At 58.6% G+C, this 56275-nt stretch carries 55 protein-coding genes (1 of these 55 cut by a window edge); 31 read left to right on the top strand and 24 right to left on the bottom strand.

What is annotated here, in order from left to right:
• From ACR0FB_RS11580 to miaB, 3 genes are all read right to left on the bottom strand, one after another.
• Nucleotides 1-476, bottom strand: the 5' portion of a protein-coding gene (locus ACR0FB_RS11580) for a PhoH family protein (protein WP_171636743.1). 547 nt of this gene lie to the left of the window's left edge; 476 of the gene's 1023 nt are visible here — the first part of the coding sequence; it begins with the start codon at nucleotides 474-476; the stop codon falls past the left edge of the window.
• 136 nt (nucleotides 477-612) lie between these two features.
• Nucleotides 613-1377 (bottom strand): outer membrane protein, encoded by a 765-nt coding sequence (locus ACR0FB_RS11575; protein WP_480620728.1) that lies wholly within the window; start codon nucleotides 1375-1377, stop codon nucleotides 613-615.
• Between the two features lie 170 nt (nucleotides 1378-1547).
• Nucleotides 1548-2867, bottom strand: a complete 1320-nt coding sequence (gene miaB, locus ACR0FB_RS11570; RefSeq protein ID WP_480620726.1) for a tRNA (N6-isopentenyl adenosine(37)-C2)-methylthiotransferase MiaB — start codon at nucleotides 2865-2867, stop codon at nucleotides 1548-1550.
• 123 nt (nucleotides 2868-2990) lie between these two features.
• On the opposite strand from miaB, the gene ACR0FB_RS11565 reads away from it, so the two are divergent.
• Nucleotides 2991-3854, top strand: coding sequence for a glycosyltransferase family 2 protein (locus tag ACR0FB_RS11565; protein WP_480620724.1), 864 nt, complete (start codon nucleotides 2991-2993; stop codon nucleotides 3852-3854).
• On the opposite strand, the gene ACR0FB_RS11560 is transcribed toward ACR0FB_RS11565, so the two are convergent.
• On the bottom strand, nucleotides 3837-4658 hold the full coding sequence (locus ACR0FB_RS11560; protein WP_171724482.1) for a phytanoyl-CoA dioxygenase family protein: 822 nt from the start codon (nucleotides 4656-4658) through the stop codon (nucleotides 3837-3839). The genes ACR0FB_RS11565 and ACR0FB_RS11560 overlap by 18 nt on opposite strands.
• Nucleotides 4659-4741: 83 nt before the next feature.
• Here ACR0FB_RS11560 and ACR0FB_RS11555 point away from each other — a divergent pair, with 83 nt between their 5' ends.
• Nucleotides 4742-5638, top strand: a complete 897-nt coding sequence (locus tag ACR0FB_RS11555) for a LysR family transcriptional regulator (protein WP_480620722.1) — start codon at nucleotides 4742-4744, stop codon at nucleotides 5636-5638.
• Between the two features lie 6 nt (nucleotides 5639-5644).
• Here ACR0FB_RS11555 and irrA read toward each other — a convergent pair whose 3' ends face one another.
• Nucleotides 5645-6061, bottom strand: coding sequence for an iron response transcriptional regulator IrrA (gene irrA / locus ACR0FB_RS11550; RefSeq protein WP_170344907.1), 417 nt, complete (start codon nucleotides 6059-6061; stop codon nucleotides 5645-5647).
• A 186-nt stretch (nucleotides 6062-6247) separates the two neighbouring features.
• Here irrA and fabA point away from each other — a divergent pair, with 186 nt between their 5' ends.
• From fabA to ACR0FB_RS11535, 3 genes are read left to right on the top strand one after another with little or no spacing between them, the layout of a single operon-like run.
• Nucleotides 6248-6757 carry a bifunctional 3-hydroxydecanoyl-ACP dehydratase/trans-2-decenoyl-ACP isomerase gene (gene fabA / locus ACR0FB_RS11545; RefSeq protein ID WP_152457158.1) on the top strand — a complete coding sequence of 170 codons (510 nt, stop codon included), beginning with the start codon at nucleotides 6248-6250 and terminating at the stop codon, nucleotides 6755-6757.
• Nucleotides 6758-6788: 31 nt separating this feature from the next.
• A complete protein-coding gene (fabB, locus tag ACR0FB_RS11540; RefSeq protein ID WP_480620721.1) occupies nucleotides 6789-8018 on the top strand; it encodes a beta-ketoacyl-ACP synthase I in 1230 nt (409 codons plus the stop codon).
• 5 nt (nucleotides 8019-8023) lie between these two features.
• A complete protein-coding gene (locus tag ACR0FB_RS11535; protein ID WP_171636730.1) occupies nucleotides 8024-8815 on the top strand; it encodes an enoyl-ACP reductase FabI in 792 nt (263 codons plus the stop codon).
• 271 nt (nucleotides 8816-9086) lie between these two features.
• Here ACR0FB_RS11535 and ACR0FB_RS11530 read toward each other — a convergent pair whose 3' ends face one another.
• Nucleotides 9087-9515 carry an FKBP-type peptidyl-prolyl cis-trans isomerase gene (locus ACR0FB_RS11530; RefSeq protein WP_171330048.1) on the bottom strand — a complete coding sequence of 143 codons (429 nt, stop codon included), beginning with the start codon at nucleotides 9513-9515 and terminating at the stop codon, nucleotides 9087-9089.
• A gap of 126 nt (nucleotides 9516-9641) precedes the next feature.
• On the opposite strand from ACR0FB_RS11530, the gene ACR0FB_RS11525 reads away from it, so the two are divergent.
• The 9 genes from ACR0FB_RS11525 to ACR0FB_RS11485 all read left to right on the top strand — a co-directional run bounded on the left by ACR0FB_RS11525 (nucleotide 9642) and on the right by ACR0FB_RS11485 (nucleotide 17832).
• Complete coding sequence (locus tag ACR0FB_RS11525) at nucleotides 9642-10328, top strand: haloacid dehalogenase type II (RefSeq protein ID WP_480620720.1); 687 nt, start codon at nucleotides 9642-9644, stop codon at nucleotides 10326-10328.
• The gene (locus tag ACR0FB_RS11520; RefSeq protein ID WP_171636726.1) at nucleotides 10328-11158 is read left to right on the top strand and encodes an alpha/beta fold hydrolase; all 831 of its coding nucleotides are present in this window, start codon (nucleotides 10328-10330) and stop codon (nucleotides 11156-11158) included. The genes ACR0FB_RS11525 and ACR0FB_RS11520 overlap by 1 nt, the downstream gene beginning before the upstream one ends.
• Nucleotides 11155-12129 (top strand): threonine ammonia-lyase, encoded by a 975-nt coding sequence (locus ACR0FB_RS11515; protein ID WP_171636724.1) that lies wholly within the window; start codon nucleotides 11155-11157, stop codon nucleotides 12127-12129. Before ACR0FB_RS11520 ends, ACR0FB_RS11515 begins: the two co-directional genes overlap by 4 nt.
• Before the next feature lie 59 nt (nucleotides 12130-12188).
• Nucleotides 12189-12977, top strand: coding sequence for a 3-oxoadipate enol-lactonase (gene pcaD, locus ACR0FB_RS11510; protein ID WP_480491402.1), 789 nt, complete (start codon nucleotides 12189-12191; stop codon nucleotides 12975-12977).
• A 12-nt stretch (nucleotides 12978-12989) separates the two neighbouring features.
• A complete protein-coding gene (locus ACR0FB_RS11505; protein WP_480620717.1) occupies nucleotides 12990-13703 on the top strand; it encodes an alpha/beta fold hydrolase in 714 nt (237 codons plus the stop codon).
• Nucleotides 13704-13803: 100 nt separating this feature from the next.
• Nucleotides 13804-15003, top strand: coding sequence for a TCR/Tet family MFS transporter (locus ACR0FB_RS11500; RefSeq protein ID WP_480620716.1), 1200 nt, complete (start codon nucleotides 13804-13806; stop codon nucleotides 15001-15003).
• 82 nt (nucleotides 15004-15085) lie between these two features.
• A complete protein-coding gene (locus tag ACR0FB_RS11495) occupies nucleotides 15086-16180 on the top strand; it encodes a Zn-dependent alcohol dehydrogenase (protein ID WP_209834868.1) in 1095 nt (364 codons plus the stop codon).
• A 19-nt stretch (nucleotides 16181-16199) separates the two neighbouring features.
• Nucleotides 16200-17432: a mandelate racemase/muconate lactonizing enzyme family protein gene (locus ACR0FB_RS11490; RefSeq protein WP_480620714.1), complete on the top strand. Its 1233-nt coding sequence runs from the start codon at nucleotides 16200-16202 to the stop codon at nucleotides 17430-17432.
• A 112-nt stretch (nucleotides 17433-17544) separates the two neighbouring features.
• Nucleotides 17545-17832: an ArsR/SmtB family transcription factor gene (locus ACR0FB_RS11485; protein WP_171636950.1), complete on the top strand. Its 288-nt coding sequence runs from the start codon at nucleotides 17545-17547 to the stop codon at nucleotides 17830-17832.
• A 3-nt stretch (nucleotides 17833-17835) separates the two neighbouring features.
• Here the strand turns inward: ACR0FB_RS11485 and ACR0FB_RS11480 are convergent, their stop codons facing one another.
• Complete coding sequence (locus tag ACR0FB_RS11480) at nucleotides 17836-20832, bottom strand: cyclic nucleotide-binding domain-containing protein (protein WP_480491603.1); 2997 nt, start codon at nucleotides 20830-20832, stop codon at nucleotides 17836-17838.
• A 244-nt stretch (nucleotides 20833-21076) separates the two neighbouring features.
• Here ACR0FB_RS11480 and ACR0FB_RS11475 point away from each other — a divergent pair, with 244 nt between their 5' ends.
• The gene (locus ACR0FB_RS11475) at nucleotides 21077-21439 is read left to right on the top strand and encodes a DUF3307 domain-containing protein (protein WP_371732272.1); all 363 of its coding nucleotides are present in this window, start codon (nucleotides 21077-21079) and stop codon (nucleotides 21437-21439) included.
• Nucleotides 21440-21445: 6 nt separating this feature from the next.
• Here the strand turns inward: ACR0FB_RS11475 and ACR0FB_RS11470 are convergent, their stop codons facing one another.
• From ACR0FB_RS11470 to ACR0FB_RS11440, 7 genes are all read right to left on the bottom strand, one after another.
• Nucleotides 21446-22177 (bottom strand): hypothetical protein, encoded by a 732-nt coding sequence (locus tag ACR0FB_RS11470; RefSeq protein ID WP_480620713.1) that lies wholly within the window; start codon nucleotides 22175-22177, stop codon nucleotides 21446-21448.
• Between the two features lie 56 nt (nucleotides 22178-22233).
• Nucleotides 22234-23538 (bottom strand): NAD(P)/FAD-dependent oxidoreductase, encoded by a 1305-nt coding sequence (locus ACR0FB_RS11465; protein WP_209834863.1) that lies wholly within the window; start codon nucleotides 23536-23538, stop codon nucleotides 22234-22236.
• A complete protein-coding gene (locus tag ACR0FB_RS11460) occupies nucleotides 23535-24209 on the bottom strand; it encodes a TetR/AcrR family transcriptional regulator (RefSeq protein ID WP_171636708.1) in 675 nt (224 codons plus the stop codon). The genes ACR0FB_RS11465 and ACR0FB_RS11460 overlap by 4 nt, the downstream gene beginning before the upstream one ends.
• Nucleotides 24210-25754: a trimethylamine methyltransferase family protein gene (locus tag ACR0FB_RS11455; RefSeq protein ID WP_480486810.1), complete on the bottom strand. Its 1545-nt coding sequence runs from the start codon at nucleotides 25752-25754 to the stop codon at nucleotides 24210-24212.
• Between the two features lie 2 nt (nucleotides 25755-25756).
• Nucleotides 25757-28159, bottom strand: a complete 2403-nt coding sequence (locus ACR0FB_RS11450; RefSeq protein ID WP_480620711.1) for a GcvT family protein — start codon at nucleotides 28157-28159, stop codon at nucleotides 25757-25759.
• Between the two features lie 111 nt (nucleotides 28160-28270).
• The gene (locus ACR0FB_RS11445) at nucleotides 28271-28900 is read right to left on the bottom strand and encodes a glutathione S-transferase family protein (protein ID WP_480620710.1); all 630 of its coding nucleotides are present in this window, start codon (nucleotides 28898-28900) and stop codon (nucleotides 28271-28273) included.
• An 18-nt stretch (nucleotides 28901-28918) separates the two neighbouring features.
• Nucleotides 28919-29440 (bottom strand): class I SAM-dependent methyltransferase, encoded by a 522-nt coding sequence (locus tag ACR0FB_RS11440; protein WP_480620708.1) that lies wholly within the window; start codon nucleotides 29438-29440, stop codon nucleotides 28919-28921.
• A 209-nt stretch (nucleotides 29441-29649) separates the two neighbouring features.
• Between ACR0FB_RS11440 and ACR0FB_RS11435 the strand changes: the two genes are divergently transcribed.
• The 5 genes from ACR0FB_RS11435 to ACR0FB_RS11415 are packed head-to-tail and all read left to right on the top strand — an operon-like array spanning nucleotide 29650 to nucleotide 36874.
• Nucleotides 29650-31422, top strand: a complete 1773-nt coding sequence (locus ACR0FB_RS11435; RefSeq protein ID WP_171636699.1) for an ABC transporter ATP-binding protein — start codon at nucleotides 29650-29652, stop codon at nucleotides 31420-31422.
• Nucleotides 31415-33328 carry an ABC transporter substrate-binding protein gene (locus ACR0FB_RS11430; RefSeq protein ID WP_480491387.1) on the top strand — a complete coding sequence of 638 codons (1914 nt, stop codon included), beginning with the start codon at nucleotides 31415-31417 and terminating at the stop codon, nucleotides 33326-33328. The genes ACR0FB_RS11435 and ACR0FB_RS11430 overlap by 8 nt, the downstream gene beginning before the upstream one ends.
• 14 nt (nucleotides 33329-33342) lie before the next feature.
• Nucleotides 33343-34371 (top strand): ABC transporter permease, encoded by a 1029-nt coding sequence (locus tag ACR0FB_RS11425; protein WP_152457137.1) that lies wholly within the window; start codon nucleotides 33343-33345, stop codon nucleotides 34369-34371.
• A complete protein-coding gene (locus ACR0FB_RS11420) occupies nucleotides 34368-35522 on the top strand; it encodes an ABC transporter permease (RefSeq protein ID WP_171724500.1) in 1155 nt (384 codons plus the stop codon). The genes ACR0FB_RS11425 and ACR0FB_RS11420 overlap by 4 nt, the downstream gene beginning before the upstream one ends.
• Nucleotides 35519-36874 carry a CoA transferase gene (locus ACR0FB_RS11415; RefSeq protein ID WP_480620707.1) on the top strand — a complete coding sequence of 452 codons (1356 nt, stop codon included), beginning with the start codon at nucleotides 35519-35521 and terminating at the stop codon, nucleotides 36872-36874. Before ACR0FB_RS11420 ends, ACR0FB_RS11415 begins: the two co-directional genes overlap by 4 nt.
• 23 nt (nucleotides 36875-36897) lie before the next feature.
• Here ACR0FB_RS11415 and ACR0FB_RS11410 read toward each other — a convergent pair whose 3' ends face one another.
• Complete coding sequence (locus ACR0FB_RS11410) at nucleotides 36898-39273, bottom strand: mechanosensitive ion channel family protein (protein WP_171636692.1); 2376 nt, start codon at nucleotides 39271-39273, stop codon at nucleotides 36898-36900.
• 386 nt (nucleotides 39274-39659) lie between these two features.
• Here ACR0FB_RS11410 and ACR0FB_RS11405 point away from each other — a divergent pair, with 386 nt between their 5' ends.
• Genes ACR0FB_RS11405 through ACR0FB_RS11375 form a run of 7 tightly spaced genes read left to right on the top strand, consistent with a single transcriptional unit; the run spans nucleotide 39660 to nucleotide 46153 of the window.
• Entirely contained in the window at nucleotides 39660-40874 is a 1215-nt protein-coding gene (locus tag ACR0FB_RS11405) for a glycosyltransferase family protein (RefSeq protein ID WP_480620705.1), read from the top strand.
• Nucleotides 40871-42118, top strand: a complete 1248-nt coding sequence (locus ACR0FB_RS11400) for a glycosyltransferase family 4 protein (protein WP_480620704.1) — start codon at nucleotides 40871-40873, stop codon at nucleotides 42116-42118. Before ACR0FB_RS11405 ends, ACR0FB_RS11400 begins: the two co-directional genes overlap by 4 nt.
• On the top strand, nucleotides 42118-43194 hold the full coding sequence (locus ACR0FB_RS11395; RefSeq protein ID WP_480620702.1) for a glycosyltransferase family 4 protein: 1077 nt from the start codon (nucleotides 42118-42120) through the stop codon (nucleotides 43192-43194). Before ACR0FB_RS11400 ends, ACR0FB_RS11395 begins: the two co-directional genes overlap by 1 nt.
• Nucleotides 43191-43775 carry a histidine phosphatase family protein gene (locus tag ACR0FB_RS11390; protein WP_480620700.1) on the top strand — a complete coding sequence of 195 codons (585 nt, stop codon included), beginning with the start codon at nucleotides 43191-43193 and terminating at the stop codon, nucleotides 43773-43775. The genes ACR0FB_RS11395 and ACR0FB_RS11390 overlap by 4 nt, the downstream gene beginning before the upstream one ends.
• A complete protein-coding gene (locus ACR0FB_RS11385; RefSeq protein WP_480620698.1) occupies nucleotides 43772-44914 on the top strand; it encodes a glycosyltransferase family protein in 1143 nt (380 codons plus the stop codon). The genes ACR0FB_RS11390 and ACR0FB_RS11385 overlap by 4 nt, the downstream gene beginning before the upstream one ends.
• Nucleotides 44911-45666, top strand: coding sequence for a polysaccharide deacetylase family protein (locus ACR0FB_RS11380; RefSeq protein ID WP_480620697.1), 756 nt, complete (start codon nucleotides 44911-44913; stop codon nucleotides 45664-45666). Before ACR0FB_RS11385 ends, ACR0FB_RS11380 begins: the two co-directional genes overlap by 4 nt.
• A 10-nt stretch (nucleotides 45667-45676) precedes the next feature.
• Entirely contained in the window at nucleotides 45677-46153 is a 477-nt protein-coding gene (locus ACR0FB_RS11375; protein ID WP_480620695.1) for a class I SAM-dependent methyltransferase, read from the top strand.
• Here ACR0FB_RS11375 and ACR0FB_RS11370 read toward each other — a convergent pair whose 3' ends face one another.
• Nucleotides 46154-47296: an alpha-D-ribose 1-methylphosphonate 5-triphosphate diphosphatase gene (locus tag ACR0FB_RS11370; RefSeq protein WP_171636945.1), complete on the bottom strand. Its 1143-nt coding sequence runs from the start codon at nucleotides 47294-47296 to the stop codon at nucleotides 46154-46156.
• 52 nt (nucleotides 47297-47348) lie between these two features.
• Between ACR0FB_RS11370 and ACR0FB_RS11365 the strand changes: the two genes are divergently transcribed.
• Nucleotides 47349-48032: a DUF1045 domain-containing protein gene (locus ACR0FB_RS11365; protein WP_171724508.1), complete on the top strand. Its 684-nt coding sequence runs from the start codon at nucleotides 47349-47351 to the stop codon at nucleotides 48030-48032.
• Here ACR0FB_RS11365 and ACR0FB_RS11360 read toward each other — a convergent pair.
• From ACR0FB_RS11360 to phnG, 8 genes are read right to left on the bottom strand one after another with little or no spacing between them, the layout of a single operon-like run.
• Nucleotides 47999-48562 carry an AAA family ATPase gene (locus tag ACR0FB_RS11360; RefSeq protein ID WP_480620693.1) on the bottom strand — a complete coding sequence of 188 codons (564 nt, stop codon included), beginning with the start codon at nucleotides 48560-48562 and terminating at the stop codon, nucleotides 47999-48001. The two genes, ACR0FB_RS11365 and ACR0FB_RS11360, sit on opposite strands and share 34 nt — an antisense overlap.
• Nucleotides 48559-49242, bottom strand: coding sequence for a phosphonate C-P lyase system protein PhnL (phnL, locus tag ACR0FB_RS11355; protein ID WP_171636674.1), 684 nt, complete (start codon nucleotides 49240-49242; stop codon nucleotides 48559-48561). Before phnL ends, ACR0FB_RS11360 begins: the two co-directional genes overlap by 4 nt.
• A 22-nt stretch (nucleotides 49243-49264) precedes the next feature.
• Nucleotides 49265-50035: a phosphonate C-P lyase system protein PhnK gene (phnK, locus tag ACR0FB_RS11350; RefSeq protein ID WP_480620692.1), complete on the bottom strand. Its 771-nt coding sequence runs from the start codon at nucleotides 50033-50035 to the stop codon at nucleotides 49265-49267.
• On the bottom strand, nucleotides 50032-50892 hold the full coding sequence (locus tag ACR0FB_RS11345; RefSeq protein WP_480620691.1) for an alpha-D-ribose 1-methylphosphonate 5-phosphate C-P-lyase PhnJ: 861 nt from the start codon (nucleotides 50890-50892) through the stop codon (nucleotides 50032-50034). The genes phnK and ACR0FB_RS11345 overlap by 4 nt, the downstream gene beginning before the upstream one ends.
• Nucleotides 50889-51485 carry an HAD family hydrolase gene (locus ACR0FB_RS11340; RefSeq protein WP_210093578.1) on the bottom strand — a complete coding sequence of 199 codons (597 nt, stop codon included), beginning with the start codon at nucleotides 51483-51485 and terminating at the stop codon, nucleotides 50889-50891. The genes ACR0FB_RS11345 and ACR0FB_RS11340 overlap by 4 nt, the downstream gene beginning before the upstream one ends.
• Nucleotides 51482-52570, bottom strand: coding sequence for a carbon-phosphorus lyase complex subunit (locus ACR0FB_RS11335; RefSeq protein ID WP_480620689.1), 1089 nt, complete (start codon nucleotides 52568-52570; stop codon nucleotides 51482-51484). The genes ACR0FB_RS11340 and ACR0FB_RS11335 overlap by 4 nt, the downstream gene beginning before the upstream one ends.
• Nucleotides 52571-52573: 3 nt before the next feature.
• Entirely contained in the window at nucleotides 52574-53149 is a 576-nt protein-coding gene (phnH, locus tag ACR0FB_RS11330) for a phosphonate C-P lyase system protein PhnH (RefSeq protein ID WP_480491373.1), read from the bottom strand.
• Nucleotides 53149-53607: a phosphonate C-P lyase system protein PhnG gene (gene phnG, locus ACR0FB_RS11325; RefSeq protein ID WP_171724515.1), complete on the bottom strand. Its 459-nt coding sequence runs from the start codon at nucleotides 53605-53607 to the stop codon at nucleotides 53149-53151. Before phnG ends, phnH begins: the two co-directional genes overlap by 1 nt.
• A 103-nt stretch (nucleotides 53608-53710) precedes the next feature.
• On the opposite strand from phnG, the gene phnF reads away from it, so the two are divergent.
• The 3 genes from phnF to ACR0FB_RS11310 all read left to right on the top strand — a co-directional run bounded on the left by phnF (nucleotide 53711) and on the right by ACR0FB_RS11310 (nucleotide 56169).
• Nucleotides 53711-54430, top strand: coding sequence for a phosphonate metabolism transcriptional regulator PhnF (gene phnF / locus ACR0FB_RS11320; RefSeq protein WP_480620688.1), 720 nt, complete (start codon nucleotides 53711-53713; stop codon nucleotides 54428-54430).
• A 160-nt stretch (nucleotides 54431-54590) separates the two neighbouring features.
• Entirely contained in the window at nucleotides 54591-55280 is a 690-nt protein-coding gene (gene rpe / locus ACR0FB_RS11315) for a ribulose-phosphate 3-epimerase (protein ID WP_171636657.1), read from the top strand.
• 259 nt (nucleotides 55281-55539) lie between these two features.
• Complete coding sequence (locus tag ACR0FB_RS11310) at nucleotides 55540-56169, top strand: hypothetical protein (RefSeq protein WP_480620686.1); 630 nt, start codon at nucleotides 55540-55542, stop codon at nucleotides 56167-56169.
• The last annotated feature ends 106 nt before the right edge of the window (nucleotides 56170-56275 follow it).

The raw sequence follows: 56275 nt of genomic DNA, 5'->3' as shown, positions 1-56275 counted from the left end.
TTCCCCGTGCCAGCAGGCCCAATGCCAAATGCAAGCTCATTTTGAAACAGTGACTGCACATAAGCTTTCTGGGCGTCCGTGCGCGGTTCCACCAGTTTCTTGCGGGTTTTGATCTCGACTGAACCGCCCTTGAACATTTCCAACTGATCGCCGTCGCGGCTGCCGGTCCCCTGTTCCGAACCACCCATCCGCAGTTCTCGGTCCACGTCCGCGGCCTCGACCTCGCGCCCGCCTTCCAAGCGCGTGTAAAGCGATTGCAGCACTTCAATAGCCTGCTTCTGGGCGTCTTCATCGCCCATCACGACAAGCTGGTTGCCGCGGCGTACGATCTGGACGGAAAGCTTGCTTTCGATGTCGGTCAGATTGCGGTCGTATTCGCCGCACAGGTCAATCAACAATCGGTTGTCGGGAAACTCTAAAAACGCCTCGCGTTGGGGCATTTCGTCTTGCGGTGGGGTCAGGGCACCGATGGCCAATCCGTTCTCCTGTCTTGGCGGTTCACCCCGAGCGTAGACAACAAATCTCGGTGGGCGCAAGCCACAGTTTCAAAAATAAGCCCGCGGATGACAAAAGCGCCGATCATACAAAAGAAAAAAGCCTGTCAGACGCGCATCAGAACGTATAGTTCAGCCCGAATCTCAAGCCGCCGTATTTCGGTGTGGACTTCGTGGAAAAGCCCGAACCGAATTGAACGTCTTCGGATTTGAACTGGACGTATTCGTATTCGCCGGTGACCGACCAATTGTCGGTCAGCTTGTGTTCGGCACCGATGCTTGCGGTATATCCGCCCCGCCGATCCGATGCCGAAAAGCTCTGTACTGTAGCTCCGGATGTGATGTTGTTGGTTGTTTCAACATCGCCCCACAGGTAACCGACGCTGAAAAAGTACAGAACCCGACCATTTCGGCTTGTCAGGCCGCTTCGATATTTGAGGGACAAAACGTCAGATATCTCTGCCCCACCCTCAACGTTCGAACCGCCGATCTGGGCCCTGACACTGTCGTCCAAGGATCCGAAATCATAACTGACTTCAAAACCATAGACGAAATCACGCCCCCACCTTGAAGGCAGAACACCACGCCAACCACCACGAAAGCCGCCGTATGCGCCGGATACGTTCAGGTCGCCAATATCAAACAGCCCGGCGGGCGTTCTCAGACCAAATCGATCGTCCCAGCCTGAGGCGTAGCCTCCAGCAATCCCCAGGTAAAATACACTGACGTCACTGCTGAACTTCTTGGGGCTGATAACGACAGGATCGGTTGTCGTGCCCTTCAGGTCTCCGGCAATCGTCGCGCTGGCAAAAAAAGTAACAACCGAGGCCAAAGGCAAGGTTTTCACTAGGCTCAGGGTCCTGAAGCTGTTCAAGATTGGCACTCGTACCTCCATCACTCCGATCTTAAGATCGGCGTACAATCGTTTTTTGACGCAATAACGGCGCCTGAAAAACATGGCTCCTCTCGGAGCATAGTTCCAAGCAATAAATCAAGGGTAAATTTTGGAAACAAACACCAACTATGGTGTCTGAACGGCGGAATCTTACCGACTCAGAGCAGCTCACCCGCCAAAGAGTTGGCGCCCGAGTCGGTGATCCGGACCTCTTTCAGATCACCAACGGCAATCTCGGGCCCTTTCACATGCACCGAATGCAGATACTCGGATTTTCCGACCATCTGGCCCGACAGGCGGCCCGGTTTTTCAAACAAAACGCGGACTGTACGACCGACCATACCGTCCTGAATTTCCCTTTGGTGCCGTGTGATAAGGGCCTGAAGGCGCTGCAATCGATCATCCGCCGCATCCGGATCAACCTGAGCCCGCTCGGCCGCTGGTGTTCCCGGGCGTGTGGAATACTTGAAGGAATAGGCGTAGCCGTATTTGACCTCTTCAACCAAATCCATCGTTGCCTGAAAATCCTCTTCGGTTTCTTCTGGGAAGCCGACGATGAAGTCCCCCGACATCACAATATCCGGGCGCGCCGCACGAATGCGTTCGATCAGGCGCAGATAGCTTTCTGCCGTGTGGCTGCGATTCATTCGCTTGAGGATACGGTCCGAGCCCGACTGAACCGGCAGGTGCAGATACGGCATCAGTTTCTCACAGCTGCCATGTGCCTCGATCAGGTCGTCGGCCATGTCATTGGGGTGCGACGTGGTGAAACGAATACGTTCCAGCCCGTCAACCTTGTTCAGTTCCCAGATCAGCCCGGCCAGGGTCATGTCTCCGTCGGGGCCGGCCCCGTGATAGGCGTTCACGTTCTGACCCAACAGCGTGATCTCGCGCACGCCGCGTTCAACCAGATCATGGGCTTCGCGGATGATGCGATCAGCGGGGCGGCTGACTTCGGCCCCACGCGTATAAGGCACCACGCAGAAGGCGCAGAACTTGTCGCACCCTTCCTGAACGGTCAGAAACGCCGTCGGGCCGCGTTTGGCCTTGGGACGGTTTTTCAGTTTTTCAAACTTGTCTTCCTCGGGGAAATCGGTGTCCAGCGCCTTTTCGCCCGCACGGGTCTTGGCCTCCATCTCGGGCAGACGGTGATAGCTTTGCGGGCCGACGACCAGATCGACCAGCGGTTGGCGGCGCATGATTTCTTCACCTTCGGCCTGCGCAACACAGCCTGCCACACCGATTTTCAGGTCAGGCTTTTCGGCTTTCAGACCCTTGAAGCGACCGAGTTCCGAATACACTTTCTCAGCCGCTTTTTCGCGGATGTGACAAGTGTTCAGCAGAATCATGTCGGCATCGTCAGGCGTTTTGGTTTCGACATAGCCCTGCCCGCCCAGCGCCTCGGACATGCGTTCACTGTCATAGACGTTCATCTGACAGCCATAAGTCTTGATAAACAGCTTCTTCGGTTCAGACATGGGACGGGCCTTTGCATTCGCTGGATCGACGTCATCTATACGCTTCGAACGCCGCTTGCAATGCGGGCGCAATTACCCGAATTTGGCAGGACTTTCCAGCAAGGCCGGACCAAAAAGCACCCGATGACGTACGATTCCCTCGACCATTTCCTGAAATCGGGACAGGCCGCACTGGCCAAAGGCCCCGTAGCATTGATTTTTGCCGAGGACGACGTCGAGTTGGCCAGCACGCTGCACCATCATCTGAGGCTGGGTTTCAAATCCGTCATCGTCTTTGCACCGGACGAGTTTCATCTGACAGAGGACCTGTTCGCCAAGGTGCATCGAGTCAATTTGAAATGTGTTCCCCGGCTGGTCGTGTTCGAAACCATAAACAGGATCATTCAGGCCGCACCCGGCATCTGGATGTATTATTGCTACAACGCCGAATACCTGTTCTTTCCCTACTGCGAAACGCGCAGCGTGGGCGAGATGCTTGTCTTTCATGGTGAAGAGCGTCGCAATGCGATGCTCAGCTATGTCATTGACCTGTACGCCGAGGATCTGACCGCACATCCCAATGGCGTGGCCCCCGATCAGGCCATGTTCGACAGTGTTGGCTATTATGCCCATACCCGCCACAACCCAAGCGGCCAACCGCTGGACCGTCAGGTGGATCTTTCGGGCGGGTTGCGGTGGCGGTTCGAGGACCACATTCCCTACGAACGTCGCAGGATCGACCGCATCGCATTGTTCAAAGCACAAAAAAACCTGGTGCTGAGACCCGATCACACTTTCAACGAACCGGAATACAATACCTATTCCTGTCCCTGGCATCACAACCTGACGGCCGCCATTTGTTCTTTTCGTGCCGCGAAGGCGCTGAAATCCAATGCAGGGTCAACCTTTGACATCCGAAGCTTTCGCTGGCGCAACTCGGTGCCGTTTGAATGGCAGTCCCGCCAGCTGCTGGATCTCGGGCTGATCGAATCAGGTCAGTGGTTCTGAGCCGGCCTGGCGCTGCAACAAGATCGGAAACCAATCCTCGCGCAGGCGCTGTCCCGGCGTCATGTCATGACCGGGAAACGGGGGCGAGGTTCGGCCGGGGCGCTCTACATACCGGGCATCGTCGCCCACCAGCCGCAGTGAAAAGGCGCGGCGACGGCTGTCCGACTGGTTTCCGCGCGCACCGTGCAGCGTGCGATAGTTGAAAGCGACGGCATCGCCGGGCTCCATCTCGAATTCGATGACCTTCATACCTTCGGCATCCGGATCCGGCACGGGGATGTACTGACCTTCATCCGGGAAAAAGCCGTCCTCGGAAACCCATCGGGTCGGCAGAACTTCTTTATCCCATCGGTGCGACCCGGCAACACACCGCAGCGTCGCCTGTCTGACCGGATCAAGCGGAGACCAGAAGCTGATCGTCTGCTGACCCTCGACGAAATAATATGGGCCGTCCTGATGCCACGGTGTCGCCATCGACGTACCGGGCTCCTTGACCAGCACGTGATCGTGAAACATCTGAACGCGTTTCGATTGCATCAGATCCGCGGCAACCTCAGCTGCGGGAGACGTCTCGATCACGTCGCGGAACTGCGGAATCCGGGTCCAATTGCAGTAATCATCAAAAAAACGACCTGTTTCACCCGCCTTCTTGTTTTCCGAAGCATAGGGACCGGGATCGGCCATATTCGCGGCCACACCATCGCGCAATTGATCCACATGATCCGCAAACAGCCCTTTGACCAGTACGACGCCGTCGGCCTGATAAGTGTCGATCATCTGCTGAGTAACAAGACGGTGTGGCATCGGCAGCTCCTGAAGTTTTTTTGCTTTTGACCGGAAAAATGCATTCTGTTCAAATCATATCTTTCGAAGTTATTATTAATCTCATGTTATATATTTCGTTGCGCCAATATGAATATGTCTGTGCAGTCGGGCGTCACGGCAGTTTGTCGGCGGCAGCCCAGCATCTCAATGTTTCGCAACCGGCCTTGTCCACTGCGCTGACGCGTGTTGAAGCCCATTTGGGGTATCCGCTGTTCGTTCGCCGCCGGGGTGCAGCCATGGCACTGACACCTCAGGGACGTACGTTCATAGAGAACGCCGAGGTCTTGCTGAAAAATGCTGCGCGAATCGAAACGTCCGATACCTCCGCGCCGGGCACCTCCAGGCTGAGATTGGGCTGCTTTACGGACCTGGCCCCCTTCCTTTTGGCCCCGGCCCTGCAACTTCTCCGCAACACGTTCACCGATCTCAACCTTACCTATGTGGCCGGGTCCTTCGAAGGGCTGCTGAATGGATTGATGGATGGCCAGATTGACATCGCAATCACATACGACCTGACCATGGATGCGGGGTTCGCCCGTACAAAACTGTTCGACAGCAGACCGAAGGCCTTGATGTCCCCGGATCATCCATTGGCGAAAACCACAGAAGTCACCCTTGCAGCGCTGGAAGGTCATCCGTTGATTCTGTCTTCGGAAGGATTATCCGCCCAACACATTCTCGGCCTGTTCCGGCAAAATGGGCTGCGCCCTACCGTCGCGCACCGGGCCGCTTCCCTTGAGATTCAACGCAGCCTTGCCGCCCATGGTGAGGGAATCGGGATCAGCTATGCCAGCCCACCCAGCAGCTTCAGCTATGACAACAAGCATCTGGTCAGCGTACCGATTGCCAATCCGGACACAGCAGAATCCGTCGTTCTGGCGCGGCACGGCACAGGACCCTCTGACACGGTCACAGAAAAGGCCGAGCGTGTTTTGGTGGCCGGGCTGACAGGCGTTTAAGGTCTGTTACTTCTTGCGCAAGCGAATGACGACATCGACAGAGGCGATTTCGACACCTTCCGGCGCCTCGGGAAGGCGCTGAATGACCAGCTGATCCGACGGCGCATCGCTTAGCCTTGCGTCGTCTTCCCAATAGAAGTGGGGATGATCATGCGTGTTCGTGTCGAAATAGCTTTTCGATCCGTCCACTGTGATTTCTTGCAGCACACCCGCATCGCAAAAAGCACGCAAAGTGTTGTAGACCGTTGCCAGAGACACCGCATCCCCATTCGCCTTTGCCGATTCAAAAAGGCTTTCTGCGGTGACGTGGCGATGGCGGCCGTCGCCCACCAGAAGCTCGGCCAGCGCCACGCGCTGACGCGTCGGTCGCAAGCCGGCATTCACCAGCCAACCTGTTGCGATTTCGCGGCTCTGAGGTGTCATCGATCCGATACCCATTATTCCTGCCTTTATATATAGGGGCGCATCACCGGCAATTACAAATGAAATTCATTCGCAAGATAAGAACCAACACAACATGATGTGGCGCGCCGCTCTTGCAGGACCTTGCAAACGGGTGTTAGACGAAGCCAGATGTAAAGACAGACCCCCGGCAGGAAAGGTGGCAGAATGGCCCAGTTCCCTAGCAGTTTTGACAAAGATGATCTGCTGAAATGCGCTCGTGGTGAGTTATTTGGCCCCGGCAACGCACAATTGCCCGCCCCACCGATGCTGATGATGGACCGGATCACCGACATCTCTGCCGATGGTGGTCTGCACGGCAAGGGCCATGTGCTGGCCGAATTCGACATCACACCCGACCTTTGGTTCTTTGAGTGCCACTTTCCGGGCAACCCGATCATGCCGGGCTGTCTGGGGCTGGACGGGCTTTGGCAACTGACCGGTTTCAACCTTGGCTGGCGTGGATGGCAGGGGCGCGGCATGGCCGTCGGCGTCGGCGAAGTAAAGCTGACCGGCATGGTTCGCCCGGACCGCAAGATGCTGACGTATAAAATCGATTTCAAAAAAGCGATTCAAACGCGCCGCCTGACAATGGGTGTGGCGGATGGCATTGTCGAAGCCGATGGCGAGATGATTTATGATGTCAAGGACATGAAGGTCGTTCTATCCGAGGCCTGAGCCTGAACGGTCTGAAACAAGGAGTGCGCACATGCGTCGAGTAGTCGTCACCGGTCTGGGGGTTGTGTCCTCGATCGGGAACAATGCCGAAGAGGTTCTGACCTCGCTCAAAGCAGGTAAATCCGGGATCGTGGCCAGCGAGCAGATGGCAGAACATGGTTTTCGCAGCCAGATCGCGGGTACGCTCAAGATCGACGTGGCCCAGCATGTGGACAAGCGCACATTGCGCTTTATGGGTCCAGGGGCCGCCTATGCACATATCGCCATGAGCCAGGCGATTGCCGATTCTGGTCTGACCGAAGACCAGATCGTCAATTCACGCACCGGGCTGGTTGCGGGGTCTGGCGGACCTTCGACCAGCGCGATGCTGACGGCGCATCAAACCGTTCTGAAGACGGGCGCGACCAAGCGGATCGGGCCATTTGCCGTGCCAAAATGCATGTGCTCGACGATCTCGGCCAATCTGGCGACCGCGTTCAAGATCAAGGGCATCAACTATTCGATCACCTCGGCCTGCTCGACCTCGCTGCATTGCATCGGCAACGCGGCCGAACAGATCATGCTGGGCAAGCAGGACGTGATGTTCGCCGGCGGCGGTGAAGAACTGGACTGGACGCTTTCCTGCCTGTTCGACGCAATGGGCGCGATGTCGTCGAAATATAATGACACACCCGATAAAGCCTCGCGCGCGTTCGACGAAAACCGTGATGGTTTCGTGATTTCGGGCGGCGGTGGAATCGTTGTTCTGGAAGAGCTGGACCACGCTCTGGCCCGCGGCGCCAAAATTTATGCTGAAGTTACAGGTTATGCCGCAACTTCAGATGGTCACGACATGGTTGCTCCTTCAGGTGAGGGCGGCGAGCGCGCGATGCGACTTGCTCTGAGTACCCTGCCCGAGGGGCGCAAGGTCGGCTATATCAATGCTCACGGCACCTCGACCCCCGTCGGCGACGTGGGTGAGGTAGAGGCGGTGCGCCGCATCTTTGGCGAAGGCAATGTACCCCCCATCTCCTCGACGAAGTCGATGACAGGCCACGCTCAGGGCGCGGCGGGCGCGCTTGAGACGATTTTCTGCCTGCTGATGCTGGAAAATGATTTCATTACTCCATCGATCAATGTCGACACGCTTGCCGAAGGCATTCAGCCCGGTGAAATTGCAACTCAAGTGGTTGAAAACGCAGGACTGGACAGTGTCATGACCAACAGCTTCGGCTTTGGCGGCACGAACGGGTCCATGGTTCTTTCAAAGTATAACGGGTGAAAGTAATGTCGGATCTTCTCAAAGGTAAACGCGGCCTGATCATGGGCGTGGCCAATGACCGCTCGATTGCGTGGGGCATTGCCAAGGCCATGCACGAGGCTGGCGCCGAACTGGCATTCACCTATCAGGGCGAGGCATTCGGAAAGCGGCTGGAGCCGCTGGCTCAGAGCTTGGGCAGCGATTTCATGGTCGATGCGGATGTCACCGACGACGAGTCGCTGGATCGCGCTTTTGGCGAGCTGGCCGAACGTTGGCCCACCATAGATTTCCTGGTGCATGCTATCGCCTATTCGGACAAGTCCGAGCTGACAGGTCGGTTCCTGAATACCACACGTGCGAATTTCAAGCATTCGATGGATGTCTCGGCCTATTCCTTCATCGAGGTCGCGCGTCGCGCCTATCCGTTGATGAAAGACAATGGCGGTTCCCTGCTGACCCTGACGTATCAGGGCTCCAACCGGGTTGTGCCCAACTACAACGTGATGGGTGTCGCAAAGGCTGCGCTGGAATCGGCAACGCGCTATTTGGCCAACGATCTTGGCCCCGATGGCATCCGCGTGAACGCGATTTCCCCAGGGCCGATGAGAACCCTCGCCGGTGCAGCGATCGGCGGTGCCCGCAAGACCTACAAATTCTGCGATCAGAATGCACCGATGCGCTCTAACGCCACACTTGAAGCTGTCGGCGGAACGGCTGTGTACCTGACGTCAGATGCAGGTGCCTGCACGTCGGGAGAGATCATCCGCGTTGACGGTGGCTTCCACGTTCTGGGCATGCCTCAGCCCGAATCCATGTGACCATATCTTTCCCTGCCGCTGCCCAGATTTCACCATCATTAGGCGGCAGGTAATCGATATGAGCAAACTTGACCAAATCATTGCAAACAATGCACGCGCGACGCAAAGCCGGCGAAAGCCCGGCTTTCTCAGCCAACGGGCCAGGGTGCTATTGCTTACGTTGACTTCACTGTTGCTGGTGTTCGTCTTCTTTACGCAGCCACAGGTAAGGGCCGCGATTCACGCTCTGATAGGGTGAGATCGGGGCCGGACATCCGGCCCGAACCATGTCTCAGTTGACTGAAACGACTTCGATCTCGAAAACCAGATCCTGCCCTGCCAGCGGGTGATTTGCATCCAGAGTAACGGTGGCTTCGTTTGAATCCACAACCGTTACAGGCACGGCCTGACCTTCTGGCGTTTGCATCTGCAACTGTGTCCCGGGATCCAGGGGGATGTCGTCTGGAATGCCTTCACGGGGAATTTCCTGACGCATCGCAGGGTTGATCGGGCCGTAGGCGTCTGTACAGGCAATTTCCACCCGCGTCTTGTCCCCGGTGGACAGGCCCGGCATGGCACGGTCCAGCCCCGGGATGATCTGGCCCGACCCGACCACGAATTCCAACGGATCCCGCCCGTCCGAGCTGTCAAAGACTTTGCCGTCCAGCAACGTCCCGGTGTAGTGGATGCGAACCGTGTCGCCTTGTTTGATTTCGGTCATCGTGGCCTCCGGCCGTTCCAAGGGGTTAAGCGGCCAACCCTATAGGTTGACACAATGTTGTAAACCCTCGGCTCTTTCACCCCCTGCGCCGATGTGCCAACCTGCGCGCAATCTAAGGAGGACTATATGCCGATCACGACCTGTGTGTTCGACGCCTACGGAACATTATTCGATGTTGCCGCGGCTGCCCGACAGGCGGCAGACGAGCCGGGTTTCGAAGCCCTGAAAGACAAATGGACCACCGTTGCGGGGCATTGGCGTCTGAAACAACTGCAATACACATGGCTGCGCGCCGTGGCGGATGCGCATGTGGATTTCTGGGACGTCACCCAGGACGGGCTGGATTGGGCTCTGGAGGCCGCAGGCCTGCAAGGCAACCCGGGGCTGCGCCAACGTCTGCTTGATCTCTATTGGGAATTGCAGGCCTATCCCGAAGTTCCGGCCATGCTGAAAGCCCTCAAGGATGGTGGGCTGCAAACGGCGATCCTGTCCAACGGGTCGCCCCCGATGCTGGACGGAGCCGTGAAGTCCGCCGGAATCGGCGATGTATTGGATGATGTGCTGTCGGTCGAAAGCGTCGGCGTCTTCAAACCCCACGCCCGTGTCTATGATCTGGTGCAAGACAGGTTTGGCTGCGCACGCGATGACGTTTTGTTCGTCAGTTCGAACGGCTGGGACGCTGCCGGGGCCAGCGGGTACGGTTTTGTGACCGCATGGGTCAATCGGATTGGTGAACCCATGGATCGCCTTCCCTGGACACCTGCGCATGTGCTGTCCGATCTGGCCTCGATTCCCAAGCTGGCCGGTCTCTGATGTCAGAATTCATGACAACGGACGGCAGGCGCATCTATTTCAAAGAGTCCGGCACCGGCACGCCGCTTTTGTGCCTGGCCGGTCTGACCCGAAACAGCCGCGACTTTTCGTTTTTTGCGCCACATGCCTCGGGCCTGCGCATGATCGCCATGGATTACAGGGGGCGCGGGCGTTCGGAATACGACCCCGACTTTATGAATTACAATATCTTCCGCGAATCCCATGACGCGATTGAGCTGCTCGATCATCTGGGGATCGAGAAAGCAGTCATTCTGGGAACATCGCGCGGCGGGCTGATCGCCATGGCGCTGGCCGCAAGCCACCCCGAACGTCTGGCCGCCGTAATTCTGAATGACGTGGGTCCGGTTATCGAGCCGTCGGGCATCGCCAAGATCATGGCCTACGTGGGGGCGCAGCCCACCGCCAAAACCTATGATGAAGCCGCCGCCGCATTGAAACACGTAATGGAGCCACAATTTCCCGGTGTTCCACTGGAGACCTGGCGCAAGCAGGCAGAATTTCAGTATGAAATGCGCAAAGACGGGCTGAAGCTGCGATATGATCCAGCCCTGCGCAAGGGGCTTCTTGAACAAGCTGCAAGCGCGGCAGCCCCTGATCTTTGGGTGTTCTTCGAAGCCTTGCGTGGCATTCCCACCGGTGTGATCCGGGGCGCGAATTCCGATGTTCTGGGCGCGGACACTCTGGCCGAGATGCGGCATCGACACCCGGAGCTGATCTCGGTCGAGGTACCGGATCGCGGGCATGTTCCGTTCCTGAACGAAGTCCAATCACTGGACCTGATACAGAAGGTATTGAAGAACGCCGCATGAGCACATTTGAGATGATCGAAGCCGCCGCAGAACGGCTGAAAGGACACGTTCGCGAAACGCCGATCCTGTCGTCGCCCTTTCTCGACACGCTTGCGGGCCGCCGCATTTGGGTCAAACCGGAATGCTTGCAACATACCGGCAGTTTCAAGTTTCGCGGCGCGTGGTCGGCCATTTCGGCGCTGGATGAAGGCATACGCCAGCGTGGTGTGATCGCATATTCATCGGGCAACCATGCGCAAGGCGTTGCGATGGCCGCTTCGAAACATGGGATTGCCTCGGTCATTGTCATGCCATCGGACGCGCCGCAGCTCAAGATCGACAACACCCGCGCGCTGGGCGGCGAAGTCGTTTTGTACGATCGCGCGAATGAAAAACGGGAGGAAATAGGCGAAGCCATCGCTGCTGAACGTGGTCTGACCCTGATCCGCCCCTATGACGAACCGCAGGTCATCGCGGGACAAGGCACAACCGGGCTGGAAATCGCCAGGCAGGCCGCGGAAATTGGGGTTTCGCAGTCGGATGTTCTGGTCTGTTGCGGCGGCGGAGGTTTGACCTCGGGCATTGCGCTGGCGCTGGAGAAACACGCGCCGAATTTGCGGGCGCGCCCCTGTGAGCCGGAAGGGTTCGACGACGTCAAACGATCCTTGGCGTCAGGTCGCATTCAAAACAACAATGCGGCGTCGGGTAACATATGCGATGCGATCCTGACACCGCAGCCCGGCGACATCACCTTTCCGATCCTTCACCGTCTTTGCGGCCCCGGACTCTCTGTCACCGAAGACGAGGCATTGCAGGCCATGGCATATGCCTTTCTGCGCCTTAAAATAGTGTTGGAACCCGGCGGCGCCGTAGCACTGGCCGCGGCCCTTTTCCGGGGCGACGAGATCGAAGGCGACGACGTGATCGTCGTCACATCGGGCGGGAATGTCGATCCGGGAATATTTGCTAAGGCGTTGGAATTCCTGACCTGACATCGGTGCGAAAGCCGTGCAAATTACGTCAGGACGGCATGACGACAAGGACCTTTGTCATGATGATCGCTGATCTGGGCGACGTGAAACTGAACTATCGCATCGACGGCCCCACGGACGGTGCACCCATTGTGTTTGCCAATTCCCTGGGAACCGACCTGCATCTTTGGGACGCAGTGCTGCCATACATGCCCGACGGGCTGCGCATCATCCGGTATGACAAACGTGGGCACGGGCAATCCTCGGTGCCCCCTGCACCCTATTCGATGGGCGCTTTGGTGCGGGATGCCGAGGCGCTGCTGGATCACCTTCAGGTTCGCGATTGCGTCTTTGTCGGCCTCTCGATTGGCGGGATGATCGCGCAGGGGCTGGCGATCAAACGCATGGACCAGATTCGTGCGCTGGTGCTATCGAACACCGCTGCCAAGATCGCCACGCCTTCGATCTGGCAAGAGCGCATTCAGGCGGTGCGAAAGGGCGGGATCGAGGCTTTGGCCAATGCCACGATGGAGCGTTGGTTCTCGCGCGAATTCCGCCACGCCCAAAATTACCTGCCCTGGCGCGATATGATGGTCAGCCAACCAGTCGAAGGGTATCTGGGCTGCTGTGCCGCCATTGCCGGTACCGACTTTTATACCCCCACAAGCGGCCTGCGCCTGCCCACGCTTGGAATTGCGGGCAGCGAAGACGGATCGACCCCACCCGATCTGGTGCGGGAAACGATTGATCTTGTGCCCGGATCCCAATTTCGGCTGATCCGCCGCGTTGGACATTTGCCTTGCGTTGAGAATCCCGCGGAATACGCAGAAATCCTGACCGGATTTCTGACCGAGATCGGACATGTCTGAAGGAGAATGACAATGACGTCCTTCCTGTTGGTCCATGGCTCGTGTCACGGCGCCTGGTGCTGGCGCGACCTGATCCCCGCTTTGGAAGCCCTGGGCCATACCGCCCGCGCCATCGACATGCCCAGCCATGGTGCAGACCCCACGCCGGTGGCCGACGTCACGCTGGACGGTTGCCGCGATGCCATTTTGAACGCCTGTACACCCGATACGATCGTCGTCGGCCATTCCTGGGCCGGCTTTCCGATCAGCGCAGCGGCCGAGGCCCGCCCGGATGCGATGCGCGCCTTGATTTACCTGTGTGCCTATGTCCCTCGGGATGGTCTTTCGATGGCGGAAATGCGCAGGCGCGGGCCACGGCAAACCATTGCGCACGCAGTGGAAAAATCTGCGGACGGGCTTTCCTATACCGTGTCAGTGGATGCGATCCCACAGCTGTTTTTTCACGATTGCCCGGACGACGTCCTGCCATACGCATACGCGCGCCTGTGTCCGCAAGCCATCCTGCCACAAGAAACACCGCTGCCTGTCGGCCCACGCTTTGCCAAGGTCCCCAAGGCCTATATCCGAACAACCGACGACCACACGATACCGACCGAGTACCAGGCAGACATGAGCGCCTGCGTCCCCGAAAACCTTCGACGTACAATCGACAGCTCGCATTCGCCGTTTTTTTCACATCCGCAGGAATTGGCTGAGCTTCTGTCCGAACTGGCGGGCAAACTCTAACAACCTGCCGCAACGACATGGGGTGTCCCGCGGAACTGTCTCTTCCCTCATTCGTCAGGCATGACTAGGGTGCCGCTCACAACTCATGTGTTCAGGTCCCATGCGTCTGCCGTTTTTCTTCATCCTCTGCATCGTCATGATCGATGCTATGGGCATTGGTCTTGTGATGCCGATCATGCCGCAACTGATCGTCGAGGTTCAGGGCGGCACCCTGGCCAATGCCGCGATCTGGGGAGGTGTGCTGAGCACAGCCTTTGCCGCGATGCAATTCATCTTCGGCCCCATTCTGGGAAACCTTTCCGATGCTTACGGGCGCAGAACGGTATTGCTGGTGTCCTTGTTCGTCATGGCGCTGGACTACGTCGTCATGGCCTTGGCGGGCAGCATCTGGCTTTTGCTGGTCGGACGTATCGTCGGCGGCATAACGGCGGCCACCCATTCGACGGCGGCGGCTTTCATGGCCGATGTGTCCGACCCAAAAGACAAGGCCGCAAATTTCGGCCTTCTGGGCGCGGCATTTGGCGTGGGGTTCGTTCTGGGTCCGGTGATCGGCGGATTGCTAAGCGAATTTGGAACCCGCGCGCCATTCTGGGCTGCTGCGGGTTTGGCGGCGCTGACCTTCTGCATCGGATATTTCGTGATGCCCGAAACGGTGACCGATAAAAACAGGCGTGCCTTCAACCTGCGGCGCGCGAACCCGGTGAACTCGCTTCGCGCCATAGCATCATTGCCCGGCATCCGGCCTATGCTGTGGGTCTATTTCCTGTATTCGGTTTCAATCTACGTCTATCCGGCCATCTGGTCCTATTTCACGACCGAGCGCTTCGGTTGGTCCGCGCAGATGATCGGCCTGTCGCTTGGAATCTATGGTATCGGCATGGCCGTCGTGCAAGGCGGTCTGATCCGCCCGGCCATCCGGCTTTTGGGCGAGCGGGTAACAATCATCTATGGCATGATCTTTGAAATCATAAGCTTCGCCATTCTGGCCTTTCTGACCAACGGCCTGATAGCACTGCTTCTCATTCCAATTACCGCCATTGGGGCGGTCATCACGCCCGCCCTTCAGGCGATGATGTCACGGGCCACACCAGATTCTCAGCAAGGTGAATTGCAGGGTGTCCTGACTGCTTTGCATGCGCTTTCGATGGTGATCTCACCGTTGGTGATGACCAGCGTATTCGCGCAGTTCATTCGACCTGACACCCCGCTCTACCTGCCTGGCGCCCCGTTTCTGCTGGCACTCTTGTTGATGCTGGCAGGGTTCCTACTGTTTAGACGGTCCCGGCCTGTCGTGGCGTAACAACGACACGCAAATGGCGGTTTCTGCCTTGCGAGCCGCCTTTTCCCGCGCCACCGTGAACCCAACGGGAGTGAGGGACAACATGCAAAAAATCAAAGCCGCAGTCTGCCGGGCATTTGGCGAGCCACTGGTGATCGAAGACGTTTATCTGGCCCCCCCCGGCACGGGCGAGGTCCAGGTGACACTGGATGCCGTGGCCATCTGCCATTCGGACATTTCCTATGCCGAAGGCGCATGGGGAGGGTTCCTGCCAGCGGTTTACGGGCACGAAGCCGCAGGCGTGATCACCGCAGTCGGAGACGCGGCCGGGGATTTCAAGGTCGGCGACCCTGTGGTGGTGACCCTGATCCGCGCCTGCGGGTCTTGCCCTGCCTGTGCAGGCGGGCAACCGACAATTTGCGAAACACCCTACGACACTGTCAAAGGTCCATTGAAAACAGGCGATGGCGGCGCGCTCGAACAGGCGATGGCATGCGGGGCCTTTGCTGAAAAGGTCGTGGTAAGCCACCGCCAGATTGTCAAAATCCCGGATGACCTGCCTAAGGAACTGGCCAGCCTGCTGTCCTGCGGCGTGATCACCGGGGTCGGCGCTGCGGTTAATGCGGCAGGCGTGCGCCCCGGTCAGGACGTGGTGGTCATTGGGGCGGGCGGGGTCGGCCTGAACGCAATTCAAGGCGCGCGGATTGCAGGCGCGCGGCGGATCGTGGCCGTGGACATGACCGAAGAAAAGCTTGAGATCGCCAAAGAGTTCGGCGCAACCCATGGCGTTTTGGCCAGCTTGGATCAACCTTGGAAAGCCGCATACAGGGCGCTGGGGGGGCGCGGTGCCGATGCCGTTCTGATCACCGTCGGCGCGATTCCCGCTTATGATCAGGCTCCGCGCTATCTTGGGCGCGGCGGCAAGGCGATCATGATCGGGATGCCACATTCCGGTGACATGGCCAGCTATGAACCCGTTGTATTGGCAGCCCTGGGTCAGGGTGTCGTCGGGTCGAAAATGGGCGACGTGGTCATTCAGCGCGACATACCCTGGATGGTGGACCTGTATAAGCAGGGACGGCTGAAACTGGACGAGCTGATCTCGGGCCGCTGGTCTCTGGATCAGATCAACGAGGCCATCGCCGACACCAAAACCGGATCGGCCAAGCGAAATGTGATCCTGTTCGACAGGACCTGACCCACCGAAAGGATTTGGGATGAAACTTCAGGATCTCGACGTCATCGTCACCGCCCCGCCCGCCCCGGGCTGGGGAGGGCGATACTGGATACTTGTCAAAGTGACGACCGATACCGGCATCACGGGATGGGGTGAGTGTTATGCCTCGTCCGTGGGCCCTGTAGCGATGCGTCATGTCATTCAGGACGTGTTCGACCGGCATATGTTGGGAGAAAACCCCGAAAACATTGAACTCATGTTCCGCCGCGCCTATTCCAGCGGCTTTACGCAGCGGCCGGACCTGACGGTGATGGGCGCATTCTCGGGGTTGGAAATTGCCTGCTGGGACATTCTGGGCAAAGATCGCGACAGGCCGGTGCATGCGCTGCTGGGCGGCAGGATGAATGACCGGATCCGGGCCTATACTTACCTGTACCCCCTGCCCCAGCACAACCTGAACGATTTCTGGACCTCTGCCGAACAGGCCGGTGAAACGGCGGCGGAAATGGTGAACCGCGGCTACACCGCCGTGAAATTCGACCCGGCCGGCCCCTATACCATCCGCGGCGGGCACATGCCCGCGATGAGCGACATTTCCATGTCCGTCGCCTTCTGCAAAGCGATCCGCGAGGCCGTGGGGGACAGGGCCGATCTGCTGTTCGGCACCCATGGCCAGTTCAACACAGCCGGTGCAATTCGGCTGGGGCAGGCGTTGGAACCATACCAACCCCTGTGGTTCGAGGAACCCACGCCGCCGGACAATATCGAAGACATGGCCCGCGTCGCGCGCAATGTACGCATTCCGGTTGCCACCGGAGAACGGATGACCGCAAAGGCCGAATTCGGAGCCGTCCTGCGCGCCGGAGCCGCCGAAATCCTGCAACCGGCGCTGGGGCGTGCAGGCGGAATATGGGAGATGAAGAAAGTCGCCGCCATGGCCGAGGTCTTCAACGCGCAGATGGCACCGCACCTCTATGCGGGTCCGGTGGAATGGGCCGCCAATATTCATCTGGCGGCGTCCATTCCCAACCTGCTGCTTCTGGAAACCATCGAAACACCGTTCCACGATCTACTGATCAAGGGCTCGATCCGGGTCGAGAATGGCTTTGTCGCCGCCCCGGATGCTGCGGGCCTTGGGATCGATGTCGATGAAGACCTGGCCCGCGCGCACCCATATGACGGCGACGGGTTGCATCTGCAAATGCAGGAGGACCCATGCGATTACGTTGAAGGCAACGCTTTTCAAGGGGGCGCCCCGGCAACCGAGGGGTGACAATACAAATGGCCTTGATGCATATTGGCATCACGAAACGCGATATGACGGTCCGAAAGTGGCACTTAACGAAACCGAACCTCAGGCACACCCAACAGACGCTCCGCCGGACATGAAAGACAACGCTGCACGCGCGGCTGCATTTCTTAAAACACTGGCACATGAAGGGCGCCTGATGATCTTGTGCCATCTTGGCGGTGGTGAAAAATCCGTCGGCCAACTTGAAGAGCTGCTTCAGCTGCGGCAGGCTGCCGTCAGCCAGATGCTGGCACGCCTGCGCGAGGAAGAGTTGGTCTCGACGCGCCGGGAAGGCAAAACTGTCTATTATTCATTGCGCGACGGTGCCACGGAAAAAGTGATCCGCCTGCTTTATGATTTGTTCTGCAACACGGACTCTTGATCGCTAATTGGACACATAGCCGGCGATAACCTGCAACAGCTTGAATGCGGTCGCCGCGTCGTTTTCCACAACGGCAAGGAATTCTTCTTCACCGATCCGCAAGCAGGAAAGCTGGGTTTCCGCCACCATGCTCAGCGCACGTGGTTCTTTTCTGATCAGGCCCAACTCTCCGACCAAAGCACCAGGCCCGACTTTGGTGATCAATTGGTCAGGCCCCTGTTCTTGCGGCAGATACAAACCTGCTTCGCCCTCCAGCACCACATAGGCACCGTCGGTGGGTTGGTCATCTTTCAAGAACACCACCTGCCCCGGCGCGGCATCAAACCAGCGCGCACCAAAGGCCAGCAGGCGCAGCTGACGCCGGTCCAGACCCGAAAACAAGGGGGTTTGTTCCAGAGCGCGCAGTTTCCGCGTCAAATCCGCCGATGCTGCACTGTCTTCCTCCACCGCCACAGGCCCTCCGTCCGAGACCACACGACCTTGCCGGATTTCAACATACATGTCGAATGCACCGGGGTTTTCAAACTGATCATTCAGATAGACGACGGTGGTGTCCGGCAGCAGTTCACGGAGCCGTTTATAGACCGCCACCTGCGTTTTCATGTCGTAGCTGGCCAGCGCGTTTTCCAGAATCAGGATGTCAGGTTTCTTGATCGTCGCTCGGGTAAAGGCCAAGGGTTCGGCAAACACCGCCGGAAGATTCTGACCGCCGAGAGCAACCTGGACATCATAGATCAGCTCTGTGACCAATGGGCGCGCGCCGTTTTCAGCCAACACATCCACTATCACCTTGCGGGCTTCGTCCGAACGGGAACCGCCAATCTGGCTGACTTTTCCGAACAGCGCATTTTCCATGACCGTCAATCCGGGCGCAAAGACGTTCGGATCCAATGGAACGAAGACGTCTTGCAAACGCTCCATCAGTTTCTCGGAATGGCTGTGCCGGAGTTCGAGGATGCGATCCTTCAGTTCATCCGTGAACGCAGGTCCGATCTGTTCGGCAGAGATCACAAATGGCACCGCCAACATGTTGGCAAGCTGTTCGTCATCCAGCCCGTCCGAACCTTCTTTGCGGGTCTGGTCCACCAGATCCACCGCAATTTCATAGGTTTTTGCATCAAGACCAAGCTTTTGGAACAACGGGTGGTCGGTTCCATCCATCCCGAAGATCTGGCGCAGCATGTCGATCACGTCGCGGGTCAACGCGATCAATGTCTCGTCCAGCCCCAGTTCACGCAACTGTCCGAGAAAGACCTTTTGCTGCGCAAGCAAAGCCTGTGTCACAGGAACACGTGGCGTTGCGAAAAGCAGATTTTCAGCCACAGGCAGGGCCGCATTATAGGTGTTCCGGTCAAAGACAAGCGCCTGTTGTTCCAGCCCGGCATCCCGAACCGCCTGCTGCACGACCGGGCGCAGCTCGATCAGTTTCTTTGCCAGTTCACAATGCTCGGCCGCATCGAAGCTTTGTTCGGCGCCCCGTTGGAACAGCGCTGCGCCAAACCCCATTCCATCAATCAACTGCAACCACCAGGCACGCAGTTCTGCGGCGTCCTGAAAGCCGGCCAGAGTTGGGTCCAGCCATTCCGCCCCAAACGGATCGGCACTGTTGCCTGCCCTCAAGGTTTCGAGAAAATCCGGGTCGTCCGGCGGGTCAGTCAGCGGTTTGAACCGCATCGGCATCATCACGTTGTCGCCCAGCGTACCCTGGAACATGACAGGGCGTGATGTGACATACCCGATACGCGCGGCGACAACCACCTGATGCAACTCGGCCAGTTTCAGATCTCCGATCCGAACCTGGCCAGCACTGGGACGTTTTTCCCGTGTCAGCAATTCGCCGATGGCGCGTCGATCTTCCTCGCTGGGGGCGGCGATCCCAATTGTCTTTCCGGCAGGAAAACTGAGGTCCAGATCATCAAGCACCTGATTGCCATCCATGTCACGCACCGAAACGTGGTCCAGCACGATGTCGCCGTTCAGGTGTGGCCACTCGGAGGGTTCACTTTCGAACAAGGTTTCATCATGCATTCCGGCCGGGGCAAAACGGTCAATGACCACATCCCAGCGCAGCGACATGTCCTGGGTCTGGTTGTAATAGGTCAGCAGTTCCTTCCAAGGTGAGCTGAGATCCTTGTACGCAGCCAATGCGGCAACCAGCGCCCCCAGCGAAACCGAGCCCTGAAGCACCAACAGACCACCAACCAGATAGAACATGAACGGTGTCAACTGCGAGATGAAGTTGTTCAGGAATTTCATGAAAAACTTCTTTTGATAGATCTCGAAACGGATGCCGAACAGGCGTCCCAATTGCTCCGAGATCATCGACCGGCGAAAACGCCAGCCGCCATTGGTCCGCAGGGTGGACGCGCCCGCCGCGTTCTCGCCAATCTGCGCCGCCAGAACTCGAACCTCCTGAATGCGTTTTTTGTTCAGCAGGTTGATCTGGCGTTGCAGCTTGGGGATCAACCAGGCCTGCAAGGGTATCAGCGCCACGGCAGCCAGCCCGAACCAGACGCTTTGCAGGAACAGGAAGGAAAGTATGGTGATCATTTGGCCGGCCTGAAGAACCGGCTGGCTGATCGCGTCGCCCATCAGGCCGCCCATCGGCTCGCTTTCGGCGGTGATCATTGACACCATTTCACCCTGGCTGACACGCTCGAAATAGGGTTGAGGAAAGCGCAGCGCCCGGCTGATCAACTGATAGCGAAAGCGCCGCAGCATCCGTTCACTCAGCACGCCCTTCATGGTGTTGATGCGCATTTTCATCAGGCCATGGCACAGCACGGCCGCCAGAAAGGCAAAGCACAGAGCAACCAGAAAATTGGTCTGCGACATGGAATAGCCCCAGATCGTCACCTCAGAGGTGGACGACCCGATCGCGTCATTGATTATTCGTTTTGGCAACTCAAGTGTGAGATACAGCAAAGGAAACAGCGTCGCCGTCACGGCCAGCAGGACCAGCTGTTCGCGCTTGGAGTATTTCCAGATAAAGCGGAAAATTGTGCGTTCTATGGAACCTGCCCCTGCTGCTGACCTTCGACGTGGATTAAACGCAATGCATGCAATTTCAACAGCATGAATCAAATATCATCCAGACAGGATAAGCAAATTTTTCCCTTTTGGAAAATTTCTTGACCGAATGTGAACTAGTTTATTTACGCGTGCCCGTTTTATTGCCTAATGTTGGCGTCAGAACGATATCGGGAGGGTTCTTTTGACTGCCAGTATTGGCGCGGTGTTTCTTATGCTTTGTCTTTTGCTGATCAAGCATATGTTCGCTGACTACTACCTCCAGACACCGAAGATGCTTTCCGGTCGGGGTGAGTATTTTCACTTGGGACGCGCGCAACATGCCGCTGTGCATGTTGTGGGTTCTATCGTCGTTTTTTTGGTGTTCGGCGCGCCGCTGGTTTTTATTCTGATTGTCGGGGCGCTGGAATGGTTCATCCATTTCAATATCGATTTCATCAAGGCCAGCTATTCAGACAAAAAGCGACTTGAGCCAACGCAACCCGCTTTTTGGCGCGCCGCAGGTTTGGATCAGTTGATGCACAACCTGACTTATGTTGCGATGGTTTGGGCCTGGGTTACCTTCGCCGCCGCCTGAACGGTGTCAGGCCGCGTTCTCCGATACGGCAAGCCGATAGGCCCTAAGCCACATCCGATCCAATGCGTCAATCGCAGCAGGGTCGAACCGGTGCTCAACTTCCCAATACCGACCCGAGGCTACATAATAGCCAAGATCATCTTCCATTCGCTGCACACTGTGCATGGCTGCAATATCGGGAAGCGGTGCGGCTGTCAGGTCAGATAGGTTGACGGATGGAAACACCAGCCGGCTTGGCGCGCCGGATAACCGTACGGTTCTGCACCCCTGAGCGGCTGCAAAAAGCCCCAGTCGGGCGGCCTTCGCTTCAAGCGAACGCAGTGTCACGTCCTTTCGCAAAGGGTCCGCAGTGCCATTTCCATAAAAATGTGTTCGCCCCGATCCTGAATACATCATGTCGCAACCGGAAAAAGCCAGAACATCCGGCTTCAAGACTGACAAAGCCCAATAGCCTGCCGTGAAAGCCATCGTTCCGCCGGCATAAACGAACCCGCCATAGTCATTCTGTCTTGGGACGTATTCGTCGGCAGTGACTATGTGTTGAGTGCCAAGAACTTTTTCAGGGCGGCGCTCTGCCGGGAAGTCTTCGGGATGGATCAGGTAATCCCAGTCTTCTCGGATGCGCCATGCGTTGTTGATGGCGACGATATGCGTGAAAGGCGCGCGCGACCATGCCCGCGCCTCCAGCGCCGATGGGGCGCTGCCAAGGATCAATACGGTTGTCTTTCGGTCGGTCATGTCAGGGCCGGGCTTGTTGACAGCCACACACGACATAGACCGTTTGCGAAACGCGACTAGCCCAGAACCGAGAAACTGCTTTCCTCATTGATCGGTCGTTTGCGCGAGTAGAAGCCCACGTCGATTGTCCGCTTGATGTATGGCAATTCGAACTGCAACGGTTTCGCGTCGTGATCGGCGCCACCTTCACAGTAATCGATCAGTGCCGCCATCATCTTGCCCGCAATGGGCGCATTCTTGTATTGGTTTCCGCTTGAACCACAGGCCATGTAGAACCCCGGCAGGCTGGATTTGTCATAGATCGGAATCCAGTCGGTAGACGCATCATAAAGGTCAACCACGCCCCGCGTTTTCGATGGAATACCAAGGCTGGGCACACGCTGCGCATACCGCATGGCCTGCGTGGTCCATTGATCGGTGAATTCACGATTGTAGTTCACATCGTCCTCGCACCACTGATGCGGATCACATTCCGGATCCTCAGATCCGACAAGGATGTGATTGCCGTGTTCCGGGCGGCAATAGCAGGCAATGTCACTGTCCGAAACGATGGTTCCGTCGTGTTCAAAATCGAACCCTTCAGGGGCTGGAACGTGCACGACCTCTTGCCGCAAGGGTCGGGTTTTGATGGTCATATCGTCCAGAACGCCGGCCATCTTGTTGATGATGGACGAACCAGGTCCTGCCACATTGACCACAACCTTGGCGTGGATTTCCTCGCCCGAGGCCAGCTTGACGCCGGAAACGCGCCCGCCCTCGGTCAGGATTTCCGTGACTTCAGCGCCGGTGCGCAGCTCGGCCCCATGCTGTTTCGCGGCATCCATCAGGTTCTGAGCCGACAGGGCCGGGTCGGTGACATAACCCGCCTGAGGCCAGTACACCCCGCCCGTCATTTTACGCCCGTTGGGTTGGCCGAATTCAGGATCGTCCATACGGCGCGCGGGGGCAAAGCTGTCCAGCGAATAGACCGGCAAGCGTTCCAGCACTTTTTCATCTGACCATTCTTCGAACGGGCAATTCAGCTCGGACGAATTGCGCATGTGTTTTTCCAGCATCCCGTTCGCCTCGGTTTTCATGACCAGACAGCCGGTTTCGCGGAACTGCGCAAGGTTGGCGTCTTTCGGCAAGCCAAGGTACTCGGCCCAGTCGCGCCAGTAGTGGTAGCCTTCCCAGGCAAACGCGGTTCCATCGAATGTGGAATAATGCATCCGGATAATCGCGCAGGACCCCGCGGTAGAACCGTGCCCGACCTGAGAATTCCGGTCCAACGACAGGGTTTTCCGTCCCGCCTTGGACATCTCGAACGCAATGGCCGCGCCGATCACGCCGGTTCCGATGATGATTGCGTCTGGTTGGCTCATGTCTGGTTTCCTTTCCAAAAGCGCAGGGAATACGCGCTGAATTCTTCAACTTCCTCGGGTTTCGGCTCGACACCTGTGAAGGCGTAAAGGTAATGCGGCACCATCGACAGCCGCATCTCGATAGGTTCGTTCAATTGCGCCAGATCATAACCGATCTGCATGTAATACAGCACGCGCGCCCGAGTTTCGGCTTCGATCTCGGAATAGCCGTAGCGGGCGAACATGGCGTGCAGCGCTTTCAGCCTGCGGGCGTCCGACTGATCCAGCATACGCCGCACCTTGCCCGATTTTCGCGCCCAGTCACGTACGGCAAAATCCAGCGCAGTATCGAACAGATCGGTGTTCACCACGCACCGATGAACGTTGCAGACGGCCGCCGTTATCGTCTCGGCCGGTGCTTCGGCCTGCGCGACCAAGGCGGCGGTGTTGGTGGCCTGCCAGCGCGCCAGCAACGCATCCAGCAACTCTTGCCGGGATTTGAAGTACCAATAGAACGACGACCGCGATACTGCCATCCGTTCGGCCAGGTTCAGGACCTTGATCTGGTCCACGCCGTCCGAAATCAGCACATCCATCGCCACGTTCAGCCAGTCGTCGCGCGTGACCTTGATGTTGCCGATCAATGGTTCGGCCTCGGGGTCATCGCGATGAAGGATCGGTTTCGGGCTCATTCAACTCTCCGGTGGGGCACCGCCCTCGGCGGTACGACGGGCAATGAAGTCATGTAAATCACCTGTCCGATCATTGTCGACAGCGGGCGCCTGGAAGTCGTTTAGAATGCCTTTCCAAACATCCGTTGCCCGATGGTTCGCGTCCACCGAACCACGCTCGGCCCACGTGCCGAAATTGGCGTAGTCATGGACATGCGGTTGATAGAATTCAGTATTATAGCGCTCCATCGTCTGGCTTGATGCGAAGAAGTGGCCACTGGGTTCAACTTCACTCAATGCAGTTTCAAACCCGATCTCGGACGGCCCCGCCTGCGCACCTGCGCACAGTTCGGCGACCATATTCAGCACTTCCGCGTCGCAGACCAGCTTTTCGAAGGAAACCGTCAACCCGCCTTCCAACCAGCCTGCGGAGTGGATGATCACCGTTGCCCCGGCCATAAGGCATCCCCAAAGCCCAAACTGGTTTTCGTTCGCGGCTTGTACATCGTTGGTGTTTGACGCCGATCCGGCAGCCGACCGCCAGGGCAAACCAAGATGCCGCGCCAGTTGGCCCGCAGCCAGTGATGCCTGAAAGTGCGACGGCGTCCCAAAAGCGGGCGCGCCGGACTTCATGTCCACGTTACTGGTGAACGTGCCATAGCAGACCGGCGCTCCAGGATTGGCAAGTTGGGTCAAAGTCAGCGCGGCAAGGGCCTCGGCATGAGACAAGGTGATCGCCCCGGCCACAGTAATCGGCGCCATCGCGCCCATCAGGGTAAACGGCGTGATGATCGACATCTGACCGTGGCGGGCAAAGTCGATCAGACCTTGCGCCATCGGGATGTCCAAGGTGCGCGGGCTGTTGGTGTTGATGATCGTGTAGCAATGCGCATGGCCCCGGAACGCATCATCCGAAAGACCGCGGGCCGTGGTCAGCATCTCAAAGCAGTCCATCACCTGCGGGGTTCCGCGCGAAAAGAAGAACGGAAACTTGTCTGTCAGTTCCATCTGGGCCCGAGTCGTGAAGTAATGACGCAGATGGGTCGGCACATCTTGCGGCTCGACCTGTGGCGAAATCATCTGGAACACGTCGAAATGATGCGTGAGCTTCAAAAACTCCAGATAATCCTGACCTGTCGCCGGGCGCCGACCACGCTCAAGGTCGGTTGCGTTCGGCGCACCGGCTCCGGGTTGAAACACCAGCGAGCCCAGTTCGAGAGTAAAATCGCGACGCCGCGAGCCGGCGCGGCAGGCGATGGATTTGGGCGCTGACGCGACTGCGGCTTCAACCATCTCGCGCCCGATAAACACCATCTCAGTGTCTTCATCCACCCGCGCGCCGCCCTGTTTGAACAGTTTCCGCGCCTCGGGCAGCAGGGTCTTTACCCCCAACTCTTCCAGTGTCCGCAAGGCGGTGTCATGCATATCCGCGATTTGATCGGCCGGGAACACTTCCATCTGTGGGAAAGGGTTCCTGAGCTGGCGATAGTTCACATCGCGACCGGGCTGCGGGGCGGCTTCAGCCCCCCGCCCCCGCCGTCGGCGCCCGCGCTCTGCAGCAGTCATGATCAGCCTCGCATCGCTTTGCCTTTGGGGTCATAAGGTGACGGCGCGATCACACGCGCCGGACGTTCAACCCCCACCACGTGAACGGACAGTTTCGTGCCCGGTTCCGCCTTGTCCCGATCGATCAGGGCCATCGCCAGTGACTTACCGGTATAGTGCCCGTAGCCGCCCGAGGTTACGAACCCAACGCGTTCGCCATTGGCCCAGACCGGTTCGTATCCGCTGGCATCTGCGTCCAGAGCATCAATTTCCAGTGTCGCCTGAATTTGCGCGGGGCCGTTGCCGTCACGTTCGGCAAGCGCGCCCGCCTTTCCAACAAAGTCCTTGTCCCAGTCGATCCAGCGGTCCATTACGGTCATGCCCGGTGTGTAGGCCTGCGTGAACTCCGCCGACCAGATGCCAAAGCTTTTCTCAAGCCGCGTGGACAGCATCGCGTTGAAACCGCATTCGCGGATGCCTTCCTCAGCCCCCGCTTCCAGCAGGAGACGGCGCAGCTTGATATGGTCGCCATAGCGGCAGTTGATCTCGTAGCCCTTTTCTCCGGTCACCGACATGCGGGCGACGCGGGCGCGCACGAGGCCGATATCGAAATCGCCGCACCCCATGAACTTCAAGCCCGAGATATCCTGTTCCGCCAGTTTTTCCACAACCGCCTGTGACTTCGGCCCGACCACGGCAAAGCCGCAATATTCCTCGCCCAAATCACGGATATTGACGCCATCCATCATGTGATCGTCGAACCAGCGCATATGCCAGGCCCGCAGGTAATAGCTGCCCATGATCCACCAGGTCCCGTCGCCCCAATTCAGCACCGTCAGATCACCCTTCAGGCGTCCATCCTCACCCAACATCGGGGCCAGTTTCGCACGACCCGGGCCGGGGAGCTTGGAGGCCATGACATTGTCCAGCCAAGCTTCTGCGTTCGGACCGGAAACCTCGAACCGCGAAAAGCCCGAAATATCCAGCAGGCCCGCACCTTCGCGGATCACTTTGCATTCCTCGGCCACGATGTCATGCGCGTTCGAACGCTTGAGCGTCGGGGTTTCCTCGAACCCTTTCGGCGCGAAATAAAGCGGTACTTCGAGATCCCAGCTGACGCCCCATTTGCACCCTGCCTCGGTCATCGCATCATGCGCCGGTGCCATTTTCAGCGGCCGTCCGGCGGGCAGTTGCTCGTTCGGATAGGTCATCACGAAGCGGCGGGAATAGAACTGGCCCGTCGTCTCGCGGATGTAGCGCTTGTTCTGTGCAAAATCGCCATAGCGCGCCACATCCATCGGCCACGCGTCGGCCTCGGGTTCGCCATGGATCATCCATTCGGCCAGCGTCTTGCCGACGCCGCCGCCTTGCAGGAACCCGGCCATCACCGCGCAGGCGGTCCAATAGCCCCGCTTGCCCGGCACCGGACCGACCAGAGGGTTGCCGTCGGGCGAGAAGGTGAACGCACCGTTCACCCATGTCTTGATGCCCACGTTCTGGATCGCCGGATAGCGTTCGAACCCCAGCGTCAGTTCGTTTTCGATACGGTCCAGCTGCTCCTGGAACAGCTCTTCGCCATAATTCCACGGCGCGCCGTCCATGGCCCAGTGTTCGTGATCGACCTCGTAGATTCCGACCAGAACACCCTTCTGATCCTGCCGCATATAGGTGAAGCCCTCGAGATCCACGGTCATCGGCATCTCGAAATCGGCCGCGGCGACCTCGGGCACCGTGTCGGTGATCAGGTAATGGTGTTTCAGCGGAGAAACCGGCAGTTCGACCCCTGCCATGCGTCCCACCTGCTTGGCCCACAGGCCGGCGGCGTTGACCACATGTTCGCAGGTGATCGTGCCCCTGTCGGTCACCACCTGCCAGCCATCCGCCGTCTGGATCAGTTCCTCGACCTTGGTTTCCTCGTAGTATTCGGCACCGCGCTTTTTCGCGGCGGTGGCATAGGCCTGCACGGTGCCTGTGGTGTCGATATAGCCTTCGCGGTCGGCCCACATCGCGCCCAGAATGCCGTCGGTGGACATGATCGGGCAGCGTTTCTGCACCTCTTCAGGGCTCAGCAGTTCACAGTCATCAATGCCGATGGACTGGAAGATACGGTAATTGGCCTGCAACCACTCCCACCGCTCGGGGGTTCCCGCCAGCGTCAGACCACCGGTCATGTGCAGGCCGATATTCTGGCCTGATTCCTTCTCGATCTCGCTGAGCAGATCAATGGTATAGGCCTGCAAAGACGCCATGTTCGGATCGGCATTCAAAGCATGAATGCCTCCCGCTGCGTGCCAGGACGACCCAGACGCCAGCCGCCGCCGTTCCAACATGACGACATCCGACCAGCCAAACTTGGCCAAGTGATACAGAACCGAGGCCCCGACAACGCCTCCTCCGATGACCACGACGCGATATTGGGATTTCATCCCGACCTCCCCTGAACAGAATCTGAGGAGACGCTAGTGGCACTGTTCACATCTGTCTAGACATTTCTGTACAGTGCTGATCACAACGCAACCCGGCACGGTTCAGCAGGTTTACAGACTTGCGCTTGGACGAGATTGGATGGCTTGAAACCACGCAAGGGTGGCCGCGTTGTCTTCCGGGATACGCATCTTGATGACACGGGTGAAATCGACAAAAACGAAAGCCGAGATATCCGCCAGGGAAAACACGTCACCGGCCACAAACGGGCTTTCCGTCAGACGTGATTCCAGCATTTCAAAGAAGGATGCCACACGCTCGCGCCCGCGCTGTGCAAGTTCGGGAATCTGCGCTTGATTGGAAGGGCCCGGAATGGCGCGATCCTTGAAGGCGGGATGTCCATTGCGCAATGCCTCGGCAATCGGTGCCCCGCCCTGATGTTCGACGATCGCGTTCCACATCAGAACCAAACCTTTTTCCTTGGGGGTTCGGCCCATCAAAGGCGGTTCCGGAAACTGTGCCTCCAGAAAAGCCGCAATGCCCAGATTTTCCGTAAAAACGGTTCCGTCATCCGTTACCAGAACCGGGATCGTGGCCCGTGGGTTCACAGCGCGAAAGGCTTCGCTCAACTGTTCACCTTTCGCAATCGAGACCTCACGCGTTTCGATATCCAATCCTTTTTCGGCAATGAACATCCGCGCACGACGAGGGTTTGGAGCAGTGGAGCAATCGTAGAAAATCATGCCGTTACTCCTTTTCGGTCAGCGGCGATATATGAAACAGCGCCCTTCGACGGCGCCTTCGGGCAACGGCATCTCGGTCAGCCCTTCGAAATACATCCGATCACTCGAGACCATCAGCCCGCCCGGAGCAAGCAAAGGCTCGATGAGCGGAGATACAAACCGCGCGAATTTGTCATTCTTTTCGCGATTGTGCCCGCCAAGATCCGCGTGGATCAGGCTGGCTGACGCACCGAACCGTTCAACCGATGCAGGTAGGGTATCCCGCACATCACCCAGAATCACGCGATCTTCGGGCGGGGTCGAGTCGGGGTGCGAGGCCACCGCGCGTTCGAACACATAGACCGGGCGACCATCCATGTGCTGCACAAGATGGTGATACGTACGCCCGTTGCCCAAACCCAATTCGAACACCGGACCTGTCATGCCCGCAGTGTGCCGGATTGCGTGATCCAGACAAGCGCGCTGAGACACCATGCGATCGATGAACAGATCCAGACGGCTTTGATTCTCGGACACCAGAAAATATCTCCTTGATACCATTCGAGAGCATAAATGCGCCCGATGCCGTCCTTGATGGCAAAATCTCAAGACTTTGTGTAGCGACGAAGCCCATAGTTTCACGATTTCGCGACATTTCGGCCCAAGAACGGGTTTGACTAGACGGGCGGAACCGCGCGACACTGAACAAAAAATCACGGGGAGTTGAAGTAACCGATGTCATCGAACGGTCAAACGGGTGGAAAACCCGCATGAGCGCGTTGTTGTCCGTAAGAGACCTCAGCATCGGCTTTGGTACGGGCAATTCCGTGGTCACGGATGTGAACTTCGATGTCGAAGCCGGACAGACGCTTGCCCTTGTCGGAGAATCGGGATCGGGAAAAACAATCACATGCCGCGCCGCCTTACGTATCCTGCCCCGCACGGCGCAGATTCGAAGCGGCACGATTACCCTGAACGATTCCAAGGGCATGTGCGAGCTCACCACGGTTTCCGAACGTGAGCTGCGCGACATCCGCGGCAATCGGGTTTCAATGATCTTTCAGGAGCCCATGAGATCGCTGTCCCCGCTGCACAAGATCGGCAATCAGGTCAGCGAGGTTTTGTGGCTGCATCGTGGGCTGTCCGAGTCCGCGGCGCGCAAAAAGGTCCTGACGCAATTCGAACGCGTCGGTTTCCCTGATCCACAGCGTGCCTATGACTCCTACCCTTTCGAGTTGTCCGGCGGTATGCGCCAACGTGCCATGATAGCCATGGCAATGGTGTCCAAACCCGAATTGCTGATCGCGGACGAACCGACCACCGCTCTGGATGTGACCACGCAGGCGCAGGTTCTGGGCCTGATCAAGGAATTGCAGCGTGAAACCGGCATGGCGCTTATTCTGGTGACTCATGACCTGGGTGTCGTCGCCAACATGGCCGAGCAGGTCGTCGTCATGCACAAGGGACGTATCATGGAGGCCGGCCCCGCCGCCCCGATCCTGACCGCGCCCGCACACCCGTATACCAAGCAGCTTTTTGATGCCGCGCCGGAAATACCGGATCAGGATGCGGTGGGTATACCGATGCCCGACACGGATCTGATCCTGCAGATGAAGGATGTGTCCAAGACCTATACCATGCGGTCCAGCAAAGGATGGCAATCCGACAAAGCAATCTATGCCTGCCGAGGAGTCGACCTGAACCTGGCGCGCGGCAAGACTTTGGCAATTGTCGGTGAAAGCGGATCTGGAAAGACAACGGCGGCCCGCATCGCCTTGGGGGCTGAATTGCCCGACCCCGGTGGTGAAGTCCTGTTTCGTACCGCCCCCGACGCCGACCCGATCACGGTGCACAAAATGACCCGAGCCCAGCGCACAGCGTTTCAGCGCAAGGCGCAGATGGTGTTTCAGGACCCTTACAGTTCGCTCAGCCCGCGGATGCGCATACAGGACGCCATGACCGAGCCACTGGAAATCCATCGCATCGGCACAACAGCCGAACAGCGTGACAAAGCCGCCGAGATGTTGCAGCGCGTCGGCCTGACGGGTGATATGCTCAAACGCTATCCGCACGCGTTTTCCGGAGGGCAGCGACAACGCCTTTCAGTGGCGCGGGCCATGATGCTGGACCCGCAGTTGATCGTGTGCGACGAACCGACCTCGGCATTGGATGTGTCTGTTCAGGAACAAATCCTGACTTTGCTGGAAAACCTGCAAGACAGCCTGAACCTGTCCTACCTGTTCATCTCACATGATCTGGCCGTTGTTGCACGGATCGCTGACGAAGTTGCCGTCATGAGGCGGGGTCTGATCGTCGAACAGGCACCGCCCGAAACTCTTTTCTACAATCCGCGCCATCCATACACCAAGGCGCTGATTGCCGCTCAACCCGAACCCGACATCAATCGCCCGATTGACCTTCAATTGGTTTCTCTGGGTGCCGGCGCGCCGGACAGTTGGGATGAAGCCTTTCGTTTCTCGGACACCGTGATACCCTCATTGGTGGAATTGGAACCGGGCCATAAGGTACGTTGCCATGTTTAATACCATTCGCCCTCTGCTGCTGGCCGCAATGCTGGCGTTTTCAGGGACCCTGCCCGCCGCGGCAGAGACAATCCCGACACCTCAGGAAAGCGCATTCTGGAGCGCCGAGGTTGAAAGCGGCAATCTTCCGCCAGTGCAGGAGCGTTTGCCCAAGGACCCTCTGATTGTGGATCTGGCCGCAAAAGGAAGAGAATTCGGGAAACCGGGTGGCACTCTGCGCACCATGGTCACACGATCCAAAGATATCCGGCAGATGGTTGTCTACGGCTATGCAAGGTTGGTCGGGTTCAACCAAGATTACGAATTGGTACCCGACCTGCTGGCCTCGTATGAAAACGAGGGCAATCGCAAATTCACCCTGAAACTGCGCGAAGGACACAAGTGGTCGGACGGCTCACCCTTTACCTCGGAAGACTTCCGCTATTGGTGGGAAGACGTCGCCAACAACGAGTTGCTCAGCCCGTCAGGCCCACCCGATTTTCTGATCGTCGAAGGCAAATTGCCCACGGTCACGTTTCCTGATGAGACCACGGTGATCTTCGAATGGGATGATCCCAACCCGAACTTTCTGCAATCTCTGGCACAAGCACGACCGCCTTTTATTTACCGGCCGGCCGCCTTTCTGAAACAGTATCACGAGAAATACGCAGATGCGGAAGAGCTTGCCTTTCAGGTTGAAGATGCCCGGGTCAAAAGTTGGGCAGCGCTGCACAACAAGCTGGATAATCTTTACAAGTTCGACAACCACGAACTTCCCACGTTGCAGCCATGGCTGAACGCCAGCTCGGGCAAGAAAATCCGTCACAGCTTTGTGCGCAACCCCTATTATCACCGCATCGACAGCAAGGGGGTGCAGCTTCCCTATATTGACGTGGTCGAGATGGAGATCGTCGCCCCCGGTCTTGTTGCCGCCAAGACCAACGCCGGTGAAAGCGACCTGCAAGGCCGTGGCCTTGCCTTCCGAGACGCGTCGATCCTCAAGAAAGGCGAAGCACAGGGCGGATACAAAACGCTGTTGTGGAAAACCGGCGTGGCCTCGCAGGTCGCGATCTACCCGAACCTGAACTTCTCTGATGACGTCTGGCGCAATGTATTGAGGGACGCTCGTGTTCGGCGCGCCTTGTCGCTGGCAATCGACCGGCAGACCATCAACCAGGCGCTTTACTTCAAACTCGCACACCCTGCCGCGAACTCGGTTCTTCCCGCCTCGCCCTTCTACAGTGAAGAAAACGCTGCGGCCTGGGCACAATACGATATTGATCAGGCCAATGCACTTTTGGATGAGGCTGGTCTGGATCAGCGCGACAAGAACGGCATTCGCCTTTTGCCTGACGGCCGTTCGATGGAGCTGGTTATCGAAACCGCAGGTGAGCGGCAGGAAGTCGAAAACGCGCTTCAGATCGTAACCGATACCTGGCGTGAAATCGGTGTCAAACTGGTCATGCGCCCGCTGGACAGGGACATCCTGCGCAACCGCGTTTTCGCGGGCAATTCCATGGCGTCCGTCTGGTTCGGTTGGGATGACGGTATTCCACAGGCGCATACATCTCCGGCTTATCTGGCCCCGACAGATCAGGTGTTTCTGGCCTGGCCAAAATGGGGGCAGCACTATCAGACCGGTGGCGAAGCGGGTGAGGCCCCCGACATGCCAGAGGCGCAGCGCCTGATGGAGTTGGCGCATGAATGGCAAATCGCCGCGACCGATGAAGAACGCGCGGCTGTCTGGACCGAGATGTTGAAAATCCATGCCGATCAGGTCTATGCGATTGGCATCCTGAACGGCGCCCCCCAGCCCATTGTGGTGTCAAACCGCCTGCGCAATGTTCCGGAACAGGCTATGTGGGCCTGGGAACCCGGTGCACATTTCGGCATTCACCGCCCGGACGAGTTCTTTTTCGCCGACTGAGCAGGAGCAGCTAAATGATCATGCTGCGCTACGTGGTGTATCGCTTTTTCACGATGCTGCTGACTTTGTTGGTGGTCTCGGTTCTGGTTTTTGTAATCATCAACCTTCCGCCCGGCGACTATCTGAGCAACCAGATCGCTGAACTTCAGGCCTCGGGCCAGTCCGCAGGTGTCGCAAAGGCAGAGTTTCTGCGCGCTGAATACGCTCTGGACCGTCCGATGTGGGAACAATACCTGATCTGGATGGGATTCTGGCCCGGACCGCACGGGTTTTCCGGGTTGATTCAGGGCAATTACGGGTGGTCCTTTGAATTCGACCGTCCCGTTTCCGAAATCGTCGGTGACACGCTTTGGTTGACGGTTGTGGTCAATCTGGCTGCAATCCTGTTTGTTTATGCCGTCGCATTGCCACTGGGCGTTATCGCCGCCGCGCGGTCCCGGACATGGATCGACTATACCTCGGCCTTCGTCGGATATCTGGGGCTAGCAACGCCGAACTTTTTGCTGGCGCTGATCCTGTTCTATTATGGCCACCAGTATTTCAACCTGCCGATCGGGGGCTTGATGGATCCGAGTTTCGAAGGCCAGCCGATGAGTTGGGAGAAATTGAAGTCCATCCTCATCCACCTGATCGTACCGACCTTCGTCATCGGTACTTCAGGGGCATCGGCGATGATGCAGCGTCTGCGCGCGAACATGCTGGACGAACTCGGCAAACCCTATGTGGAAACCGCCATCGCGAAGGGCATGGCCCCGTCACGAATGCTGACCAAGTATCCCCTGCGGGTGGCCTTCAACCCCTTTGTCGCCGATATCGGCAACCTGCTGCCGTCGATGGTGTCCGGCTCGGTTCTGGTATCGGTCGTTCTGGGCCTGCAAACCATCGGCCCCACACTGCTGACTGCTTTGAAGACGCAGGATCAGTTCTTGTCGGCGTTCATCCTGATGTTCGTCGCCCTGCTGACGCTGATCGGCACGATGATTTCGGATATCCTGCTGGTGATGCTGGATCCGCGCATTCGGTATGAGGGGCGCGAGGCATGACTGATCGTCCTGACAACCGCTATGTCGATGACGCGCCGTTTGATCCGCAGGCCTCGATTCAGCAGCTGGAACGCGCCGATCTGGATGCCCCCAACTGGGTTCTGGTCTGGCGCAAGTTCAAAACCCACAAGCTGGGCCTGATCTCGGGCATTTTCCTGCTGTTTTGTTATCTAATGCTGCCCTTTGCCGGGTTTATTGCGCCTTACGGGCCAAATGACCGAAACGGAGAGCACCTGTACGCGCCGCCACAATCGGTAAACTGGTTTCACGAGGGCGAGTTCATCGGCCCACATGTCTATCCGATCGTCGCCGAGGCGGACCTTGAAACCTTCCAATGGAAGTTCGTCCCCGACACCGAAGACCCGCGCCCAATCCGGTTCTTCTGCGAAGGCTCTGAATACAAGCTGGCCGGTTTCGTACCGTCGGACACACACCTGTTCTGCCCGCCAGAGGGGACAACGCTGTTCCTGTGGGGATCCGACCGGCTGGGCCGAGACATCTTCAGCCGTATTCTCTATGGCGCACAGCTGTCTTTGACGGTGGGTCTGATCGGTATCTCGGTGTCCTTCTTTCTTGGCATCCTGTTCGGTTCGATGGCCGGCTATTTCGGCGGACGTATCGACTGGACCATCAACCGTGTCATCGAAATCCTGCGTTCGTTGCCGGAACTGCCTCTGTGGCTGGCCCTTTCCGCCGCCGTGCCTTCGAACTGGAGCCCGGTCGCAGTGTTCTTCATCATTTCGATCATTCTGGGCATCCTCGACTGGCCGGGCCTGGCGCGCTCGGTTCGCGCAAAATTCCTGTCTTTGCGGGAAGAGGAATATGTCCGGGCCGCAGAGATGATGGGGGCAAGTTCGGGCCGTGTGATCCGCAAGCACCTGCTGCCCAACTTCATGTCGCACCTGATCGCGTCGGCCACTTTGTCGATCCCGGCCATGATCCTTGGGGAAACAGCGCTCAGCTTTCTTGGCCTCGGCCTGCGCGCACCTGCGGTCAGTTGGGGCGTGATGCTGAATGACGCGCAGAACCTCGCGTCGATCGAGATCTATCCCTGGACGGCAATCCCGATGCTGCCGATCATTGTCGTGGTCTTGGCGTTCAACTTCCTTGGTGACGGGCTGCGCGACAGTCTCGACCCCTATCAGCAATGAGTCTGCTGGCCACTCTTCCCGCTGCCGGCAGCTATCACAGGGTCGGTGCCGGTATGCTGCCAAGCGCCTTCGCCGTTTCCGAACTGGCCACCGCCAGTTTCGCAGTCGTGGGGCGGGAAATGGCCCAGCTGATCCAGGCGCTCAACCTGTCCACGAAGGCACCCGAAGTCTCGATCGATCATCGGCTGGCATCTCTGTGGTTCGGCTATTCCTTCAAGCCGGATGGTTGGGACATGCCCAGTTTGTGGGATGCGGTCGCGGGCGACTACAAAGCCGCTGATGGCTGGATCAGGCTGCACACAAACCTGCCCCGCCATCGCTCTGCCGCGTTGAAAGTCCTTGGCACCCGGCCAGAGCGTGAAGCCGTGGCAAAAACCGTCAGATCTTGGTCAGTATCGGATCTGGAAACGGCGGTTGTTGCCGAAGGTGGGGTGGCCGCTGCCATGCGCAGCCGGACGGAATGGCTTGATCACCCACAAGGCCGCGCCGTGTCGCGCGACCCTTTGATCGGTTGGCAGGGACCGCGCTATGTCAACCTGCGCGACAGACCTCGGGCCACCGCTGATCGGCCTTTGGCCGGGTTGCGGGTGCTGGATCTGACGCGCGTTCTGGCCGGCCCGGTTTCTACGCGAACGCTTGCAGGGTTCGGAGCCGAGGTCTTGCGCATCGACCCACCTGGCTGGGATGAACCGGGGGTGATCCCCGACATATCTCTGGGAAAGCGCTGCGCCTATCTTGATTTGAAATCCGTAACCGGCCTTGAACGATTGCATGGGTTGCTGGCTCAGGCGGATGTGTTCGTACACGGGTATCGACCCGGCGCGCTGGAGGCACTGGGTCTGACCCGGGCCAAACGTGACGAGCTGGCTCCGAACCGGATCGAAGTCACGCTGGATGCCTATGGCTGGCAAGGTCCATGGTCGACCCGGCGCGGGTTTGACAGCCTTGTCCAGATGAGCGCGGGTATCGCCCATGCCGGGATGGAGTGGGCGAACGCGGACAAGCCGACCCCGTTGCCTGTTCAGGCTCTGGACCACGCGACCGGCTATCTGATGGCGGCTGCCGTCCTGTCCGCACTGGCCGAGGCCGCGTCAGGCAATTCCATCATGCACGCGCATCTCTCTCTGGCGCGCACCGCCGAACTTCTGGCCGTGCTCGGCAAAGACGACGCAGAAGCTTCACCCGTCAGCCCGGCAACACCGGATTACGGCACGGCGACAGAGGCGTCCGGCTGGGGGCCGGGCCATCGCCTCAACCCTGCGCTGAGGGTCGGCGAAGCGACGATGCGCTGGGATTTGCCCGCGTCGAAACTGGGCAGTTCAGAACCTGTCTGGCCGCTCGACGCCTACTGACCATCCGGTACGCAGCCGCGCCCCTATCGATCATCGCCCCCAGGGCCGATATCGTCCAGGTAATCCTCATCGATCGCTGCCTGCACCGCGCCTGTTACCGCCTCACGCTGTTTCGGCGTCAGGTCATCGGCGTCTTTGCCGTCTGCCAACCTCACGGTGACTTCGCGATGCGCGAATTTGATGCCTTCCCGCGCGAACAATTCGCGAATTTCCTGATAGACCTTCTTGCGCACCAGCCACTGATCGCCCGGTTTGGTCATGAACTTGACCCGGATGATCATCGCTGAATCCTGCATTTCGATCACGCCCTGGGACTTCAGCGGCTGTATGAAGTTTTCGCCGATCACAGGATCGCTCAGCAACTCCTGCCCCAGCTTCTTGATCAGCTTTCGCACCTTTTCCACGTCAGTGTCATAGGTCACGCGCAGCGGCAGTTTCATGATCACCCAGTCACGGGAATAGTTCGTCAGAACCTTGATTTCGCCAAAAGGAATCGTGTTCAACGCGCCAAGATGGTGACGCAGCTGGAAGGACCGGACCGAGATCTTCTCGACCGTTCCCTTGACGTCTCCGATATCGATGTACTCACCCTTCCGAAAGGCATCATCCATCAGGAAAAACGCCCCGGAAAAGATGTCTCGCACCAGTGTTTGAGATCCGAAACCGACAGCCAGACCAACCACACCGGCACCCGCAAACAGCGGGCTGACATTGATACCAAGTTCCATGAGAACGATCAGCATGATGGTCACGACCACAACGGCCAGAATTGCGCCGCGGAACAATGGCAGCAGCGTCGCCAGCCGGCTTTGTCCGCCTTCCCCGCCCTCATCGCCCAGTTCGGCCTCGGTGCCATCATCGACTTCTTCCGCTATCTTGCTGTCGATCCAGATGCGAAAGAAATGAAACAGGATGTAGCCGATGAAGATGATGACCATTACATCCAGCACACGTGCAACCGGCAGGTCCTCGCTCCATTCCGCATCGGGATACCAAATCACCACAAGGGCATAGACACCGATCACAAAGGCCAGAATTCCAGCCACCCGACGCGCCAGATCCTCATAGGTCAGAAGATACTGTTTGCGCTGTTCTGCCTCGGGCGTTTCCACGGGCTCGGCATCCGCTTCGGCAGCGGCGGTTTCTTCGTTTATCTCGTTGATCTTGCGCGAACGGTCAAAATACCGCTCCAGCACGTAGTTCATCGCACCATAGGCAACGACGACAGACATGAAGATCATATAGCTGCTTGCGATCAGCGGCAGCGGCGTTGGGTTCTCCAGTGCAAGATCAACCGCCAGGCGGAACCAGCTGAACACGACATAGACGATCAGTGCAGGTGCCCAGCCGAAGGAGACGAACCGCAACAACCACGAGACCTGATCCGGCGCTCTTCCGCCCCGGATGGCATTTGAAATGGCCCGGGCATTGAACAGGATCATCAGAATATTGCCAAAAGCGCCTACCATTGTCAGGCAGCCATAGACCATGGCGTAGACGTTGTAGTTCAGCCCGAAATCCGCAACCCAGGTCGAAAACAGAACAACCGTGATGTCATAGGTCGCGAGGGCCGAAGCCCACAGATACAGCCGCTTGGCGTCCCGGTCCGAGAACGGCGGCAGCCGGTATTGACTCAGGTAAGGTGACAAAACCATCCGCCACAGATCGGACACCGTGCGCGACAGGAAGAACGCCGTGAAGATCGCCGTGACCGTGAACTGGATCGAGATATCGTCCGCTTCGCCAAAAAACAGGTATCCGACGATCAGGGCCATGAGCATGGCAAATATCGTCGCTCCGATCCCCATCAGGAACCGGAACAGAAGGAAGGGCATCTTTTCTCGGTAACCCTGCGGTTCATCCTTGATCCGCGCCACGACCCAGCGACGCGCGATGCGTTTCCCGTATATCTCGATAGACAGCCAGCGGCCCAACAACAGGAACAGGATGTTCCAGCCCAGAACTTCCACATAGGTCTGAATGCGACCGTCCGGACTGGTCTGGCGCAGGATATACTTCACTTCGAACACCGAATACGGCAGCGCCTCAAGCCGTGACTGCATGGACTCACGGAATTTCGAGAACCGCTCCTGCGCCTTCATCAGCTGCGATCCCTCACCCATGGGATTGTTCGAATCGCCCGCCGCATCATTCGTACCCGCATCCGTGCCGCCTGCCGTTGTCACAACCTGCCCGGCGCTGTCGATGACGATCACACTGGCCCCGGCTTCGCTGGCGGCGCGAATTGCGGCAGCCAGGTCACTTTCCGGCGAGGACGCAGACGAACTGTCCGCGTTGTATCCCGGAATCAAGGATGTTTGCGCTGAAACGCTTACCGGAAGCGCCAGTACAAAAGCCCACAAAGCCAGAAGTGTTGCGGCCAGAAAGGTATGTTTCATGGGGTTTTGCATCCAGTTTTTCCGATAGCGATCAGATTACAGAAGGGTTTTAGGCAGTTCAAACACTCGGGTGCACCCTGCTCAATATCGTGTTCGGGCGTGTTCTTGGCGCACTGCGTAATTCCGGATGTTTTCAATTTGGCGAAAATTGAATATGAACAGCAGTTGAAGGCCCTGCCCCTTTGCCAGTTCATCGGTTCTTTTGCGATCCCTCTCAAGCTTTGGTGCGACATGACGCGAAACCGTCAATATGCTGTTGCCAAATCGCAATGCTTGGAACATTTGCTGAAGAGCAATTCCTCCTTTGGCAAGCGCGACGGGGATATATACAGTAACGCTTGCAAACGCGCGGATTTCGAACCGGGATCAAGAAGACAGGCAACACTATGAGCCTAGGCAAAACCAATTCCAAACCGGGCCGCGCACCGCGTATCCTGTTTTACAGTCACGATACGTTCGGGCTGGGCCATCTTCGCCGGTCTCGGGCTTTGGCGGCCGCGATCACGCAGGCGGACCAAAGCGCATCCGCGCTGATCCTGACGGGATCACCCGTGGCCGGACGGTTTACCTTTCCCCGTCGCGTTGACCACGTGCGCCTGCCCGGTGTCACCAAACGCGCAGACGGGTCTTATGCTGCACGCACGATCGGGATGGGCATCGAAGAAGTGACCGAGTTGCGGTCAGGTCTTATTCAAACCGCCGTTCAGCAGTTCGACCCTGACGTGTTGATCGTCGACAAGGAACCGACGGGGTTTCGGGGTGAGCTGCTGCCGACACTGAACCATCTGCAAAAGAACTGCGGAACCAAAATGGTGCTTGGGTTGCGCGATGTTCTGGATGAACCCGAAGTCCTGGCCGCCGAGTGGGCGCGCAAGGAGGCCGTTGAAGCCACCGAACGGTTTTATCACGAAATCTGGGTTTACGGCTTGCAGTCGATTTATGACCCGACGCAGGGGTTGCCGCTGAGCGCTTCGGTGCAGTCCCGCATCCACTGGACGGGATATCTGCGCCGCGATCTTGGTCCGGTCGGCGAGCCTCCGCAACAACCCTACATCCTGATCACGCCCGGCGGTGGCGGCGACGGCAAGGCGATGGTCAACCTCGTCCTGTCCGCATATGAAAAAGACCCGGATCTGTCGCCGCGCGCGGTTTTGGTCTATGGCCCCTTCCTGTCCGGTGAGTTGCGCGAAGATTTCGAAACCCGCGTTGCCGCGTTGAACGGCCGCGTCACTGCCGTTGGGTTCGAATCCCAGATCGAAACGCTGTTTGCAGGGGCCGAAGGCGTCGTCTGCATGGGCGGCTACAACACGTTCTGCGAGGTTCTTTCCTTTGACAAACGCGCTGTCATCGTCCCGCGCACCACGCCCCGTCTGGAACAGTGGATACGGGCCTCGCGCGCAGAAGGGCTGGGCCTTGTCCGAATGCTGGATGAAAACCGGGATGGCCTGACGCCGGACGCGATGATCCGCGCCATTCGGGAATTACCGCACCAGTCCCTACCGTCGCAGGCGATACAAAGCGGATTGCTGGACGGGCTGGATTATGTCACCGACCGCATCGAGAGCCTGCTGACCTGGGAACAGGAACGAGCCACCGGATGACCTCAGATTCTCCTCGATTGGCGGTTGTGGTCAAAGGTTGGCCACGACTGTCCGAAACGTTCATTGCGCAGGAACTTGTCGCCTTGCAGGAGGCCGGGCATCGCTTTGACATCTGGTCTTTGCGGCACCCGACCGATACGAAACGCCATCCCTTGCATGACCGGTTCACAGGACAGGTCCGATACCTGCCCGAGTATCTTCATGATGAACCCAAACGGGTCTGGGCGGCACGGGCCCTTGCCCAAACGCTTCCCGGTTACGACAGGGCCTATCGGACCTGGCGTCAGGACTTGAAGCGCGACCCGACGCCCAATCGCATCCGACGGTTTGGGCAAGCCTGCGTTCTGGCCGCAGAATTGCCTACCCGGACGCAAGGGTTGTACGCTCATTTCATGCACACGCCGTCATCCGTTGCCCGTTACGCCGCCATCATGCGCGCATTGCCGTGGAGTTTTTCGGCTCATGCCAAGGATATCTGGACGTCGCCGGATTGGGAAAAACGTGAAAAGCTGCAAGCCGCCTCCTACGGGGCCACGTTTGGCGCCACCTGCACAGCCATCGGAGCGGAACATCTGCGCAGCCTGGCCGATGACCCCAAGCGCGTGGACCTGATCTATCACGGTTTGGACCTGTCTCGCTTTCCCAAGCCCCCAACGCGACAGCTGCGTGCTGTGAATGATCCTTTTCACATGATTTCTGTCGGGCGGCTGGTCGAGAAAAAAGGCTTCGATCGTCTGATCGCGGCTTTCGCATTGCTGCCCGATGACCTGAACTGGCACTGGACCCATATCGGCGGCGGCGCATTGGATGACGTTTTGAGGGCACAGGCGAACGCAGCCGGCATTGCGAACCGGATCACCTGGAAAGGGGCTTGCGACCAGCCCGAGGTCATCGCAGCAATGCGTGATGCCGACCTGTTCGTTCTGCCCAGCCGTATCGCGAAGGACGGAGACCGCGACGGGTTGCCGAATGTGCTGATGGAGGCCGCGTCTCAGTTGTTGCCAATCCTGTCGACACCGGTCTCGGCGATCCCCGAGTTTATCGAAGCCGGAACACATGGGGTTTTGTCCGATGACGCCCCATCTGCACTTGCGGAAGCCGTCGAACGTTTGTCAGCCAATCCGCAGCAAGCGTCACAGATGGCGCATGCGGCCTATGATCGCCTGATCGCCGAGTTCCGGATGGCTCCCGGCATCGCACGGCTGTCGGAACGCCTGAGTTCCATGTGCATGGAAAACGCGTAATGGCGCGGGTCGCGTTTTATGCCCCGATGAAATCTCCTGACAGCCCGAAACCTTCGGGCGACCGTGAAATGGCCCGGAATCTGATGCAGGCGCTGACCGCCGAGGGTGATACGGTCGATCTGGCGACCGACTTGCGCATCTATGACAAAAGCGGCGACGAAGACCTGCAACAAGCCCTGAGGCGCGCGGCAGAAGATGAAGCGAAACGACTTGTCTCTGACATGCCATCAGATACCGATTTGTGGGTGACCTACCACAATTATTACAAGGCACCTGACCTGCTGGGCCCTCGGGTTTGCAAGGCGCGCGGCATTCCCTATGTGCAACTGGAAAGCACCCGCGCATCCAGTCGGTTAAACGGACCGTGGGCTAAGTTCGCCAAGGCGGCGCATCAGGCCTGCGATGCAGCGGATGTGATCTTTTATCATACGGCCAACGACCTGATCACTTTGCGGCGGGATCGCTTTGGCGATCAGGCTTTGGTCGAATTGCCTCCGTTCCTGCCCATCTCGGAACTGCCTCCGGCCGCCACAGGTGGCGCACCCATGCTGACCGTCGGCATGATGCGGCATGGGGACAAGCTGGCGTCCTATCAGATATTGTCCGAGGCCCTGGCGCATTTGACCGGGGACTGGCACCTGAACATCGCAGGAGACGGCCCGGCGCGCAGGCAGGTTGAGGCGCTGATGGCGCCGTTCGGACAGCGGGTGCGTTTTCTGGGTCAGCTTGACCGGGAAGAACTGCAACGCGTCTATCAACAATCATCTCTGCTCGCATGGCCCGGAGTGAATGAGGCTTACGGCATGATTTACCTCGAGGCGCAGGCTGCGGGATTGCCTGTGGTCGCTCAGGATCGGCCCGGTGTACGCGATGTTCTGTCCCCGGCGGCCTATCCATCCGTCGAAAGCGGCGCCAGGGGATTTGCGGATGGCATACAGGCCCTTTTGTCGGATTCCATGCTGCGCCACACTCTGGGCGCTGCGGCACGCAACTACGTGGCAGAGCGCCACCTGATGCCACAGGCGACCGAGCGCTTGTGGGCAACCCTCCGACCCCTGCTGAAGGACGTATCATGACCCGGCTTGCACTGCTCCGCCACGGGCACACCCATTGGAACCGCGCGGGACGGATCCAGGGGCGCAGCGACATACCGCTGGACGATGACGCCCGAGCCGAATTGGCGGGCTATGGATTGCCGCAGGACTGGGCCAAGGCTGACATCTGGTCCAGCCCCCTGCACCGCGCCAGTGAGACGGCGCAAATCGTGACCGGTCGCGACCCGAACACCTCGGACGCGTTGACCGAGATGAACTGGGGCGATTGGGAAGGTCAGCGCGGGGTCGACCTGATCGCGGACGCATCCAGCGGATATCGTCATATCGAGCATTGGGGCTGGGATTTCCGCCCACCAAACGGAGAAAGCCCGGCCGAGGTTCGGGACAGGCTTCGCCCCTGGCTGTCCGCGCTGCGGCAGGATACGATCGCAGTCTGTCATATCGGTATCATGCGGGTCATTCTGGCTTGGGCATGGGGTTGGAATTTCGAAGGACCTGCCCCCTTTAAGATCAAACGCAATCGGCTGTATATCGTCGACATCAAGACCATGACCGCCGACGCCGACCCCGTTCGCCTGATCAAATACGAGGCCCCGCAATGAAGGTGATGATCATCGTCACGCACTTGTTGGGCACCGGGCATCTCAGCCGGGCGCTGACATTGGGGCGGGCCTTTCGGGATGATGGCCACGACGTCATGGTCGTGACGGGTGGCATGCCCGCGCCGCAACTGGACAGCACGGGCATGACCCTGTTCGGCTTGCCGCCGCTCAGGTCAGACGGAACCAACTTCACCCGTTTGCTGACCGAAAGCGGCGACGAGGCTGACGCGGCCTATCACGCCACGCGCGAGGCCGCCCTGGTGCAGGCGGTGAACAGCTTCCAGCCGCAGATCCTGATCACCGAGCTTTACCCCTTTGGTCGCCGATCACTGTCGGCCGAGTTCGATGCGGCCTTGAATGCGGCAAGCGCGTTGCCTGAGCGTCCCGTCATTCTCGGATCGGTCCGCGACATTCTGGCTCCGCCCTCCAAACCCGCCAAGGCCGAGCGCGCGGATGAAATCGTGTCTCGGCATTATGACGGCATTCTGGTGCATTCCACCGAAAGCGTTACACCCCTGTCGGTCAGCTGGCCGGTGTCGGACCGATTGGCCAAGCGACTTCACTACACCGGCTTTGTGGCGCCTGCATTGCCCCAACCTCACCCCGACGCAGCGGGCCAGGATGAAATCCTGGTCAGCGCTGGCGGCGGATCAGTCGGGCAACCGATCTTTCGCGCGGCCATCGAGGCCGCCCGAAAGATGCCCAACAGGCGCTGGCGCCTGCTGGTCGGTGGAACGGATGCAAAGGCGCGGATCGCGGAATTGTCCCGGATGGCCGAAGGTGCTTCGGTTGTTCTGGAATCTGTGCGGCCGGATTTCCGCCAGATGCTGCCCCTTGCAGCGGCATCGGTAAGCATGTGCGGCTACAACACTGCCATGGATATCCTTCAAAGTGGCACCCCCGCCGTGTTTGTACCTTTCGACGACGGCAAAGAGGTGGAACAAGGGCTGCGCGGGCAGAGCCTGTCCGATCTGCCCGCAATCGAAGTTCTGGAAAGCCGAGCATTGAGCGGGGCGACATTGGCTCGGGCGGTGGAGCGTGTCGTGGCCGACGGCCCCCGTGCACAACAGGATTTCGGTTTTGACGGGGCCATCCAATCCGTCCACATCGCCAAGCGCCTGCTGGAGCAGCGCACATGAACCCCGACTGGCGCCCACTTGACGTCGAGTTGAATCATTGGCGTGCCGAAAGCTTGCTCTTGCCTTTGTGGTGGCGCGATGATGATGCCATCGCGCCAACACCGCAATTGGACCGCCTTTCCGAGCTGGCCGACAAACTGGGCCTGCCCGTGCATCTGGCCGTCATTCCACGCGACGCGACGCCCGCGCTGGCGGAATACGTCGCCGCGCGCGCGTCTCTTGTTCCGGTCGTACACGGGTGGGCGCATACAAACCATGCGCCTCGCGGCGAGAAGAAGGCCGAGTTTCGGCTCGACCGTCCGCTGGACATGATGGTGACGGATGCGGAGGCCGGGATGGTGCGTCTTCGGTCCCTGTTTGGTGACAATATGCGACAAATGTTCGTGCCCCCCTGGAATCGCATTGCACCCGAGATGGCCAAGCAGTTGCCAAAGCTGGGATACCGCATCCTGTCCACCGCAACGCCCCGCAAATCACGTCTGGCCGCACCGGGTCTTGAGCAAATCAATACCCACCTTGATCCAATCGACTGGCGCGGATCGCGTGGCTTGATCTCAGCCGACGCCCTGGTCGCACAGACTGCTGGTCTTCTGCGAGACCGACGCGAAGGCCGTTCAGACAACACCGAGCCCTTTGGCATATTGACCCATCATCTGGTCCATGATCAGGACATCTGGACCTTTACCGAGGCCCTGCTGCGCAAATTGCTGAGCGGACCCGCCACAGCCTGGGTCGCGCCAGAGAACGAATGAGGACATCACCATGAGCCGATTGGATTCCATGCTGCGCCGACTGACGGCCCAACGCGACGGATTGAACTGGGCGGCCGAGCGGATCAGCGGCCAGCCGGGGGATGTGCTGGATATGGGCCTGGGCAATGGCCGCACCTATGACCACCTGCGTGAAATCCTGCCAGAGCGCCGGATCTGGGTGATGGACCGGATCCTGCAATGCCATCCGGACAGCACCCCCCCGGCCGAGGATTTCCTGCAAGGTGAGGCCGAACCGATGCTGCTCAGACTGGCGGCCGAAGGGCATAGAATCGCGCTGGCGCATTACGATTTCGGACGCGGCATCAAGCACGAGGACGTCGCCGAAGCAGAGCGTCTCAGCCCGCTGATCGCAAAAGTCATGCAGCCCGGCGGGTTGTTGATTTCAGGTCAGCCCCTGGTCGGCTTTGCCCAGATTCAGGGGCCCAAGACAATCGCCCCGGACCGTTACCTGTTCTACACGGCCTGATCACGCCACGCGTCGACCGCGCGCCCAAACCGAACTCGGGACGGGTACACCCGCGCGCATCCGGAAGCGGATGACATCGGCGCGGGCGTCGACGCGCAACTCGCCCCGCTCCTCCAACCCTGCGGCCCGAGCCGGTGCCAGCGTAACCGTCTTCATCCCCCGCGCCAGGTCGCCCCAAATCTCGCCCAGCCTAACCGCCGACAGCAACAAGGCCGACGGCACATAATCCGAAGACAGGATGTCCAGATACCCAAGCTGAGCCAGCTCGTAGGCAGCAACATTGCCTGAATGCGACCCCCCGCGGATTATGTTCGGCGCGCCCATCATGACCCGAATGTCGTTCTTGTGGCAGGCGCGTGCCGCTTCGACGGTTGTGGGGAACTCGGCCAGACGGATGCCGTGACCTACGGACACTTTCACCTGATCTTCAGTCGTGTCGTCATGGCTGGCCAATACTGCTCCGAAACGGCGGGCAGCTTTGACAGCTTCGACCTCGTGCAGTACGCCATTGCGATCTCGAAGCCCTTTCAATTGCGCCACGTGCTGAAAGAACGTGTCATCATCCATGGCATATTTGCCCTTCAGAAAGGTCTCCAGCTTGCCCATATCGCGAAACTGACGCTGACCGGGTGTGTGATCCATTATGGACACAATGCCAACCCTGTCTTCCGGTCCAAATTCGCTCAGCTCTTCAACCAGAGTTTCCGAACACACCTCGGCCCGCAAGTGCAGAAAGTGGCTGATCTTGAGCGCATCCTGTTCGTGCAGATCCCACAACTCCTGCGACAGGCCGCGGGCGTATTTCCCATACCGCCGGGCGCCCGACGGGATCGATCCAACCCGCATGGCATCGAACACTGTCGTGATCCCGGCGCCGGCCAATTCCGCATCATGCGCAAGAATTGCGGCGGCATGGGGCCAGTTCACCTGTGGGCGCGGTTGAATGTGACGTTCAAGGTTGTCCGTGTGCAACTCGACAAGGCCGGGGCTGACATAGTCGCCTTCGCAATCTATCGCGCCCGCGGGGACCCCGTTTCCGGTGTCGATTTCAGCGATGGCCTCACCCACAATCCGGACACTGCCGGTTACGGTTTCATTCGGCAATACAAGCGTGGCATTGGCAAGGATCAACTCTTCTGTCATCTGAACTTCACGCATGTTGAGACCGAGGAAGGCCACGCAAGAGGAGGCCGACATGACATTCACGCGATACGCGATCTATTTTGCGCCGCCTGCGGGAAAGGAATGGGCGAAATTTGCAACCAGTTGGCTGGGTTGGGACATGGAGGCGGGAAAGCCGGTTGCCCATCCGATTGTCGAAGGCATCGACGTTGCCGCTGTCACGGAAGTACCGCGCAAGTACGGGCTGCACGCGACGCTGAAGCCACCGTTCAGACTGCGCGACGGCAAAACGTTCGAAGCCCTGCAAGAGGCGTGCAGCTCGCTCGCCTCCCGCCAACCACCTGTGTCGCTGGATGGCCTCGAGATCGCCCGGTTTGGGCGCTTTCTGACCCTGCGTCCGTTGGGTGAGACGCGGGCACTGAATGCGCTTGCCGCGGCCTGTGTTCGGGAACTGGACAGCTTTCGTGCGCCTACCTCCAAGGCCGAACTGGCCCGCCGTCGCGCCGCCGGGTTGACCCCAGAGCAAGACGCCAACCTGGTTCAGTGGGGCTATCCTTACGTACTGGACGCGTTCCGCTTTCACATCACGCTGAGCGGCAAGCTGGACAAACCAACCCTGAGAGCAACTCGGAACGCGCTGCAAACCGATCTGGTCCCACTGCTGCCGCAGCCCTTCCAGATCACGGATCTGGCCCTTACGGGCGAGGCTGAGGACGGGCGCTTCTACCTTATCCATCGATACGGGCTTTCCGGTTGAAGGTGCGACAGGATTTCGGCAACCGTATCTTCCATCGCACCGGAGTTGTCGAATTCCAGGACCTGATTCAAACCGTTGGGCAAAGACGTTTGGGCCCGGTCCAGACGCCGCGTCTGTTCCGCCTTGCTTTCCCGCCCTCTTAAGGACAAGCGTTCGGACAGAACCTCGGGCTTGGCCGTCAGGGAAATCACGATCAGATCACCAAACACCTCCTGCGCCTCAAGCAACACCGTTCGTGACAGGTTGACCAGAACGGCCACGGCCACCTGCCGCTGCCGCGTGATCGTCTTCGGCACGCCGTAACACAGCCCATGCGCATGCCAACTCAGCGCAAACGCACCATCCCGTTCCATTCGCTGAAATGTATCGACCGAGACCCGGTCGAAATCTTCGCCGTCTTCGCCTTCGGGACGGGTAATCACCCGCCGCTGCCGCTGAACACCCGGCGCCCGGGCCACCAACGCGTTCATTACGCTGTCCTTTCCGACCCCCGAAGGACCCACGACCGCTATGACCGGAGCAAGCGTCATGCAGCCATCCCCGGCGTGAAGTCCGAGACATCGACCTCGCGATCGCAGACCCGTTCGCGTGCGTCGAGATCGTGAAAAATCCCGACAATCGTCACGCCCTTGTTCTTGGCCTCTTCGATCAGGGACAAAACCGTTTCCCGGTTCTGCGCATCCAGGCTTGCGGTCGGTTCATCCAACAGCATTGCCGGATATTCATGCGCAAAGCCTCGCGCAATGTTCACTCTCTGCTTTTCGCCACCCGAGAAAGTCGTCGGGCTGAGGGTCCACAGACGTTCGGGAATATTCAGCCGTTTCAGCAATCCGGCTGCCCTGTCCATTGCCACTTGCCTGTCACAGCCCACGGCCAGCAGCGGCTCTGCCACAACGTCCAGCGTCGGCACCCGAGGCACGACCCGCAGGAACTGGCTGACATAGCCCAACGTGTCACGACGCAGCAACAGGATCTGCCTCGGTTCAGCCCGGGCCACGTCCAACCCTGCGACCAGCACCTGACCAGTGGCCGCCAGATAGTTGCCGTAGATCACCCGCATCAGCGTGGATTTGCCTGCACCCGACGGCCCGGTCAGGGCGACGCACTCACCCGGTTCCACTTTCAGAGACGCGCCTTTCACCACCGGGATCGCGGCGCCGCCCTGATTGTGCAGGGTGAAGCTTTTGCTGACATCGACAAGTTCAATCATCGCTTCATCTTTCCCCAAAGCCTCAAACCTGCAAAACGCTGGACACCAGCAACTGCGTATAGGCATGTTGCGGGTCGTCCAGTACCTGATCCGTCAGCCCGGCCTCGACCACGCGACCGCTTTTCATCACCATCAATCGATCCGCCAGCAGACGCACCACGGCAAGATCATGGGTGACGATGATCGCACTCAACCTCATCTCACGCACAAGTCCGCGCAACAAATCCAGTAAACGCGCCTGTACCGACACATCCAGACCACCGGTCGGTTCGTCCATGAACACCAGCCGAGGACCTGTCACCAGATTGCGCGCGATCTGCAAACGCTGCTGCATCCCGCCCGAAAACGCGCTTGGGCGGTCATCGACGCGGCTCTCGTCAATCTCGACCCGGCCCAACCAGTCAATGGCCTTGCCCCGAATGCTGCCATAGTGGCGTCCGCCGACGGCCATCAGCCGCTCGCCAATGTTGCCTCCGGCGCTGACAGACATCCGCAACCCGTCGCGCGCATGTTGATAGACAAAGGCCCAATCGGTGCGGCTCAGCATCCGGCGCTCTGGCTCGGACATTGTGACCGTATCGACCGGGCCGTCTGCACGGGTATCAAAGATCACCTGCCCGGCATCCGGCTTCAGAAGGCCGGCCATACAGTTGAGCAAGGTCGACTTGCCCGACCCACTTTCACCAACGATTCCCATTACTTCTCCGGGGAAGAGATCAAAATTCACATCCGCGCATCCGATCCGGCGGCCATAGCTTTTTTCAATGCCTTTGACTTGCAACAGAGGGGTCATTGCGTGTTCTTTCCGGCCAATTGGCCTGCATGCCCCGCCTCACGCCGTGACCGGCAGTAATCCGTGTCAGAACAGACAAACATCCGGTTGCCCGCGTCATCCATGATAACCTCGTCCAGATAGCTGTCTTCGGCCCCGCACAGATCGCAGGGATGATCGGCCTTGGTGGCCTCGAACGGATAATCCTCGAAATCGAGGCTCACGACTTTGGTATGCGGAGGCACCGCATAAATACGCTGCTCGCGCCCGGCTCCAAACAGCTGGATCGCGTCCATCTCAAGCTTTGGATTGTCGAATTTCGGAATCGGGGACGGGTCCATGACATAGCGTCCAGCCACGTTCACCGGATAGGCATAAGCGGTCGAAATTGCCCCATGCTGGCTGATATCCTCGTACAGTTTCACATGCATCAGCCCGTATTCCTCAAGACTGTGCATCTTGCGCGTCTCAGTCTCGCGCGGTTCCAAAAAGCGCAGAGGTTCGGGAATCGGCACCTGATAAACGATGATCTGATCTTCGCGCAGTTTTGCTTCGGGGACGCGGTGGCGGGTCTGAATGATTGTGGCCTGTTCCGTCTTTTCCGTGGTGGCGACCCCTGCGGTGTTTTCAAAGAACTTGCGGATGGATACGGCGTTGGTGGTGTCGTCTGCGCCCTGATCGATCACCTTGAACGTATCCTCGGGCGTCAACGTCGCGGCTGAAACCTGTACGCCCCCGGTACCCCAGCCATAGGGCATCGGCATCTCGCGGCTGGCAAACGGCACCTGATACCCCGGTATGGCCAGACCCTTGAGGATCGCCCGCCGGATCATCCGCTTGGTTTGTTCGTCCAGATAGGCGAAGTTGTACGCGCTCATAAGCAGCCTCTTTCTGCAAGAGCGCGTTCAAGCGCGTGCGGCGCGGTGAAGTGGATCCCATCCATGCCCACCGCACGCGCGCCTTCGACATTGTGCAGCCCGTCATCGATGAAAATGCAGTTCTCGGGTGAAAGCCTGGCCCGCTTGCACAACAGATGGAAAATCTCTGGCTGAGGCTTCAAGAGCTTCTCCTGCCCCGACACGACGGTGACACCAAACACTTCGCCCAATTCGGGATGTGCCCCCACGCCGACAGGCCAGGTTTCCGCTGACCAATTGGTGATCGCATGAACCGGAGTGCCTTTCTCTTTCAGGCGGTAAAGCAGGCGCCAGCTTCCCTCGATCTTTTGCGGAACGGTTCTGGCATAACGTTCAACGTAAACACTGAGGCGCTGCCGATCTTCCGCATTTTCCAGTTCAGCGGCCAGATCGGCGAACATCTCTCCTCCATCGGCCCGCAGGTTGCGTTCGGGGAAATTGATGCGCGTCAGGAACTCTGCCACCGCCTCGCGGCTACCCATCTCCTCCAGCCATGCCAGATGCGGATCCCACTTGACCAGAACGTTTCCGATATCAAAAACGACGGCTTTCATTCCATGGCCTCCTCTGACATGCGCTCTTGGGCCTTTCGGCGCAGTTTGCGGACCAGTTCCAGCTCGGACTGGAAATCGACATAATGCGGCAGCTTGATATGTTCGAGAAAGCCGGTAGCCTGAATGTTGTCCGCATGGCTCAGAACAAATTCTTCATCCTGCGCGGGCGCGCCCACGTTGTCTTCACCCAACTCTTCCCACCGCAAGGCCCGATCGACCAGCGCCATCGCGATGGACTTTCGTTCAGACTGGCCAAAGACCAGCCCATAGCCCCGCGTGAACTGTGGCGGTTCCGTTTTCGAACCGATGAACTGGTTCACCGTCTCACATTCGGTCAGCTCGACCTCGCCGATATCGATGGCAAAGCCCAGCTCGGGGATGTCCAGCTCAACCACGACCTTGCCGATACGCAATTCTCCGACAAAGGCGTGGTTGCGGGCGTAACCGCGCTGGCTCGAATAAGCCATGCCCAGCACAAATCCCTCGTCCCCACGGGTCAGCGACTGAAGGCGCACCGGGCGGGTGGACGGGAACTCCATCGGTTCACGGGTCAGATCGCCCGGAACGTCATCGCGGGCCGGTTCATCCTGAATGATACCCTCATCCTTCAGGAATGCGGTAACATGTGGCGTTGATTCCAGCCGCACAGGGCCTTCAGGCGCCTTTGGAACTTCGCTCTCGGCCGCCAGCTTGAAGTCCAGCAATCGGTGGGTGTAGTCGAAGGTTGGCCCCAGAACCTGACCACCGGGGGCATCTTTGAACGTGGCCGAGATCCGGCGATCACAGGCCATATCGCCGGTTTTGACGGGGTTGGAATGGCCGAAACGAGGCAGGGTCGTGCGATAAGCGCGAACGAGGAAAATCGCCTCGATCAGATCACCGCGCGCCTGTTTGATTGCCAGCGCAGCAAGGTCGGGATCGTATAACGACCCCTCGGCCATGACCCGGTTCACCGCAAGGCTCAACTGTTCACGGATCTGCGCGAGGCTCAGTTCCGCGACATCTGTCGCACCACGGCGTTCTTCGGCAAGCCACGCATGGGCGTTTTCGATGGCTTTTTCGCCCCCTTTGACAGCGACATACATGGCTTACCCCCTGGACCTGATTTGCGTGCTACGCGGCAGGGCCGCGACCGCCTCACCGCAGGTGAAGAAAAAATCACACCCCAAAGGGTAAAGCAGCGCATTGTTCTGAAGAGCCGGAATATCCGGCAGAGAAAGCCGCGCCGTGTGCCGGATGCCGGGGCCGCTCAGAACCGCTCCGTTCTGCTCCAGCCGCCTGCATTCCACAACAAGTGTCGCGGACCGGTCCGGGTATTCCGGCGTCCCGATACGATAGGTGTTGAGCGGCGCCAGTGCATCCCACGTACCAAGGGCAAAATCAGCCTCTTCCGCCGCCACTATCGGTGCACCCGTGTGAAAGGTCAGCCATTCGCGCACCACATCGGTGTCGGCTTCACCCGCCAGATGAACGTTTGTCTCGGCGTCGCAAAGCGTCAGGAGCAGCGTGCCAGCCGCGACGGACAAGGGCGCAGGTGGTGCGCAGCCAGTCAGGGTGCGGAGTTCACCCGGGCGTGCCATGGCGGTCATGGCCGCGCGGAATGCATGTGCCGCGTCGACAGGTGCGTCTTGAAAGCCCCCCGAGTACCGCATTTGAACAGGCATCAGTCTTCCCCCCGAGCCAGCGTGAAAAACTCGACCTTGGTGGCCGCTGCCTTTGCGGCGCGCGCTGTCTTGATGGACTGCATTTGCAGCCTCAGCGGATCAAGCAGCCGTTCCTGCAAATCACCAGCAGCGGCCGTCTGCATCATCGCATCAATCAATGCCGCCGCTTCTGCCTTGGATTTCGACCTGCCCTGAACATATCCGTGACCGACCGTACCATCCTGCAACACGACCGAGCAGCGCGTAACGGTCATTTCACCCAGGTTGAACAAAGCGCCGGTTCCTCCGATGCGGCCACGCACCATGACACCACCCACTTCGGGCCTGCGCAGCCATTCGAAACTCGGGCAGTCCTGAATGCCGTCCCACAGCGCCACTAGGGCAGTGTCCGGCGCGCGCGCCAGCAGACCCATCCATTCCTTCCGTGCCTTGATCCCGATTTCCGTCTGGTTTGCCATCAAAGCCTCTTGGATAGGCTGTCTACATGAACTATACAACTAGACAAATGTTAACCGACAGGTTGTCAAAACGCAATCTGCGACCGTTTGAAGGTTTGGTGGAATGAGAAAAACGCCGATCTGGAAAAGTATTGCCCTGCGCCTGACCTCGGACATCGCCGAGGGGCGCTATCAAACCGGAGATCGCCTGCCGACCGAAACTCAGCTGGCCGCCACCTATGGCGTCAACCGCCACACGGTACGGCGCGCTTTGGCTGACATGTCTGATCAGGGGCTGGTGCACGCTCGGCGCGGTGCGGGCGTTTTTGTTGCGGCACGGCCAACGGATTATCCGATCGGCAAAAGGGTGCGCTATCACAAGAACATCTCGGCCAGCGGCAAGATACCGGGTAAGAAAATCCTAGCTTTGACCACGCGCGTCGCCGATGAAGCCGAAGCCGAAGCTCTGGGCCTTAACAAGGGTGATCCAGTGCACGTCTATGACGGATTATCCCTGGCGGACGGGCAGCCCATAGCCCTGTTTCAAAGCGTTTTCCCCGCGGAACGATTTCCGGATATCTTGCAGACATTGACCGAAACCCAATCCGTCACCAAAGCGCTGCAAGCCTGCGGCATCAGGGATTACGTCCGCGTCTCGACTCGCCTGACCGCGCGCGGGGCGACCGCAACGCAGGCGCTACAACTTCAATTGTCAGAAGGTGCTCCTGTTCTCTTTTCGGTCGGCGTCAATGTCGACCCGGATGGACGGCCAGTCGAGTACGGCCGCACGGTTTTCGCGGGTGAGCGTGTAACGCTGACCCTGAACGAGGCATCAGCGAACTAGGATTCTCAGCCGCATCCGACCTCCGGGCCGAGGCCTCAACCCATTGGGTCAGATGCTACGCGGTAAGAGTTTTGTGGCGGCACAGCGTTTGCGGGGGCTATCCATCCCACCGGCTCAGGGGTATACGCATCCGCGACTCTTCAGCTGATACGAGGCCACCATGAGCTTTGACCGCACCATCAAGATCGCGCCGTCTATCCTGTCCGCCGATTTCGCCAATTTTGGGCAGGAAATTCAGGCCATCGAAGCGCAGGGCGCCGACTGGGTTCATGTTGACGTGATGGATGGCCATTTCGTTCCAAACCTGACCTTTGGCCCTCCGGCCGTGAAAGCCTTTCGCCCGCATGTGAAAACGGTGATGGACGTTCACCTGATGATCACGCCGGTCGATCCCTACATCCAGGCCTATGCCGATGCCGGAGCGGACATTCTGACCGCACATATCGAGGCTGGCCCACATACCCATCGCACCTTGCAGGCCATTCGCGGCGCCGGAATGAAAGCCGGCGTTGCCCTGAACCCCGGCACCCCTGCCGAAGCGGTCGAGCATCTGCTGGACCTCACGGATCTGGTTTGCGTGATGACCGTGAACCCCGGCTTTGGGGGCCAGAAATTCATCGACATGACTGGCAAGGTCAAAAAACTGCGTCAGATGATCGGTGATCGTCCGGTGCATATCGAGATTGACGGTGGCGTCGACCCGAATACCGCCCCGCTGGTGGCAGCGGCGGGTGCGGATGTGCTGGTGGCCGGTTCGGCTGTATTCAAAGGCGGTTCGGTTTCAACCCCACAGGTCTACGGAAACAACATCCGCGCTGTCCGGGCGGCGGCTGAATCAGCACTGTCCTGATTTGCAATCACCAGCGGCTGACGGCAAGACCGTCAGCCGCCGGTATGGATCACAGCCCTTGTCAAGTAAGGGCTTCAGTCCGTGCGGACCGCGCCCACATAAGACGCTCTGCCCATTTCCTTGACGTCGCAGTAGGGAGGAGGACAGACGCGCATCACCAATCCACGTCACGCCTCAAAAGCTGGGATCACCCCGCCGTGGCGTTCTTGTTGAGAACGCGCGTAAAGTGGGGTTGGCGGGGTTTGGCAAGGGGGAATCCATGCTCTGCAAACAGAATCATCGCGCGTTAAAGTTGCTTTCGGTATTGGGATTTCTCCATATGGATTATACCAACCGTCGACTAGCGTCATTCGAAGGAAACAATATGAAACACCTATTAGGTGCCTCCATTCTAATCATCGTAGCTTGTCGCGCGGTTTTAGCTGGCGAAGCCGACTATGAGAGCCTGACTCACAAAATCGCCAAGATGTCTTTGACATCACAGCCGCAGGCAGCCGGACGAAAGAAAACCCAGCAAATCTCCTTTCCACAGAAATGTATATTTTTGATCGGCACGGAAACTTCAGATCAAAACGGTATCTTGCATCAGGGAACCTATTTGAAAACTCCGATTGTAGACCTCCGCATCCTGAGAGCGGATGACCATTACGTTGTATTTAGTGGTGGGGGTGACAATGCAGAAAACTACTCGATTGCGTTCATGGAAACCTACAACAACGATGAAGCTCTTCAGCCTGCTGGCCAGCTCATTCGGGAGACAGCCATCGAATGCAATGAAACGCATTGCACGAGTGATTTGGGTAGCTTACACGCCGAACACTACAATTCAGCAGATAACAATTCACCTCTGTTAGAAGCGCTGGAAGAATTGGTTAATATTTGTAAATAGCCAAGGTCTTCACACAAAACAAAAAAAGGCCGCCCCGGTGTGGAGCGGCCTTCTTTAGTTCGACGGTGTGGGCTCTCATTGCTCTTTCAGAGCAACTGCCGCCCAC

The organism is Ruegeria sp. P10 (assembly GCF_056534925.1).
Note: the sequence above shows the minus strand (reverse complement) of the source record. Positions and strands in the feature narration are given on the sequence as shown.

Bases quoted from the DNA above. Each gene is read 5' to 3' on its own strand.
- ACR0FB_RS11310 (WP_480620686.1), top strand. From the start codon at position 55,540: ATGCTCTGCAAACAGAATCATCGCGCGTTAAAGTTGCTTTCGGTATTG.
- ACR0FB_RS11335 (WP_480620689.1), bottom strand. From the start codon at position 52,570: ATGTATGTCGCTGTCAAAGGGGGCGAAAAAGCCATCGAAAACGCCCAT.
- ACR0FB_RS11465 (WP_209834863.1), bottom strand. From the start codon at position 23,538: ATGAGCCAACCAGACGCAATCATCATCGGAACCGGCGTGATCGGCGCG.
- ACR0FB_RS11495 (WP_209834868.1), top strand. From the start codon at position 15,086: ATGCAAAAAATCAAAGCCGCAGTCTGCCGGGCATTTGGCGAGCCACTG.
- ACR0FB_RS11525 (WP_480620720.1), top strand. From the start codon at position 9,642: ATGCCGATCACGACCTGTGTGTTCGACGCCTACGGAACATTATTCGAT.
- ACR0FB_RS11490 (WP_480620714.1), top strand. From the start codon at position 16,200: ATGAAACTTCAGGATCTCGACGTCATCGTCACCGCCCCGCCCGCCCCG.
- phnF (WP_480620688.1), top strand. From the start codon at position 53,711: ATGAGAAAAACGCCGATCTGGAAAAGTATTGCCCTGCGCCTGACCTCG.
- ACR0FB_RS11400 (WP_480620704.1), top strand. From the start codon at position 40,871: ATGACCTCAGATTCTCCTCGATTGGCGGTTGTGGTCAAAGGTTGGCCA.
- ACR0FB_RS11405 (WP_480620705.1), top strand. From the start codon at position 39,660: ATGAGCCTAGGCAAAACCAATTCCAAACCGGGCCGCGCACCGCGTATC.
- ACR0FB_RS11485 (WP_171636950.1), top strand. From the start codon at position 17,545: ATGAAAGACAACGCTGCACGCGCGGCTGCATTTCTTAAAACACTGGCA.
- ACR0FB_RS11430 (WP_480491387.1), top strand. From the start codon at position 31,415: ATGTTTAATACCATTCGCCCTCTGCTGCTGGCCGCAATGCTGGCGTTT.
- ACR0FB_RS11565 (WP_480620724.1), top strand. From the start codon at position 2,991: ATGACGTACGATTCCCTCGACCATTTCCTGAAATCGGGACAGGCCGCA.
- ACR0FB_RS11460 (WP_171636708.1), bottom strand. From the start codon at position 24,209: ATGAGCCCGAAACCGATCCTTCATCGCGATGACCCCGAGGCCGAACCA.
- pcaD (WP_480491402.1), top strand. From the start codon at position 12,189: ATGATGATCGCTGATCTGGGCGACGTGAAACTGAACTATCGCATCGAC.
- phnL (WP_171636674.1), bottom strand. From the start codon at position 49,242: ATGATTGAACTTGTCGATGTCAGCAAAAGCTTCACCCTGCACAATCAG.
- fabB (WP_480620721.1), top strand. From the start codon at position 6,789: ATGCGTCGAGTAGTCGTCACCGGTCTGGGGGTTGTGTCCTCGATCGGG.
- phnG (WP_171724515.1), bottom strand. From the start codon at position 53,607: ATGGCAAACCAGACGGAAATCGGGATCAAGGCACGGAAGGAATGGATG.
- ACR0FB_RS11420 (WP_171724500.1), top strand. From the start codon at position 34,368: ATGACTGATCGTCCTGACAACCGCTATGTCGATGACGCGCCGTTTGAT.
- ACR0FB_RS11475 (WP_371732272.1), top strand. From the start codon at position 21,077: ATGCTTTGTCTTTTGCTGATCAAGCATATGTTCGCTGACTACTACCTC.
- ACR0FB_RS11370 (WP_171636945.1), bottom strand. From the start codon at position 47,296: ATGACAGAAGAGTTGATCCTTGCCAATGCCACGCTTGTATTGCCGAAT.
- ACR0FB_RS11520 (WP_171636726.1), top strand. From the start codon at position 10,328: ATGTCAGAATTCATGACAACGGACGGCAGGCGCATCTATTTCAAAGAG.
- phnH (WP_480491373.1), bottom strand. From the start codon at position 53,149: ATGCCTGTTCAAATGCGGTACTCGGGGGGCTTTCAAGACGCACCTGTC.
- ACR0FB_RS11535 (WP_171636730.1), top strand. From the start codon at position 8,024: ATGTCGGATCTTCTCAAAGGTAAACGCGGCCTGATCATGGGCGTGGCC.
- ACR0FB_RS11500 (WP_480620716.1), top strand. From the start codon at position 13,804: ATGCGTCTGCCGTTTTTCTTCATCCTCTGCATCGTCATGATCGATGCT.
- ACR0FB_RS11380 (WP_480620697.1), top strand. From the start codon at position 44,911: ATGAACCCCGACTGGCGCCCACTTGACGTCGAGTTGAATCATTGGCGT.
- ACR0FB_RS11340 (WP_210093578.1), bottom strand. From the start codon at position 51,485: ATGAAAGCCGTCGTTTTTGATATCGGAAACGTTCTGGTCAAGTGGGAT.
- ACR0FB_RS11555 (WP_480620722.1), top strand. From the start codon at position 4,742: ATGTTATATATTTCGTTGCGCCAATATGAATATGTCTGTGCAGTCGGG.
- ACR0FB_RS11435 (WP_171636699.1), top strand. From the start codon at position 29,650: ATGAGCGCGTTGTTGTCCGTAAGAGACCTCAGCATCGGCTTTGGTACG.
- ACR0FB_RS11515 (WP_171636724.1), top strand. From the start codon at position 11,155: ATGAGCACATTTGAGATGATCGAAGCCGCCGCAGAACGGCTGAAAGGA.
- ACR0FB_RS11560 (WP_171724482.1), bottom strand. From the start codon at position 4,658: ATGCCACACCGTCTTGTTACTCAGCAGATGATCGACACTTATCAGGCC.
- ACR0FB_RS11345 (WP_480620691.1), bottom strand. From the start codon at position 50,892: ATGAGCGCGTACAACTTCGCCTATCTGGACGAACAAACCAAGCGGATG.
- ACR0FB_RS11375 (WP_480620695.1), top strand. From the start codon at position 45,677: ATGAGCCGATTGGATTCCATGCTGCGCCGACTGACGGCCCAACGCGAC.
- fabA (WP_152457158.1), top strand. From the start codon at position 6,248: ATGGCCCAGTTCCCTAGCAGTTTTGACAAAGATGATCTGCTGAAATGC.
- ACR0FB_RS11385 (WP_480620698.1), top strand. From the start codon at position 43,772: ATGAAGGTGATGATCATCGTCACGCACTTGTTGGGCACCGGGCATCTC.
- ACR0FB_RS11530 (WP_171330048.1), bottom strand. From the start codon at position 9,515: ATGACCGAAATCAAACAAGGCGACACGGTTCGCATCCACTACACCGGG.
- phnK (WP_480620692.1), bottom strand. From the start codon at position 50,035: ATGACCCCTCTGTTGCAAGTCAAAGGCATTGAAAAAAGCTATGGCCGC.
- miaB (WP_480620726.1), bottom strand. From the start codon at position 2,867: ATGTCTGAACCGAAGAAGCTGTTTATCAAGACTTATGGCTGTCAGATG.
- ACR0FB_RS11360 (WP_480620693.1), bottom strand. From the start codon at position 48,562: ATGACGCTTGCTCCGGTCATAGCGGTCGTGGGTCCTTCGGGGGTCGGA.
- ACR0FB_RS11455 (WP_480486810.1), bottom strand. From the start codon at position 25,754: ATGACTGCTGCAGAGCGCGGGCGCCGACGGCGGGGGCGGGGGGCTGAA.
- ACR0FB_RS11415 (WP_480620707.1), top strand. From the start codon at position 35,519: ATGAGTCTGCTGGCCACTCTTCCCGCTGCCGGCAGCTATCACAGGGTC.
- irrA (WP_170344907.1), bottom strand. From the start codon at position 6,061: ATGACACCTCAGAGCCGCGAAATCGCAACAGGTTGGCTGGTGAATGCC.
- ACR0FB_RS11505 (WP_480620717.1), top strand. From the start codon at position 12,990: ATGACGTCCTTCCTGTTGGTCCATGGCTCGTGTCACGGCGCCTGGTGC.
- ACR0FB_RS11440 (WP_480620708.1), bottom strand. From the start codon at position 29,440: ATGGTATCAAGGAGATATTTTCTGGTGTCCGAGAATCAAAGCCGTCTG.
- ACR0FB_RS11410 (WP_171636692.1), bottom strand. From the start codon at position 39,273: ATGAAACATACCTTTCTGGCCGCAACACTTCTGGCTTTGTGGGCTTTT.
- ACR0FB_RS11395 (WP_480620702.1), top strand. From the start codon at position 42,118: ATGGCGCGGGTCGCGTTTTATGCCCCGATGAAATCTCCTGACAGCCCG.
- ACR0FB_RS11450 (WP_480620711.1), bottom strand. From the start codon at position 28,159: ATGAAATCCCAATATCGCGTCGTGGTCATCGGAGGAGGCGTTGTCGGG.
- ACR0FB_RS11445 (WP_480620710.1), bottom strand. From the start codon at position 28,900: ATGATTTTCTACGATTGCTCCACTGCTCCAAACCCTCGTCGTGCGCGG.
- ACR0FB_RS11470 (WP_480620713.1), bottom strand. From the start codon at position 22,177: ATGACCGACCGAAAGACAACCGTATTGATCCTTGGCAGCGCCCCATCG.
- ACR0FB_RS11390 (WP_480620700.1), top strand. From the start codon at position 43,191: ATGACCCGGCTTGCACTGCTCCGCCACGGGCACACCCATTGGAACCGC.
- ACR0FB_RS11425 (WP_152457137.1), top strand. From the start codon at position 33,343: ATGATCATGCTGCGCTACGTGGTGTATCGCTTTTTCACGATGCTGCTG.
- rpe (WP_171636657.1), top strand. From the start codon at position 54,591: ATGAGCTTTGACCGCACCATCAAGATCGCGCCGTCTATCCTGTCCGCC.
- ACR0FB_RS11365 (WP_171724508.1), top strand. From the start codon at position 47,349: ATGACATTCACGCGATACGCGATCTATTTTGCGCCGCCTGCGGGAAAG.